At 67.4% G+C, this 56891-nt stretch carries 49 protein-coding genes and 1 riboswitch (1 of these 50 cut by a window edge); of the genes, 22 read left to right on the top strand and 27 right to left on the bottom strand.

Annotated features, from left to right (window positions below):
* Positions 1-60: the 5' end (the start) of a mannose-1-phosphate guanylyltransferase gene (locus ACZYX4_RS06640; protein WP_463874667.1), read on the bottom strand. It extends 1086 nt beyond the left edge of the window; the window shows 60 of its 1146 coding nt (coding positions 1-60); its start codon is at positions 58-60; the stop codon falls past the left edge of the window.
* A gap of 304 nt (positions 61-364) precedes the next feature.
* On the opposite strand from ACZYX4_RS06640, the gene sdhC reads away from it, so the two are divergent.
* From sdhC to ACZYX4_RS06615, 5 genes are all read left to right on the top strand, one after another.
* Positions 365-745 (top strand): succinate dehydrogenase, cytochrome b556 subunit, encoded by a 381-nt coding sequence (gene sdhC, locus ACZYX4_RS06635; protein ID WP_082492811.1) that lies wholly within the window; start codon positions 365-367, stop codon positions 743-745.
* A gap of 2 nt (positions 746-747) precedes the next feature.
* Entirely contained in the window at positions 748-1245 is a 498-nt protein-coding gene (locus ACZYX4_RS06630; RefSeq protein WP_463874665.1) for a succinate dehydrogenase hydrophobic membrane anchor subunit, read from the top strand.
* A gap of 127 nt (positions 1246-1372) precedes the next feature.
* Positions 1373-3181, top strand: coding sequence for a succinate dehydrogenase flavoprotein subunit (sdhA, locus tag ACZYX4_RS06625; RefSeq protein ID WP_463874664.1), 1809 nt, complete (start codon positions 1373-1375; stop codon positions 3179-3181).
* A gap of 1 nt (position 3182) precedes the next feature.
* Positions 3183-3965, top strand: coding sequence for a succinate dehydrogenase iron-sulfur subunit (locus tag ACZYX4_RS06620; RefSeq protein ID WP_463874662.1), 783 nt, complete (start codon positions 3183-3185; stop codon positions 3963-3965).
* Positions 3966-4060: 95 nt separating this feature from the next.
* Positions 4061-4831, top strand: a complete 771-nt coding sequence (locus tag ACZYX4_RS06615; protein WP_463874660.1) for an alpha/beta hydrolase family protein — start codon at positions 4061-4063, stop codon at positions 4829-4831.
* Here the strand turns inward: ACZYX4_RS06615 and ACZYX4_RS06610 are convergent.
* The 11 genes from ACZYX4_RS06610 to glyA form a co-directional block, all read right to left on the bottom strand.
* Entirely contained in the window at positions 4788-5804 is a 1017-nt protein-coding gene (locus ACZYX4_RS06610) for a YihY/virulence factor BrkB family protein (protein WP_463874821.1), read from the bottom strand. The two genes, ACZYX4_RS06615 and ACZYX4_RS06610, sit on opposite strands and share 44 nt — an antisense overlap.
* Positions 5805-5898: 94 nt before the next feature.
* On the bottom strand, positions 5899-6576 hold the full coding sequence (locus ACZYX4_RS06605; protein WP_463874659.1) for a 2'-5' RNA ligase family protein: 678 nt from the start codon (positions 6574-6576) through the stop codon (positions 5899-5901).
* A gap of 4 nt (positions 6577-6580) precedes the next feature.
* Positions 6581-7723 carry a tryptophan--tRNA ligase gene (trpS, locus tag ACZYX4_RS06600; protein WP_463874658.1) on the bottom strand — a complete coding sequence of 381 codons (1143 nt, stop codon included), beginning with the start codon at positions 7721-7723 and terminating at the stop codon, positions 6581-6583.
* A gap of 17 nt (positions 7724-7740) precedes the next feature.
* Entirely contained in the window at positions 7741-8574 is an 834-nt protein-coding gene (locus ACZYX4_RS06595; RefSeq protein ID WP_463874656.1) for an exodeoxyribonuclease III, read from the bottom strand.
* Positions 8575-8584: 10 nt separating this feature from the next.
* Positions 8585-9157 (bottom strand): hypothetical protein, encoded by a 573-nt coding sequence (locus ACZYX4_RS06590; protein WP_463874655.1) that lies wholly within the window; start codon positions 9155-9157, stop codon positions 8585-8587.
* An 88-nt stretch (positions 9158-9245) separates the two neighbouring features.
* The gene (locus ACZYX4_RS06585; protein ID WP_463874653.1) at positions 9246-9638 is read right to left on the bottom strand and encodes a VOC family protein; all 393 of its coding nucleotides are present in this window, start codon (positions 9636-9638) and stop codon (positions 9246-9248) included.
* Positions 9639-9658: 20 nt separating this feature from the next.
* Positions 9659-10492: an ABC transporter permease gene (locus tag ACZYX4_RS06580; RefSeq protein ID WP_463874652.1), complete on the bottom strand. Its 834-nt coding sequence runs from the start codon at positions 10490-10492 to the stop codon at positions 9659-9661.
* Entirely contained in the window at positions 10489-11352 is an 864-nt protein-coding gene (locus tag ACZYX4_RS06575) for an ABC transporter permease (protein ID WP_463874820.1), read from the bottom strand. The genes ACZYX4_RS06580 and ACZYX4_RS06575 overlap by 4 nt, the downstream gene beginning before the upstream one ends.
* 34 nt (positions 11353-11386) lie before the next feature.
* A complete protein-coding gene (locus ACZYX4_RS06570; protein WP_463874651.1) occupies positions 11387-12337 on the bottom strand; it encodes an ABC transporter ATP-binding protein in 951 nt (316 codons plus the stop codon).
* A 222-nt stretch (positions 12338-12559) separates the two neighbouring features.
* Positions 12560-13492: a bifunctional methylenetetrahydrofolate dehydrogenase/methenyltetrahydrofolate cyclohydrolase gene (locus ACZYX4_RS06565; protein WP_463874648.1), complete on the bottom strand. Its 933-nt coding sequence runs from the start codon at positions 13490-13492 to the stop codon at positions 12560-12562.
* Between the two features lie 3 nt (positions 13493-13495).
* Positions 13496-14797 carry a serine hydroxymethyltransferase gene (glyA, locus tag ACZYX4_RS06560; RefSeq protein WP_463874647.1) on the bottom strand — a complete coding sequence of 434 codons (1302 nt, stop codon included), beginning with the start codon at positions 14795-14797 and terminating at the stop codon, positions 13496-13498.
* Between the two features lie 170 nt (positions 14798-14967).
* A riboswitch (ZMP/ZTP riboswitch) is annotated at positions 14968-15053 on the bottom strand.
* A gap of 62 nt (positions 15054-15115) precedes the next feature.
* Between glyA and purU the strand changes: the two genes are divergently transcribed.
* Positions 15116-15976 (top strand): formyltetrahydrofolate deformylase, encoded by an 861-nt coding sequence (gene purU / locus ACZYX4_RS06555; protein ID WP_463874645.1) that lies wholly within the window; start codon positions 15116-15118, stop codon positions 15974-15976.
* Positions 15977-16017: 41 nt separating this feature from the next.
* Positions 16018-16446 (top strand): class I SAM-dependent methyltransferase, encoded by a 429-nt coding sequence (locus ACZYX4_RS06550; protein WP_463874643.1) that lies wholly within the window; start codon positions 16018-16020, stop codon positions 16444-16446.
* 82 nt (positions 16447-16528) lie between these two features.
* Here the strand turns inward: ACZYX4_RS06550 and ACZYX4_RS06545 are convergent, their stop codons facing one another.
* On the bottom strand, positions 16529-17047 hold the full coding sequence (locus ACZYX4_RS06545; protein ID WP_463874641.1) for a DUF2231 domain-containing protein: 519 nt from the start codon (positions 17045-17047) through the stop codon (positions 16529-16531).
* A gap of 160 nt (positions 17048-17207) precedes the next feature.
* Here ACZYX4_RS06545 and ACZYX4_RS06540 point away from each other — a divergent pair, with 160 nt between their 5' ends.
* Complete coding sequence (locus tag ACZYX4_RS06540; RefSeq protein ID WP_463874639.1) at positions 17208-17726, top strand: gamma carbonic anhydrase family protein; 519 nt, start codon at positions 17208-17210, stop codon at positions 17724-17726.
* A 14-nt stretch (positions 17727-17740) separates the two neighbouring features.
* Here the strand turns inward: ACZYX4_RS06540 and ACZYX4_RS06535 are convergent, their stop codons facing one another.
* Both ACZYX4_RS06535 and ACZYX4_RS06530 read right to left on the bottom strand, forming a co-directional pair.
* A complete protein-coding gene (locus ACZYX4_RS06535) occupies positions 17741-19444 on the bottom strand; it encodes a flavin monoamine oxidase family protein (RefSeq protein WP_463874637.1) in 1704 nt (567 codons plus the stop codon).
* Positions 19441-20982 carry an amino acid permease gene (locus ACZYX4_RS06530; RefSeq protein ID WP_463874635.1) on the bottom strand — a complete coding sequence of 514 codons (1542 nt, stop codon included), beginning with the start codon at positions 20980-20982 and terminating at the stop codon, positions 19441-19443. Before ACZYX4_RS06530 ends, ACZYX4_RS06535 begins: the two co-directional genes overlap by 4 nt.
* 112 nt (positions 20983-21094) lie before the next feature.
* Here ACZYX4_RS06530 and ACZYX4_RS06525 point away from each other — a divergent pair, with 112 nt between their 5' ends.
* Complete coding sequence (locus tag ACZYX4_RS06525) at positions 21095-22819, top strand: PucR family transcriptional regulator (RefSeq protein ID WP_463874633.1); 1725 nt, start codon at positions 21095-21097, stop codon at positions 22817-22819.
* On the opposite strand, the gene ACZYX4_RS06520 is transcribed toward ACZYX4_RS06525, so the two are convergent.
* Positions 22798-23601: a nitrilase-related carbon-nitrogen hydrolase gene (locus ACZYX4_RS06520; RefSeq protein ID WP_463874632.1), complete on the bottom strand. Its 804-nt coding sequence runs from the start codon at positions 23599-23601 to the stop codon at positions 22798-22800. The two genes, ACZYX4_RS06525 and ACZYX4_RS06520, sit on opposite strands and share 22 nt — an antisense overlap.
* A gap of 254 nt (positions 23602-23855) precedes the next feature.
* On the opposite strand from ACZYX4_RS06520, the gene ACZYX4_RS06515 reads away from it, so the two are divergent.
* The 5 genes from ACZYX4_RS06515 to ACZYX4_RS06495 all read left to right on the top strand — a co-directional run bounded on the left by ACZYX4_RS06515 (position 23856) and on the right by ACZYX4_RS06495 (position 30448).
* Positions 23856-25046 (top strand): ROK family transcriptional regulator, encoded by a 1191-nt coding sequence (locus ACZYX4_RS06515; RefSeq protein WP_463874630.1) that lies wholly within the window; start codon positions 23856-23858, stop codon positions 25044-25046.
* A gap of 130 nt (positions 25047-25176) precedes the next feature.
* On the top strand, positions 25177-26733 hold the full coding sequence (gene mmsA / locus ACZYX4_RS06510; RefSeq protein ID WP_463874629.1) for a multiple monosaccharide ABC transporter ATP-binding protein: 1557 nt from the start codon (positions 25177-25179) through the stop codon (positions 26731-26733).
* A 49-nt stretch (positions 26734-26782) separates the two neighbouring features.
* Entirely contained in the window at positions 26783-28051 is a 1269-nt protein-coding gene (gene mmsB / locus ACZYX4_RS06505; RefSeq protein ID WP_463874628.1) for a multiple monosaccharide ABC transporter permease, read from the top strand.
* A gap of 75 nt (positions 28052-28126) precedes the next feature.
* Complete coding sequence (locus ACZYX4_RS06500; protein ID WP_463874626.1) at positions 28127-29230, top strand: substrate-binding domain-containing protein; 1104 nt, start codon at positions 28127-28129, stop codon at positions 29228-29230.
* 147 nt (positions 29231-29377) lie between these two features.
* A complete protein-coding gene (locus tag ACZYX4_RS06495) occupies positions 29378-30448 on the top strand; it encodes a Gfo/Idh/MocA family protein (protein WP_463874625.1) in 1071 nt (356 codons plus the stop codon).
* 234 nt (positions 30449-30682) lie between these two features.
* On the opposite strand, the gene ACZYX4_RS06490 is transcribed toward ACZYX4_RS06495, so the two are convergent.
* The gene (locus tag ACZYX4_RS06490) at positions 30683-31375 is read right to left on the bottom strand and encodes a hypothetical protein (RefSeq protein ID WP_463874624.1); all 693 of its coding nucleotides are present in this window, start codon (positions 31373-31375) and stop codon (positions 30683-30685) included.
* A gap of 1113 nt (positions 31376-32488) precedes the next feature.
* On the opposite strand from ACZYX4_RS06490, the gene ACZYX4_RS06485 reads away from it, so the two are divergent.
* Together ACZYX4_RS06485 and ACZYX4_RS06480 are read left to right on the top strand one after the other, a co-directional pair.
* Positions 32489-33673 (top strand): serine/threonine-protein kinase, encoded by a 1185-nt coding sequence (locus ACZYX4_RS06485; RefSeq protein WP_463874819.1) that lies wholly within the window; start codon positions 32489-32491, stop codon positions 33671-33673.
* Positions 33670-34194 carry a mucin-associated surface protein gene (locus ACZYX4_RS06480; RefSeq protein ID WP_463874623.1) on the top strand — a complete coding sequence of 175 codons (525 nt, stop codon included), beginning with the start codon at positions 33670-33672 and terminating at the stop codon, positions 34192-34194. The genes ACZYX4_RS06485 and ACZYX4_RS06480 overlap by 4 nt, the downstream gene beginning before the upstream one ends.
* Positions 34195-35084: 890 nt before the next feature.
* Here the strand turns inward: ACZYX4_RS06480 and ACZYX4_RS06475 are convergent.
* Positions 35085-37298 carry a catalase gene (locus tag ACZYX4_RS06475; RefSeq protein WP_463874622.1) on the bottom strand — a complete coding sequence of 738 codons (2214 nt, stop codon included), beginning with the start codon at positions 37296-37298 and terminating at the stop codon, positions 35085-35087.
* A 261-nt stretch (positions 37299-37559) separates the two neighbouring features.
* On the bottom strand, positions 37560-39779 hold the full coding sequence (locus tag ACZYX4_RS06470; protein WP_463874621.1) for an NADP-dependent isocitrate dehydrogenase: 2220 nt from the start codon (positions 39777-39779) through the stop codon (positions 37560-37562).
* A 247-nt stretch (positions 39780-40026) separates the two neighbouring features.
* Here ACZYX4_RS06470 and ACZYX4_RS06465 point away from each other — a divergent pair, with 247 nt between their 5' ends.
* Positions 40027-41028: a trypsin-like serine peptidase gene (locus ACZYX4_RS06465; RefSeq protein WP_463874620.1), complete on the top strand. Its 1002-nt coding sequence runs from the start codon at positions 40027-40029 to the stop codon at positions 41026-41028.
* Positions 41029-41340: 312 nt separating this feature from the next.
* Here the strand turns inward: ACZYX4_RS06465 and ACZYX4_RS06460 are convergent, their stop codons facing one another.
* Both ACZYX4_RS06460 and purH read right to left on the bottom strand, forming a co-directional pair.
* The gene (locus ACZYX4_RS06460) at positions 41341-42234 is read right to left on the bottom strand and encodes an NmrA family NAD(P)-binding protein (RefSeq protein ID WP_463874619.1); all 894 of its coding nucleotides are present in this window, start codon (positions 42232-42234) and stop codon (positions 41341-41343) included.
* Between the two features lie 459 nt (positions 42235-42693).
* The gene (gene purH / locus ACZYX4_RS06455) at positions 42694-44379 is read right to left on the bottom strand and encodes a bifunctional phosphoribosylaminoimidazolecarboxamide formyltransferase/IMP cyclohydrolase (protein ID WP_463874618.1); all 1686 of its coding nucleotides are present in this window, start codon (positions 44377-44379) and stop codon (positions 42694-42696) included.
* 153 nt (positions 44380-44532) lie between these two features.
* On the opposite strand from purH, the gene ACZYX4_RS06450 reads away from it, so the two are divergent.
* Positions 44533-45885 (top strand): MFS transporter, encoded by a 1353-nt coding sequence (locus ACZYX4_RS06450; protein WP_463874617.1) that lies wholly within the window; start codon positions 44533-44535, stop codon positions 45883-45885.
* A 126-nt stretch (positions 45886-46011) separates the two neighbouring features.
* Here ACZYX4_RS06450 and purN read toward each other — a convergent pair whose 3' ends face one another.
* Positions 46012-46593 (bottom strand): phosphoribosylglycinamide formyltransferase, encoded by a 582-nt coding sequence (purN, locus tag ACZYX4_RS06445; RefSeq protein WP_463874615.1) that lies wholly within the window; start codon positions 46591-46593, stop codon positions 46012-46014.
* A 39-nt stretch (positions 46594-46632) separates the two neighbouring features.
* Here purN and ACZYX4_RS06440 point away from each other — a divergent pair, with 39 nt between their 5' ends.
* On the top strand, positions 46633-47073 hold the full coding sequence (locus ACZYX4_RS06440; protein ID WP_463874613.1) for a hypothetical protein: 441 nt from the start codon (positions 46633-46635) through the stop codon (positions 47071-47073).
* Positions 47074-47086: 13 nt separating this feature from the next.
* On the opposite strand, the gene ACZYX4_RS06435 is transcribed toward ACZYX4_RS06440, so the two are convergent.
* Entirely contained in the window at positions 47087-48403 is a 1317-nt protein-coding gene (locus ACZYX4_RS06435; protein ID WP_463874612.1) for a cell division protein PerM, read from the bottom strand.
* Positions 48404-48588: 185 nt separating this feature from the next.
* On the opposite strand from ACZYX4_RS06435, the gene ACZYX4_RS06430 reads away from it, so the two are divergent.
* The gene (locus ACZYX4_RS06430; RefSeq protein ID WP_463874610.1) at positions 48589-49059 is read left to right on the top strand and encodes a DUF4383 domain-containing protein; all 471 of its coding nucleotides are present in this window, start codon (positions 48589-48591) and stop codon (positions 49057-49059) included.
* Positions 49060-49517: 458 nt separating this feature from the next.
* On the opposite strand, the gene ACZYX4_RS06425 is transcribed toward ACZYX4_RS06430, so the two are convergent.
* The 4 genes from ACZYX4_RS06425 to ACZYX4_RS06410 all read right to left on the bottom strand — a co-directional run bounded on the left by ACZYX4_RS06425 (position 49518) and on the right by ACZYX4_RS06410 (position 54292).
* Complete coding sequence (locus tag ACZYX4_RS06425; RefSeq protein ID WP_463874608.1) at positions 49518-50834, bottom strand: MFS transporter; 1317 nt, start codon at positions 50832-50834, stop codon at positions 49518-49520.
* Between the two features lie 246 nt (positions 50835-51080).
* Positions 51081-52181: a phosphotransferase family protein gene (locus tag ACZYX4_RS06420; RefSeq protein ID WP_463874606.1), complete on the bottom strand. Its 1101-nt coding sequence runs from the start codon at positions 52179-52181 to the stop codon at positions 51081-51083.
* Positions 52178-53416 carry an acyl-CoA dehydrogenase family protein gene (locus ACZYX4_RS06415; protein WP_463874605.1) on the bottom strand — a complete coding sequence of 413 codons (1239 nt, stop codon included), beginning with the start codon at positions 53414-53416 and terminating at the stop codon, positions 52178-52180. The genes ACZYX4_RS06420 and ACZYX4_RS06415 overlap by 4 nt, the downstream gene beginning before the upstream one ends.
* 81 nt (positions 53417-53497) lie before the next feature.
* Positions 53498-54292 carry an SDR family oxidoreductase gene (locus ACZYX4_RS06410; protein ID WP_463874603.1) on the bottom strand — a complete coding sequence of 265 codons (795 nt, stop codon included), beginning with the start codon at positions 54290-54292 and terminating at the stop codon, positions 53498-53500.
* Between the two features lie 407 nt (positions 54293-54699).
* Between ACZYX4_RS06410 and ACZYX4_RS06405 the strand changes: the two genes are divergently transcribed.
* Both ACZYX4_RS06405 and ACZYX4_RS06400 read left to right on the top strand, forming a co-directional pair.
* A complete protein-coding gene (locus tag ACZYX4_RS06405; protein ID WP_463874818.1) occupies positions 54700-55245 on the top strand; it encodes a TetR/AcrR family transcriptional regulator in 546 nt (181 codons plus the stop codon).
* A gap of 34 nt (positions 55246-55279) precedes the next feature.
* A complete protein-coding gene (locus ACZYX4_RS06400; protein ID WP_463874601.1) occupies positions 55280-56158 on the top strand; it encodes an HNH endonuclease in 879 nt (292 codons plus the stop codon).
* The last annotated feature ends 733 nt before the right edge of the window (positions 56159-56891 follow it).

The following is a 56891-nucleotide window of genomic DNA, read 5'->3' as shown; positions in this document are numbered from 1 at the left end:
AAACCGGCGCAGCGCCGAATCGTTGAGTGAGTCCTGGCTTGTCGTTTTGTCTGTAGTCATCACGGCTACCTTAGCCGAACGTACCGCGCAAGTCCCCGATTCACGGGCGGACACGGCGTTGAAGCTTTCCCCGGGGGCGCAGCCCCGACGCGGCGGCGGCACTCGCCGGCCGGGCAGGGAATGTGGCGTTCGTCTCAAAAGTGCACGGAAACCCCTCCCGAAGACGTCACCAATCGGTGGCTGAATTGAATAAGCCGGTAGCGAAGCCTAGATTTATACTTGAGCTTACGAGTGCTCTCGCAGCAGGCGTTCCCCCCGCGTGGATCCCATGCCAGCGCCGCTGTGTTGCAGGGAGGTTTATTCAGTGCCGACAAAACCAGCTGGCACCTTGTACCGCGGCCGTGAAGGCATGTGGTCCTGGGTTGGACATCGCATTACCGGTGTAGTGATCTTTTTCTTCTTGTTGGTCCACGTCCTGGACACCTCATTGGTGCGTGTGTCCCCGGAGGCTTACACCGCCGTGATCGGCGCCTACAAGAATCCCCTGATGGCCCTGGGTGAAACGGGCCTTGTTGCTGCGATTGTGTTCCACGCCTTCAATGGCCTGCGGATCATCGCCGTCGACTTCTGGAAGAAGGGCGCGAAGTACCAGCGCCAGATGCTGTGGACGGTGCTCATTCTCTGGGCAGTCGTCATGGTGGGCTTCTCCATCCGCCACCTTTCCCTCGCCCTTGGAGGTCACTAGCCATGAGTGCAACTCAGATTGAGAGCCCGCGCAGCCCCAAGGTGCCCGCCGCAAAGGTGGGCAGCAACCGGATTGCGCCGCAGTACCGCCGCAACGGCAGTTCCAAAGGGAACTTCGAAATGCTCGCATGGCTCTTCATGCGGCTCTCGGGCGTAGTCCTGGTTGTCCTGATCTTCGGGCACCTGACCGTCAACCTGTTGGTGGGCGAAGGCATCTCCGCGATCGACTTCGGTTTTGTGGCCGGCAAGTGGGCCGATCCGTTCTGGCAGATCTGGGACCTCGCCATGCTGTGGCTCGCCATGCTGCATGGCACCAACGGTGTGCGGACCATCATCAACGACTACGCCGAAAAGGACGCGACGCGTCTGTGGCTGAAGATCGTGCTGTACGCGGCCACCACCGCCATCATCATCCTTGGCACCCTGGTCATCTTCACGTTTGACCCGTGCCCCGTGGTCAACGGTGTCCAGCTGCCCGGCGGGTTCTGCCCCGCGCCGTAGCGGCGCAGCCCCAGCGGCAACCGGTCCCTTGCCTGCCTGGTGCGGGCAAGGGATTTCCACGAGATGTCACCGTCCCGGCTCCGCCGGCCGGTGTTGTTAGCGAATTTTGAGAGAAAGAGCGTCTGGTATGCAGGTCCATAAGTACGACGTCGTCATCGTCGGTGCCGGTGGCGCCGGGATGCGCGCGGCGATCGAATCAGGTCAGCGCGCCCGAACAGCGGTACTGACCAAGCTGTACCCCACCCGCTCCCACACCGGTGCGGCGCAGGGCGGCATGTGCGCGGCCCTGGCCAACGTCGAGGAAGACAACTGGGAATGGCACACCTTCGACACCATCAAGGGCGGCGACTACCTGGTTGACCAGGACGCCGCCGAGGTCATGGCGAAGGAAGCGATCGACGCCGTCCTGGACCTCGAAAAGATGGGCCTGCCGTTCAACCGCACGCCCGAGGGCCGGATTGACCAGCGCCGTTTCGGCGGCCACACCCGCGACCACGGCAAGGCTCCGGTCCGCCGTGCCTGCTACGCCGCTGACCGCACCGGCCACATGATTCTGCAGACCCTGTACCAGAACTGCGTCAAGCACAACGTCGAGTTCTACAACGAGTACTACGTCCTTGACCTGCTGACCGTTGAGGAAGACGCTGTCCGCGAAGACGGCACGCCGTTCAAGCAGAAGCGCGTGGCCGGCGTCGTGTCCTACGACCTCGCCTCCGGCGAGCTGCACGTCTTCCAGGCCAAGTCCGTGGTGTTCGCCACCGGCGGCGCCGGCAAGGTCTTTAAGACCACGTCCAACGCCCACACCCTGACCGGTGACGGCATGGGCATCGCGTTCCGCCGCGGCATCCCGCTGGAGGACATGGAGTTCTACCAGTTCCACCCGACAGGCCTTGCCGGCCTGGGCATCCTCCTCTCCGAGGCCGCACGCGGCGAAGGCGCGATCCTTCGCAACTCCGAGGGTGAGCGCTTCATGGAGCGCTATGCCCCGACCATCAAGGACCTTGCCCCCCGAGACATCGTGGCCCGCTCGATGGCCAACGAAGTCCGCGAGGGGCGCGGCTGCGGCCCGAACAAGGACTATGTCCTCCTGGACCTGACGCACCTTGAGCCGGCGCACATCGACGCCAAGCTGCCGGACATCACCGAGTTCGCCCGCACCTACCTGGGTGTCGAGCCGTACACGGAGCCGGTTCCGGTCTTCCCGACGGCGCACTACGCCATGGGCGGCATCCCCACCAACATCACCGCCGAGGTCCTCCAGGACAACGACACTGTTGTCCCGGGCCTCTACGCCGCCGGTGAGGTTGCCTGCGTCTCCGTGCACGGCTCCAACCGGCTGGGCACCAACTCGCTGCTGGATATCAACGTCTTCGGCAAGCGCGCCGGCATTGCCGCCGCGGAGTACGCCAAGACCGCGGAGTTCGTGGAGCTCCCGGTTGACCCGGAGGCCTACACGCTGGACCTGCTGGACCACGTCCGCACCTCCGACGGCACCGAGAAGGTCGCTGCGATCCGCAAGGAACTGCAGGACACGATGGACGCCAACATGCAGGTGTTCCGCACCGCCGATACGCTGAACCAGGTCCTGACGGACATTGCGTCCTTCGAGGAGCGGTACGAGCGCATCAGCGTCCAGGACAAGGGCAAGCGCTTCAACCTGGACCTCCTGGAGGCCGTGGAACTGGGCTTCCTGCTGGAGCTCGCCAAGGTCATGACCGTGGCGGCCCTGCACCGCGAGGAATCCCGCGGCGGTCACTTCCGCGAGGACTTCCCCGAGCGCGACGACGACAAATTCATGAAGCACTCCATGGCGTACAAGGATGACCACGCCCCGGCGGGTGGGGGTGCGGAGACCGCAGAAACAACAGCGGGCATCCGCCTTGCCACCAAACCGGTGGTCTTTACGCGCTACGAGCCAATGGTGAGGAAGTACTAAGATGACCGCTGAACTCGCTGAGCCAGCCTCCAAGATTGAACTGCCCGCCCACATCGGTGGCGGCGGGGACATCCCGTCGTTCGACGTCCACCTGCGCGTGCGCCGCTACAACCCGGAGGTCTCCGACGAGTCCACCTGGGATGACTTCAACGTCACCATGTACGGCACCGACCGCGTCCTCGACGCCCTGCACAAGGTCAAGTGGGAAATCGACGGCAGCGTCTCCTTCCGCCGTTCCTGTGCGCACGGCGTCTGTGGTTCCGATGCCATGCGCATCAACGGCCGCAACCGCCTCGCCTGCAAGACCCTGCTGAAGGACCTGGACACGTCCAAGCCCATCACGGTCGAGCCGATCAAGGGCCTTCCCGTGGAGAAGGACCTGATCGTGGACATGGAGCCGTTCTTCCAGTCCTTCCGCGAGGTCATGCCGTTCCTGATCAACCGCGGCCACGAGCCCACGAAGGAACGCCTGCAGTCCGCCGAGGACCGTGAACGGTTCGACGACACCACCAAGTGCATTCTCTGCGCCGCGTGCACCTCGTCCTGCCCGGTGTTCTGGACCGACGGCCAGTACTTCGGCCCGGCGGCGATCGTCAACGCGCACCGCTTCATCTTCGATTCCCGTGATGATGCCGGCGACATGCGCCTGGAGATCCTCAACGACAAGGAAGGCGTGTGGCGCTGCCGCACCACCTTCAACTGCACCGAGGCATGCCCCCGCGGCATCCAGGTCACGCAGGCGATCGCAGAGGTCAAGCAGGCCATCCTGTCCCGCAAGATCTAGCAGCTGGCCCGCCAGAACCCAAGAAGCACAACGACGGCGCCTCTCACCTTTCAGGTGGGGGCGCCGCCGTCGTCCGCCCGAACGAAAGGTCCCGCATGTCCCGCTCCGAAAAAGTCTCCTTCGAAGGTTCCACCGGCGAGATCCTCTCCGGCATCATCGATGTCCCTGAGGTGCCGGTGAAAGGCTGGGGCGTGTTCTCGCACGGCTTCACGCTGGGCAAGGACAGCCCCTCGGCCTCGCGGATGTGCAAGGCGCTGGCGGACAACGGGGTGGGCATGCTCCGCTTCGACAACCTTGGCCTCGGCGAATCCGCCGGCCTGTGGTCGGAGGGCTCCTTCAGCCACAAGGTGGCGGACACCGTGAAGGCCGCCGAGTTCATGCGTGGAACCGGCCGGCCGGTCTCGCTGCTCGTGGGCCACTCCTTTGGCGGCGCCGCCGTCCTGGCGGCCGCACGGTCGATCCCGGAGCTCGACGCCGTCGCCACCGTGGGCGCGCCGTTCTCACCCGGTCATGTGGCCCACGTCTTTGACGCCGCCCTGGACCGTATCCTCAGCGAGGGCAGCGCCGAGGTGGACCTGGGCGGCAAACGGGTGGAGATCCGCCGGCACTTCGTGGAGGACCTGGAGAACGCCGATCTGACGGACTGCATCCGGCGGCTCGGAAAGCCGCTGCTGGTGCTCCACTCCCCCACCGACAACACGGTCGGCATCGAGAACGCCAGCACCATTTTCCAGACCGCACGGCATCCACGCAGCTTCGTGTCGCTGGAGGGCAGCGATCACCTGTTGACGGCCAAGGGCCAGGCGGCCCGCGCCGCGGGGATTATTTCAGCCTGGGCCGACCAGTACCTCGACGCCACCGCGTAGCCACGGCCGGGCGGGGGCTCTCCGCGGACTCCACGGGAGTCTTGCCCGGCTGGACCCGGCGGGCGCCCCACCCGGTCTTTTTGCCGGATGGCGCCAGCCTGAGGTCCTGCTCCCGGATCGCCACCCACGAGGCGCAGACCAGGTAGACCTGGCTGACCAGGTTGAACCAGATCAGCAGGCCGATGATGATGGCGAAGGGCGCCAGGATGGGGTTCCTGCCCGCGCTGGCCAGCAGCTGGGTGCTGAAGATCTGCAGCACGGTGGTGCCCGCCGCCGCAAAGAGGGTCCCTTCCAGCAGTGAGCGCCGGGCCGGCTTGAGCCCCGCGGCCACCCGGAACATGATCACGGCGGTACCCCAGCCGAGCAGCAGCGGAACGAGGACCGTCACGGAGGTCGTGAGGGGCCAGGCCAGCACCGGATCGAGGTCCAGCTGCCCGGCCACCCAGTCCGCCGCCGTGCCAAACACCAGCGAGGCTGCGGCGCTGATCACCAGGGCCACCCCGAGCAGGAGCAGGGTGCCGACGTCGCGCAGGGTCAGCAGGACCGGATTCACGACGCGCGGGCCGAGCTGCATCATGCCCCGCACGCCATCGCGGACGCCGCGGATCCAGCCCAGGGACGTAAACACTGTCACCGCGGCGGCGATTACAGCGGCCCAGCCCAGGCTGGAGGGGTTCAGCAGCGCGTACGGATCAACCAGCCCCTCGCTGCCGTCGACCTGCAGGAGGCCTGGTGCGGTGATGGCCGCGCTCCTGATGATCTGGTCCAGCAGCGCGGGCTGTCCGCTCAGGAAGAGGCCGGCCAGAGAGAGCCCGGTGGCCAGCAGGCCCGTGATGGAGAAAAACATCCTGAACCCGATGCCGGCACTCATCAGCGGGCCGTGCTGGCGCCCGTAGTGCTGGAACACCCGCAGCGGCCGGAGTGTGTTGAGCCGGGCCAGCAGCCACGGCACCATCGCCAGCAGCGAGCCCATGCCCCCGCCGCCGGAGCGTCGGGCCTTGCCCCAGTCGACCCTTTTCCGGATGACTTCCAGTTTCAGCCCGGCCAGATCGGTGGGAAGGGGCGGCTCAGCGGGCGCCTGCGGCACCGCCCTCGCCTCGGTCGTTGTCAGGTTCGGTCCCAAAATCAAGCTCTTCCCGTAGCTGCCAAATGCCGTTGTCATCGTGCTCGTAAAGTCCCATGCTAGCCACCGGGAACGTGGCCCTGTAATCCTTGAGCGCCGATTCGGCCTCGTCCAGGCTTTCGGGTGCGACGTCGTGGGCGACGGTGACGTGCGGATGGTACGCAAACGGCAGTTCCCGCTCCAGCGGGCCGGCCTGCAGCTGCTGGTGCAGGCTGACGCAGTCCCCGAAGCCGCCCTCGACGTTGAGGAAGACCACGGGAGACACCGGCCGGAAGGATCCGGTCCCGGAGATCGTCACGTTGAACGGCTCCTGCCTGCTCGCAACGTTCCGCACATGGTTGTACGTCGCCTCCCAGTCCTGGGTCACGGTGGTGGTCACCAGCGTGATGTGGGCGGGGATAACACCCGCCATGGGGTCACCGAAGGACGCCCGCCAGCGCTGGAGCTCCTCGGCGATCTCCGTCGGGAACCCCAGGATCACTCCGATACTGATACCTTCGCTGCGCTGTCCGTTGCCCTCGGCGTCGTGGATCTCGTGAGCCGTGCTGCTGCCGGCACACGCCGTGGTGCGGGCCGTGGTGCGTGCCGGCTCGTTAGCGGTGACTTTGCTGACGGAGGACATTGCGCTAGCGGACTCCCTGGGTTCCGGCGTAGGGCAGGAACCCCACCTTGGAGTAAACGTCGCGCAGGGTGACCGAGGCGATCTCGCGGGCCTTGTCGGCGCCAAGCGCCAGCAGCCGGTCAAGCTCCGCGGGGTCATCCAGCAGGGCGTTGGCCCGCTCCCGGATGGGGGTCAGGCGCTCCGCCACGACCTCGGCGAGGTCGACCTTGAGGTGGCCATACATTTTGCCCTGATAGGCGGCGACGAGGGACTCCACACTCTGCCCGGTGATCGCGGAGTAGATGGTCAGGAGGTTGGAGACCCCGGGCTTGGCCTCGCGGTCGAAGCGGATCTCCGTCTCCGCGTCCGTCACCGCGGATTTGATCCGCTTGGCGATGACCTTGGGATCGTCCAGGAGGTTGATCAGCCCCGCCGGCGATTCCGCCGACTTGGACATCTTGGCGGTGGGATTCTGCAGATCATAGATTTTCGCCGATTCCTTCTGGATAAAAGGCGCCGGAACATTGAAGGTCTCACCGAAGCGGGAGTTGAACCGCTGGGCCAGGTCACGGCTGAGCTCCACGTGCTGGCGCTGGTCCTCCCCCACCGGCACACCGTGCGGCTGGTAGAGGAGAATGTCCGCGGCCTGCAGGACCGGGTAGGTGAACAGGCCAACGCTGGCCCGGTCCGAGCCGTGCCGTGAGGCCTTGTCCTTGAACTGGGTCATCCGTGAGGCCTCGCCGAAGCCGGTGATGCAGTTCAGGACCCAGGCCAGCTGGGCGTGCTCGGGCACCTGGGACTGGACAAAGAGGGTGCACTTGTCCACGTCCACGCCGCCGGCAATATATTGCGCGGCGGTGACCCGGGTGCGGTGGGCCAGTTCGGCCGGATCCTGCGGAACAGTGATCGCGTGCAGGTCCGGGATGAAGAAGATGGCGTCAAACTCATCCTGCATCCGGACCCAGTTCACCAGGGCGCCGAGGTAGTTGCCCAGATGCAGGGAGTCCGCCGAGGGCTGCATGCCCGAGAGGATGCGCTGCCGGACCCCCAGGGGGACAGCAGAGGTGGAGACGGCGGGAATGGCAGAGACAGAGACAGCGGCGGCAGTAGCAGTGGCGGTTTCGGCGGCAGCGTCGTTGACCGGGGTCACTGTGGAAGGAGAAGTCATGCGTGTGAGCCTTAAGACTAGAGCCGGTAGTCCACTACCAGCGGGGCGTGGTCGGAGAAGCGTGTGTCCCAGGACGGTGCCCGGTCAACAACGGCTGACACTGCGGCAGCAGCGAGAGCGGGCGTGGCCATGTGGTAATCAATGCGCCAGCCGGTGTCGTTGTCGAAGGCCTGTCCCCGTTGCGACCACCAGGTGTAGGGGCCGTCGACGTTACCCGCCAGGCCCCTGTGAACATCCTTCCAGCCGATATCCCCGCCAAAGAACCGGTCGAAGTACGCCCGCTCCGCCGGGAGGAAGCCGGCGCGTTTGACGTTGCCCTTCCAGTTCCTGATGTCCAGTTCCGTGTGCCCGACGTTGAGGTCGCCCACCACGAGGGCGTGGTCGCTGTGTTTGCCGAGCTCGGGAAGCCGGCGGAGCATCACGTCGAGGAAACGGAACTTGTCGTCCTGTTTCGGGGTGCCGGCCTCGCCGGAGTGCACGTAGGCGCTGACGACGGTCAGCTGCGAGGCTTCCCCCTCCGCGTTGCGGACCATGTAGTCGGCTTCGACCCAGCGGCCTGCGGTGGCGAAGTAGTCGTCCCCGATCCCCACCCGGGTCTGCAGGGGTTCGGTCCGGGAGGCGATGGCGACGCCGGCGCGGCCCTTGGCTTCGGCCTCCGCGTGCAGGATGTACCAGCCCGCCCCGAGCAGCTCGTGGACGATCGCGTCAGGCGCGCGGACTTCCTGCAGGCAGAGGATGTCCACTTCGCGGGGCTCAAGCCATTCCGCCATGCCCTTCTTGTACGCGGCACGAAGGCCATTGACGTTGACCGATGCGATGCGAAGGTTGTCCTTCTTCAATGCCGAACTCACCCGATCCACTCTAGTCGACAATGGTTCCGGCGACAGGTTCGTCAGTGCCGGAGGACTTGATCATGTCCCGGGCGTTGGTGGCCGTGATCTCGATGGTCTCAAGCGCCCGGTGGATCGTGTCCTGGTCCGAGGCTGCACCCTTCGCCCGCTCCTGCTCGACGACGCGGACCTGCACCTGGACAATCTTGAACGAGTGGTCGAGTTTCAGGTCCCGGACCTCGTTGGCTCCGCGGCGGACCGGCACGGGGCGCGTGCCGCCGTGGTCAACGCTGCCCGACGACGGCGCCCGGCCGGCGGCTGCGTTAAAGGCGTTCTGCGCTTCGGTGAGCCTGGCCCCGGCCTTCCTGGCTGCCTTCTGGATGCTGAAGACCACGAAGGATGCCAGAGCGAGCCAGAAGCCGGCGATGATCGCCACGATCCAGCCGACGACGTCGTTCTGGTTCGCAGCAAAGATGACCGCGACGACGAAGGCGATGATGAACACCATCATCCCGGGTCCGCTGATGCGGAACATGGAGAACTTGCCAGTGGCGGTGTTGTACGCGGACGGCTTGGAAGACTCGGAGTTGCCCAGAGATTGCATGAGCCCATTATCGCAAACCCTGGCATCGCCCCGGGTCACCTTCCACCCGGGGCGAACGGGAACCCGGGGACTCCCCGTGCGGTGGCCGCTATGGGAGCACGGAGCTTGAGGACAGTACGGAGCCTGAGGACAGTACGAGGCAGAACGGGTGGCCGCTGGGGTCGGTGTAGACGCGGAAGGTCTCCGTGCCGGCCTTCAGGCTGGTGGCGCCGAGCCGGCGCACCTCCGCCTCGGCGGCGTCGAGGTCTTCGACCAGCACGTCCACGTGCATCTGCTGCGGGTGGTCAGCGTCCGGCCACCGCGGCCGGACCAGCCGCTCCACGCGCTGGAAGGCCACGCCCGGGCGGTCGGCGGCGTCGCCGATCGAGATGAAGTCGTCGTCGTCCTGGACGCGGACCATGCCGAGGAGTTCCTCATAGAAGCCCGCCAGGGTATCCGTATCCTCGCAGTCGATGACGAGGGCCTGCCATTTGCCGACCATGGTTCTCCCTTTCCGAATCGTTACTTGAGGAACAGCCGGCGCAGCCGGCCGGTGGTGAGCAGCACGCCGCAGGCGATCATTCCGAGGTAGTAGCCGATGTGCACCGCCGTCGCCGGGGTGAAGATGCCCACGCTGATCTGCCGGAGCAATTCCACGCCGTGCCACAGCGGCATGGCCTGGATGAGCCACTGGATGGACTGCGGGTAGACGCTGAGCGGGTAGAAGGTGGCGCTGAACAGGAACATCGGCAGCATCACGAAGTTGATCCAGTCCATCTGCTGGAACGTCTTCATGAAACTGGTGATGCCCATGCCGAAACTCGCGAAGCCGAAGGCGATGAGCACCGCGGCCGGGATCATCAGGATGGCCCACGGCGTTGTGATCAGCCCCATCACCCCCATGACCGCGGTGAACCCCGTCGCGTACATCAGGCCCCGCAGCAGGGCCAGGAAAATCTCCCCCATGGCGACGTCGAGCGGGCCCAGGGACGTGTAGAGCATGCCCTGGTACAGCTTGGCGAAGTTCATCTTGAAGAACACGTTCCAGGTCGAGTCGTAGACCGCGCCGTTCATCGCGGACACGGCCAGCAGCGCCGGGGCGATGTAGGCGGCGTAGGAGATCTCCCCGCCGCCGGGCCCCTGGACCGGGCCGACAATGGCGCCCAGGCCGACACCCATCGCGATCAGGTACAGCACGGGCTCGAAGAAGCCGGAGAGCATCACCATCCAGTTGCTGCTCTTGGTGGCCATCAGCCCCCGGGCGACGACGGCGCGGACGTTGCGGGAGTACAGCGGCCCGAACTTCCGGTTGCGGGCGGCCTCGGTGGCGCTGTGGCTGGTGGTGACGGCGCTCATCCGGCCATCCTTTTGATGAACTGGCGTTTGGTCAGGACCCAGCCCACCACCGTGAGGACCAGCAGGAAGACGAAGTGTGCGATAGTCAGCAGCGGGGGCTCCTGGTAGCCGTAACTGAAGACCCGGCCCAGCTCGGTGCCGTGCCAGATCGGTGAGATCCAGCCGATCCAGCGCACGGTCAGCGGCAGGGTGTCCAGCGGGAAGAAGGTGCCGGAAAACAGGAACAATGGCATCACGATGAAGCGCATCACCATGGCGAACTGGCCCTTGTCCTCCCTGATCGAGGCGGCGTAGGCCATCAGCGGCAGCCCGAAGGACAGCCCGGCGAGGGTGGCGACCAGGATCGACACCCAGCCCCAGGGGCTTGGGGACGCCCCGAACAGTGCCACCACGCCGAAGTAGATGGCCGACTGCAGGCCGAAGCGCACCGTGACGGCGATGATCTGCCCGAGCGCGATCTGCTGGGGCGTCAGCGGCGAGGCGTGCGGGCCGTAGTAGACCCGGCGCCACTTGAAACCGTCCATCACCGGGAAGGTGAATTCGTTCGCGGCCGTCATAACGGCGGCCGAAATCAGCAGGGCCGGAGCGATGAACACGAGGTAGCTGACCCCGCCGAATGCCGCCGTGCTGTTGGTGTCCACGAGTGTGGCGAGGCCCACGCCCATCGCGAAGAGATAGGCGACCGGCTGCCCGACGCCGTACATCACGATGGTCCAGCCGTAGCCCTTCATCACGCGGAGAACCTGCTCGGCGTAGTAGAAGGCACCCCATTTTCGGGCCCGGGCCGCAGAGACAGCCGGCGAGTGGGCGCGCAGTGCTGCTGTCCGGGCGATTCCTGCCCCGGCCGCAGGGCCGGGCACGGCCGCGGCCGCCTTGCCGGGCAGTCCGGCTTTCCTAGTCAACGAGGCTCCTGCCGGTCAGGCGCAGGAAGACGTCCTCGAGCGAGGACCGGCGCACCAGCGAGGTCACCGGGCGCAGTCCGCGGGCGGACACCTCTTCGAGGGCGGCCTCGCCGTCGTGGGCGTAGATCAGGACGCGGTCCGGCAGGGTTTCCAGCCGTTCGCCGATGCCTTCGAGTTCGGCCCCGACGGTGGCGTTGCGTTCCGAGCCGAAGCGCAGCTCGAGGACCTCCCGGGTGGAGTACTCGCGGATCAGGCTGGCGGGTGAGCCCTCGGCCATAATTCTGCCCTTGTCCACCACGATCAGGCGGTCACAGAGCTGCTCGGCCTCGTCCATGTAGTGGGTGGTGAGGATCAGGGTGACGCCCTGCTCCTTGAGCCGGAACAGCCGGTCCCAGAGGATATGCCGGGCCTGCGGGTCCAGCCCGGTGGTGGGTTCGTCCAGGAGCAGGATCCGCGGTTCGTTGATGAGGGAGCGCGCGATCGTGAGGCGGCGCTTCATGCCGCCGGAGAGCGCGTCAACCTTGGATTTGGCCTTGTCCGTGAGCTGCGCGAACTCCAGCAGTTCGTCGGCCTTGGGCCTGAGGTAGCTCATGGGCAGCCCGAAGTAGCGCCCGTAGACCAGGAGGTTGTCGCGGACCTTGAGTTCCTCGTCGAGGTTGTCCTGCTGCGGGACGACGCCCAGGTGCGCGCGGACCTCCGGCCCGTTCTGGTCCGGGTCCAGGCCCATGATGCTCAGGCTCCCGGAGGTCCGCTGCGACACCCCGCCGATCATTTTCATGGTGGTGGACTTGCCGGCGCCGTTGGGGCCCAGCAGGCCAAAGGCCTCACCGGCGGGCACGGAGAAGGAGATACCGTCGACGGCGGTGACATCGCCGTAGCGCTTCGTCAGGTTCTCTGCAGTGATCACATACTGCGGCGGGCCGGTTTCGGCGGGGCTGCTCAATTGTGCGTCCTTTTGGGAGGCTTCCTTGGCTGTGGATTCTCTTGAGACTAGTTCAGGCACCCGAATCACGGTAGTGGATCCCGCCGAACTATGAAAGAGTCTTTTCGTAAAAAATCCGGGCGCCGGCCGTTCCGGAGTGTCCGGGGCTTAAACGGCCCGGGGCGCCACCTCCGGAGGGAGGGGCACCCCGGGCGCCGGGAGAGACTCAGGCGCGGGAGTGACTCAGGCGGTGCCGGAAGAGCCGGTCTCTGCCAGGTGGCGTTCGGCGGTTTCCACCACATTGGCCAGCAGCATGGCGCGGGTCATCGGGCCCACTCCGCCGGGGTTCGGGGAGAGCCAGGCGGCGACGCCGGCCGCTGCGGGGTCCACGTCACCGGTGACCACCGCTTTGCCCGAGCCGTCATCGACGCGGCTGACGCCGACGTCGAGCACGATGGCGCCCGGCTTGAGGTCCCCGGCCTTGATCATGTGCGGCTGGCCGGCCGCGGCGATCACGACGTCGGCCTGCCGGAGTTCGGCGGGCAGGTCCACCGTGCCGGTGTGGGCGAGGATGACCGTGGCGTTGACGTCCTTGCGGGTCAGCAGCAGCCCTACCGGGCGGCCGATCGTGACCCCGCGGCCCACCACCAGGACGCGCTTGCCGTTGAGGTTGATGCCGTGCCGGGTGAGCAGCTCCACGCAGCCCTTGGGGGTGCACGGCAGCGGGGATTTCATGGGCCCGCTGACGTTGGCCACGAGCCGGCCCAGGTTCATCGGGTGCAGGCCGTCAGCGTCCTTGTCGGGGTCCATGGCCTCCAGGATGACGTCCTGGTCGATGTGCGCCGGCAGCGGGAGCTGGACGATGTAGCCGGTGCATTCCGGGTTCTCGTTGAGCTCCCGGACCACAGCCAGCAACTCCTCCTGGGTGGTCTCCTCCGGCAGGTCGCGGCGGATGGACGTGATGCCCACCTCGGCGCAGTCCTTGTGCTTGCCGCCGACGTACCAGGTGCTGCCCGGGTCGGAGCCGACCAGGACGGTGCCCAGGCCCGGGATGATCCCGCGGGTCTTGAGCGCGGCCACGCGTCCGGTCAGTTCGGCCTTGATTGTCGCGGCGGTGGCCCTGCCGTCGAGGATCTTCGCGGTTTCAGCCGTTGGTGCAGTCTCTGCAGAAGTCATGGCCTACCACTGCTCGTGCTGCGGGTACAGCGGGAAGTCGGCGGCGAGCTTGTCCACGCGGGACTGGAGCGCCTCAAGGTCGGTGGCGGCACCGGCCTTCAGCGCGGTCGCGATGATCTCGGCGACCTCCGTGAATTCCTCGGCGCCGAAACCGCGGGTGGCCAGGGCCGGGGTGCCGATGCGCAGGCCGGAGGTGACCATCGGCGGGCGCGGGTCGAACGGCACGGCGTTGCGGTTGACCGTGATACCGACCGAGTGCAGGAGGTCTTCGGCCTGCTGGCCGTCGAGCTGGGAGTTGCGCAGGTCCACCAGGACCAGGTGCACATCGGTGCCGCCGGTCAGGACGGAGACGCCGGCGTCGGACACGTCGGACTGGTTGAGGCGGTCAGCGATGATCCGGGCCCCCTCGAGGACGCGCTCCTGGCGCTCCTTGAATTCTTCCGTGCCGGCGATCTTGAACGCGACGGCCTTGGCGGCGATCACGTGCATCAGCGGTCCGCCCTGCTGGCCCGGGAAGACGTTGGAGTTGATCTTCTTGGCCCACTCCTGCTTGGCCAGGATCACGCCGGAGCGGGGCCCTGCGAGGGTCTTGTGCACGGTGGAGGTGACGACGTCGGAGTGCGGGACCGGGCTCGGGTGCAGTCCGGCGGCCACGAGGCCGGCGAAGTGCGCCATGTCGGTCCAGAGCAGGGCGCCAACCTCGTCGGCGATCGAGCGGAAGGCAGCGAAGTCGAGGTGGCGCGGGTAGGCGGACCAGCCGGCGATGATCACCTTGGGTTTCTCGGCGATGGCCTGCGCACGGAGCTTGTCCATGTCGATGCGGAAGTTGTCTTCCTCGACCTGGTACGCGGCGACCTCATAGAGCTTGCCGGAGAAATTGAGCTTCATGCCGTGGGTCAGGTGGCCGCCGTGGGCCAGGGACAGGCCCAGGATCTTGTCCCCCGGGGTGATCATCGCGGACAGCGCCGCGGCGTTGGCCTGGGCGCCGGAGTGCGGCTGGACGTTGGCGTATTCGGCGCCGAAAAGCTCCTTGACCCGGTCGATCGCGAGCTGCTCGGCGATGTCGACGTACTCGCAGCCGCCGTAGTAGCGGCGGCCGGGGTAACCCTCGGCGTACTTGTTGGTCAGGACCGAGCCCTGGGCTTCCATCACAGCGCGGGGGGCGAAGTTCTCGGAGGCGATCATTTCCAGGGTGCCGCGCTGGCGGCCAAGCTCCTGGGCCAGGACTGCGGCGATTTCGGGGTCAAGGTCGGCCAGCGGCTGGTTGCTCACGGCGGCTGAAGAAAGGCTAAGGGAGGTGGTCACGGGGAACTCCTGGCTAGGCACGGGCACTGCTAAAGGTCAGGTTACCGGCTGGCCCGCGGCGGCGCCTCCAGATTACGGCCCCGGTGAACGGGGACGCAGCAAGGGGCCGGCACCCACAGTAGGGTGCCGATGCGGGCCGGCAGCGGGGTGCTGCCTACCGGAAAAACATGACCCTCGGCCCAGGCGTACGATCCGTGGTCTTCGTGAGTGCCGCTCCCTGGTGGTTAGCCACCCAACGCCAGTTGCGACCCTTCCAGACTACCCCAGACCGGCGGCCCGGACCCAGCCCCCCGTTGACCGCGGGTAGGCTTGTCTTTCGTGACTGACGACCAGCTGACTGCTTCCTATATCCTGACCCTCTCCTGCCCGGACCGCCCCGGCATCGTGCACGCCGTCGCGGGCGCCCTGCTCGTCGCGGGCTGCAATATTACGGACTCGCAGCAGTACGGCAGCCAGAGCACCGGCACTTTTTTTATGCGCGTCGAGGCCACGACGGCGGCCTCCCAGCCGGAGCTTCAGGCCACCCTGGAGCCCGTGGCCCAGGCCTTCGGCATGCAGTGGAGCCTCAACCACGCCGGCCGGAAGGTCCGCACCCTGTTGATGGCCAGCACGTCAGCGCACTGCCTCAATGACCTGCTGTTCCTGCAGCGCTCCGGCACCCTGCCCATCGAGATCCCGGCCATCGTGTCCAACCACACGGACCTCGCGGGCCTGGCCGAGTTCTACGGCATCCCCTTCCACCACATCCCGGTCACCCCGGACACCAAGGTCCAGGCCGAGGATCAGCTGCGGGCGCTGATGGCCGAGCATGACATCGAGCTCACGGTCCTTGCCCGCTACATGCAGATCATCTCCGATGACCTGTGCCGGCAGCTGACGGGCAAGGCCATCAACATCCACCATTCCTTCCTGCCGTCCTTCAAGGGCGCCAAGCCATACCACCAGGCGCACGCCCGGGGCGTGAAGCTCATTGGCGCCACCGCGCACTACGTGACGGCGGCCCTGGACGAGGGGCCGATCATCGAACAGGAAGTCATCCGGGTGGACCACCGCCGCACGGCCGAGCAGTTCGTCCAGCTGGGCCGCGACGTGGAGGGCCGCACGCTGGCCAGGGCCGTGCAGTGGCATGCCGAGCACCGGGTCCTGCTCGACGGGAACCGGACGGTTGTTTTCAACTGAGCCCGGTTGTTTTCAGCTGACCGCAGACATTGAATAGGGGTATGGCACTTTCCCCGGAAGACCCGCTGACCGATTTCGTGGCCCTGCTCAAGGCGGAGGGCCGCAGGGGTGTCCTGGGCCTGGACTGTGGCCAGGGCACGGACGGGCTGCGTTTTGTCCAGGCCGGCATCCACTTCACCGGCGTCGACCCGTCCGAGGAGAACATCCACGCGGCGCGGGCCCGGGGCCTGGAAGCCTCGGTCGCGGCGGCCGGCTCCCTGCCCTTTGCCGACTCGGTGTTCCCGTCGGTGTGGGCGGTGGAGGCCCTCTCGGGGCTGCCCCCGGAGGCATGGGACGACGTCGTCCGGGAACTGGGGCGGGTGGCCGCGCCCGGCGCGCCGATCGCCGTCGTCCTCCCCGAACAGGCCCCTCCCACACCCGACCTCTCCATACAGGGAGCGGGCTTCACGGTGCTCCGCTCCCCCGCCTGAAAACACCCGTTGCGCTATCACTTCCCGCCGTTCCCAGCGCTCAGAGTGACTCCAACTGACAGCTCAACGGCGGTGCGCGGGCTCAGTGGCGGGGCACGCTGCGCAGATAGCCGCCCAGGAACCCTCCGACGATCAGCACAACGCCGCCCAGCCGGGCCAGCCGCACGCCCAGTCCGTGGCGTCCGCGCGACCGTGCCGCCCACGAGGCCAGGAAGATCAGCGTCGCTGTGCCGTTCACCGCAGCGTGGACGACGCCGACGCGCCGGGTGGCGCGGCCCGCCCGGGCCCATTCGGCCCAGCCGCTGATTCCGGTGGGACCGGCCGCGACGACGCCGAGGCCCACCAGCCGGGCGGCTGCCCGCCGGGTTCCCTCGTCCGGAAAAAGGTCCAGGAAAATCGCCATGAACCAGGCCCCGAAAGGCACGTCGGTGGCGATCACGTGCGGCGGGATGCCGGTGGCGTCGCCCCGGAAAAAGCGGCGCAGCCGGGGGTTGGCCACCAACTTGCCCGCGAGCGGCTCCGCCACCCGGACGGCCGGGTCGAGGCGGTCCGACTCCTCGAGCCGCCGCATCATTCGTCGGAACATCCCGCTTTCAGTCACCACGGACCACCTCCCGGAAAGAGCCGTTGATGGCCCCGATCATACTCAGCCCCCGCCCCCATTCAACCCCCGTTGACCTATCACTTGTGGTTGCTCTCAGCCCTGAGAACCACCACAAGTGATAGCGCAACGGGCTGGGGGTGTGTCCTAGGCTGGAGGCATGGCTCCCATTTACGCTTTCGCCGGGGACACCCCGGCCGTCCACGAATCCGCCTTCATCGCACCGAGCGCCTCGGTGATCGGCAAGGCAACGCTCGCCGAGAACTCCAGCGCCTTCTACGGCGTCTCCGTCCGGGCTGACACCGCCGCGATCACCGTGGGCGCCGGCAGCAACCTGCAGGACAACGTGGTGCTGCACGCCGACCCGGACTTCCCCTGCACGGTCGGCGCCCGGGTCAGCGTCGGCCACAGTGCCGTTGTGCACGGCTGCACGGTCGAGGACGACTGTCTGATCGGCATGAGCGCCACCATCCTCAACGGCGCCGTGATCGGCGCCGGCTCGCTTGTGGCCGCGGGCGCCGTCGTGCTCGAAGGCACCGTGGTCCCGCCCCGCTCGCTGGTCGCCGGGGTGCCGGCCAAGGTCCGCCGCGCACTCACCGACGAGGAGTTCGCGGGCGTGCAGCAGAACGCGGCGCACTACCAGGAACTGGCCCGGGCGCACCGCGAACTGCACGGCTGAGCACGCTGGGAAACTCAGTCCAGCGAGATCGGGCCCAGTTCGTCCAGCAGATCGCCCGGGCCCGGGTTCCCGGCGGCCGATGACCCGCCCAGGTGGTTCACGACGCCCCAGACCGCGTTCAGTCCGGTGGTCACCGCACCCTCGGCCCACCCTGCGGTGAACGACACGTCGTCGCCGGCCAGGAAGATCCCGCGCTGCCCCGCCGGGAGCGTGTCCTGCTTGAAGTGGCTGAAGAGGCGCTGCTGGTAGCGATAGTGCCCCGGCAGGTTGGCTTTGAAGGCCCCCATGAAGTTGGGGTCCGCTTCCCACGAGACGGTGATGGGCTGGCCCACGATGTGGCTGGCGATGTCCACGCCCGGATAGATCTGCTCGAGCGAGTGCAGCATGAGCTCGACCCGCTGGTCTGCATCCAGGGCCAACCATTTCAGTGCGTCATCGTTCCAGGTGTAGGAGAGCAGGATCACCGCGGGCTTCTCGGGCCCGTTGTCCAGCAGGTAGGTGGCACGGTTCAGCCGGTCTGTCAGCGTCATGGACATGACCTCGTGCCCCGTCGCCGGATCGATGTCCTTCCAGAAGGGCCGGTCGACCATCACAAAGGTCTTGGAGGACTGCATGTAGTGCGAGCGTTCGATCGCAGTCCACAGTCCTGCCGGAAACAAGGTTTCCTCGGTGTGGATCCGCGTCGACAACAGCCAGGACTGGCAGGTGGTGATGACGGCCGGATAGGCGGCCTCGCGGCCCCACCGTTCCCGGATGCGGAAGTCGCCGCCGGCGTCCCGAGCGATCCTGTCCACGGCGCCCCGCGGGGCACCGGCGTGCAGCGATGCCAGCGATGTTCCCTCCGGCCAGTGGACCATGCCCGACGGCGCGTGCTGCCAGAGCGCCTCCGGGAGCCGTTGCGCACCGCCGGCAATGAGCCGGTGCGCGTCGTCTGCGTCGGTGTAGACAACGCGCAGGATCTCGAGGATGGAGTTGGGGAAGTCCGTGTCCCAGCCACCCGTGCCGAAGCCCACCTGGCCGAACGCCTCGCGGTGGGCGAACCCGGCCTGCTTGAACGAGTCGCTGCCGGCGATGAAACCGTAGAAGGTCTGTTCATCCAACAGGGGCAGCAGCGCGTTCCACAGCTCCTTGATCCGGGCGGTGTCCCGGGCGCGGATGGCGTCCTGCATCTCGGCGAACTTGGCGCCGTCGTTGACGGCGGCCTTCCAGGCCTCCGCGACTTCCCGGAAGAACGGCGGAAGGTCCGCCGGGGTGCGGGCGTAGTGCTTCTGCCCGGCGAGCTCGATCACAGTGCTGGACGTCGCCGCCGCCAGCGGGTTGGGGAACTCCTGGGTTTCCAGTCCGAGCAGCTCGACGTAGTGGTAGAAGGCCTTGCCCGACACCGGGAAGCGCATCCCGCCGAGGTCGGCGACGACGCCGGCGGCGGAGGGGAAGCTCGCGGTCCGCAGCCGGCCGCCGATCTGGTCCGCCTCGTAGAGGACCGGGCGCAGGCCCAGTTTCATCAGCTCGTAGGCCGCCACCAGCCCGGAAAGCCCGGCTCCGACGACGGCGACTTCGGTTCCGTGAAGCCCGGCCGGGATGGCGCCCAGGCCGTCCGGATGGGCCAGGTAGTGGTCGTAGCTGAACGGGAAGTCGGGATTCAGCATGGTGATGGGGGCCTGGCCGCCCGCGCCGGGCGTTGTTGGCCGGGGGGCCGGGAGTTCTGTGGCGGTCGTCATGAGTGGTGTGCTTTCATCGGTTCGGGCGTGGTCATGGTGGCGGAGGGGGCTGCGCCGGATAGTTCACGGTATTCCTCGTGGCTGAGCGCCGCTACCCGGGAGTGCCGCCGGCCGTAGCCGAAGTAGACGGCCACGCCCACCAGCATCCACAGTCCAAAGACCACCCAGGTGTCGGCGCCCAGGTTGAGCATGAGGTAGCCGCACATGGCGGCGCCGAGGATGGGGGTCAGCGGAAACAGCGGGACGCGGAAGCTGCGCGGAAGTTCGGGCCGGTGGCGCCGCAGGTAGATGACGGCGACGTTGACCAGCGCGAAGGCGAAGAGGGTGCCGATGCTGGTGGCGTCCGCCAGTGCTCCGAGCGGGATGAGGCCCGCGGTGAGGGCCACGGCAGAGCCCACCATCAGGGTCCCGGCAACGGGGGTGCCGGTACGGGGCGAGACACGGCCGAAAATTTTGGGGACCATGCCGTCCCGTGCCATCGAGAGCAGGATGCGGGTCTGGCCGTAGAGGACCGTCAGCACGATGCTGGCGATGGCCAGCACGGCCCCGACGGCGAACAGCAGCGCAATCCAGGGCTGCCCGGTCGTCTCTTCCAGGATCTTCACGAGGGCCGCCTCGGTGCCGTCGAACCAGCCCCAGGGCCGCGCGCCGATCGCTGCGACCGCGACCAGCACGTAGATGGTGGTGACGATCACCATGGAGAGCAGGATGGCCCGGGGCAGGTCGCGCTTCGGGTTGCGGGCCTCCTCGCCGGCCGTGGAGGCTGCGTCGAACCCGATGTAGGAGAAGAACACCCGGGAGGCCGCGGCGGAGACGCCGGCGGCGCCCATCGGCATCAGCGGTTCGAAGTGTGCTGCGGTGAAAGCGGTGAAGGCCACGGCGCAGAAGAACAGCAGGATGCCCACCTTGACCACCACAATGGCGGTGTTGATCCAGGCGCTTTCCTTGGCGCCGCGGACCAGCAGGGCCGTGGCCAGGACCACAATCACGATCGCCGGCGCGTTGAGTATTCCGCCGGCTCCGGGCGGCTGCGAGATGGCGTCCGGCAGCGCCAGGCCGAAAACGGCGAGGGCTTCGTTGACGTATTGGCCGGCCCCGACCGCGACGGCGGCAACGGAGACGGCGTATTCCAGCACCAGGCACCAGCCGCAGATCCAGGCCATGCCTTCGCCCATGGTCGCGTACGTGTAGGAGTAGCTCGATCCTGCCGCCGGCACCATCCCGGCCATTTCGGCGTACGAGATCGCAGAGAGCAGCGCGGCGATTCCGGCGATCGCGAAGGCGATCCAGATTGCCGGACCCGCCAGCGGCACGGATTCGCCCAGGATCACCAGGATGCCGGTGCCGAGGGTGGCGCCGACGCTGATCATCGTCAGCTGCAGCACACCGAAGCTGCGGACCAGCCGAGTACCGCCGTGGCCGGTGTTGGCTTCGCTGACGAGCTGTCCGATCGGCTTGCGGCGAAGCAGCTGCGCGGTCAGTCCTGGACGGCCCGTGGTGGCCGGTGGCCGTTCTCCAATAAGAGTTGGCGCAGTCATCGTTGACGTCCCTATCTTCAGTAGTGGTCTTTTCCCCGGCGTCCAGCCTAGGCTTGTGAGCCAGCTCTCACGGTTGTGCAAAATGACCTATAGTCTTCAACCATGAGACTTAATGCACCGCAGCCCCCGGCCCCGGCCCCCTGTTGCAGCCGTGGCTGCTGACGACGCCGAGCGGCTGGGTTTCGTCACCCTGGCGCAGTTCCTGCGCCAGCTGCCGCCGGAGCTGTTGGTGCTTCACAACGGCGGCAACGGGGCGGAGCGGGTGCGCTGGGTGGAGCCGAGCGAGCTGGAGGATCCCACCCCGTACCTGCTCGACGGCGAGTTCCTGCTCACCGCCGGCCTCCCGTTCCTGGGCGGGGGCGGCGGGGAGGATCTCGTGGACGCCTATGTCCAGCGGCTGGTCGGAGCGCGCGTCTCTGCCCTGGGCGTCGGCCTGGAACCGTACTTCGACGCGGTGCCTGACGCTGTGGTGCGGGCCTGCCGACGGCACAACCTGACCCTCGTGGCCGTCCCGAAGACCGTTCCCTTCGCGGCCATCGGCCTGGAATTCTCGCAACTGCTGGAATCGGAGAACGCCACGACGTTCCGGCAGCTCGCGGACACGAACCGGCAGCTCATGCGGGCAGTGCTGTCGGCACGGCCGGAACACGAACTCCTGGCCGCCCTCGTGCAGCGGGTTCCGGTCTGGGCGGTCTTCGTGGGCGCCGACGGGCGGGTGCGTGCCCGCGGAACCGCGGGCGCAGCGGGAGCCGCGGCCATGCCGGGCGTGGACGCGGCAACGCTGCAGCCGCTCCTGGCGAGGCTGCTCTCCGGAAGCGGCCCGCGCGTGGAGCTGGACTCGTTCGGCACGGCAGGTTCGGCGCTGGTCTTCGGGTATCCCCTGCGCAGCACCCGGGACGCCAACCTGGGCGCCCTGGTCGTGGGCGCCGACGCCCCGCTGACCCCGGCCCAGAACAGCGTTGTCTCCACCGCCGTCGGGTTGCTGGAACTGCTGGTGCGCCAGCGCACCAGCGGATCGCTGGCCCCCAGCCAGCTGGCGACCGCGCTGCTGCTGCATCCGGACAGCCTGGTCTCGGGAGGCACCCGCCACCTCAACGGACTCAAGGACCTGCTGGCGCAGAGCGTCGCCTCCACCCGGTCCGGGCAGCTGCGCGTGGTCCTGGGCATTCGCCCGGAGGAGGCCGGGACGCCCGCCGCCCCGGACCGTGCCGGCCACTCCCGCGACAGTCCCGTGCGGGAGCTTCTGGAGTGGCGCCGGATGTTTGACACCAAGCTGGTGGAGACCACCGACTACGGCTTTGCCGCGATCACCCGGCTGAAGGTCGACGACGCCCTGCTGGCTGGTGTGGAACGGCTGGGCTGGCGGCTGGTGATCGGGAGCGCCAGCGAGCTCTCCGGACTGGCGGCGGCCTACCGGCGGGCCTGGTCCCTTCGCGGCCGCGTCAGGACCACGGGACGCAGTGTCCGGGTTGATGAGGTGACGTGGTCCGTGGCCGGGCTGCTCGGCAAGGAGGCGGGCGCCATGCTGGCTGCCCGCCTCCTGGCTCCCGTGCTGGCGCTGGCCCCGGAGCGGCGGGACGCCCTGCTCGGCATCCTCAGCGCCTGGCTCGGCGAGAACGGCAGCTGGGATGCCACGGCCAAAACCACCGGCCTGCACCGCAACAGCGTCCGCCGGCAGATCGGAATGCTCGCGGAGCTGCTGGAGCTGGATCTCAACCGGGCGCAGTCCCGGGCGGAGCTCTGGATTGCCCTGCAGTACACGGACCAGCTGCCCGGGATGCCGGCGGCCACGGCCGCGGCGGATTCCAGTACCGGTCAGCTGCCCCAGGAGCGGTAGATCTCCGGCCGGCGATCATCCAGGTACGCTACTTCGTGCCCAGCCTCGTCCGGCACCGGCACCGGCTCGGGCAGCTCGGCGAACAGCAGTTCGGCCCCGGTTCCGGCCGCGGCCAGGAGCCGTCCGTCCGGGGCCGCAATGACGCTGCCGCCCAGGAAGTCGCAGCCGTCCTCGGTCCCGGAGTGGTTGGCGTAGGCCACGGTCAGGTGGTTCTCCAGTGCCCGCGCCCTGATCAGCACCTGCGGTACGGCGTCGAATCCCGCCGCGAGGGCCGTCGGTACCAGCAGCAGTTCAGCGCCGCGCACCGCCGCGGCGCGGACGGCCTCCGGAAACTCCACGTCGTAGCAGATCACCAGTGAGGTCCTGACCCCGTGGAAGTCCACGACGCCGGGGCTGGCCGCGGCGGGGACAAATGCCTGGCGCTCCTCCGGCCCGAAGAGGTGGACCTTGGCGTAGCTGAGGAGCTCGTGGCCGTTCTTGTCGACGAGGGTGGCCGTGATCTGCCACTCCCCCGCTGCGGTGACGGCGGGGAGGCTGTAGACCAGCGCAATGCCGTTCCTGCGGGCCACGTCTGCCAGGGCTCGCCGGAGGGAGGGCAGCACCGCCGGGTCAAGCTCCGCCCGCACCCGCAGCGGCGCATACCCCACCGGGAAAAGCTCCGGGGTGAGGAGCAGCCGGGCGCCGGCCGCGGCAGCCTTGCCGGCGGCGGCATCCACCGCAGCGCAATTGGCGTCAACGTCCAGCACGGTGGCGTTCTCCTGCATCAGGGCCAGTAGCACCATTACCACCTCAGCATCCTTAGGGTCCGCCCTGGCGGCGGACTCTCGCTCCTCCAGCCTAGCGACGCGGCAGCATCGCCGTCCCGGTGCATTTCCACCCGGCGTCGGCGGAAGCAGGGCGCTATGCCCCGCCGGCCCCGGCGGATGCCCCGAAAGATATGGCCCCCGGGCCGCGCACCCGCCATGCCGGCCGACTTCCAGACCGATCATGCGTTAACTTCTTGACTACAACGCGCGGATGGGGCACCCTTCATTGCATGCCCTCATCAACGCGCTCAACGAGGAGCCGAACCAAAAACCCGGGATCACAATCCGCACTCCGGCATCTGAACCAACAGCGGATCATTGAATGCCTTCTCGCCGGACCGTCCACGCAGGCGGAACTGGCACGGCAGACCGGCCTCTCCACCGCCACAGTCTCGAACATCGTCAAGATCATGCAGGACTCCGGGCTGGCCTCCACCGAACCAATCACCAGCTCCGGCCGGCGGGCCCTGAACGTCCGGCTCAACAGCAACGGGGCCGTCGCCGTCGGCATCGACTTCGGCCGCCGGCACCTGCGTGTCGTCCTCGCCTCCCTGAGCTACCACGTCATCGCCGAGGATTCGATCCTGCTCCCCCTGGGCCACCACGCCGAGGAGGGCATCAGTGCCGCCGTCGGACTGCTGGACCGGCTCCTGGCCAGCAGCGGCGTGGAACGCAGCGCGGTCGTGGGCGCCGGCGTTGGCATCCCGGGGCCCATCGACCGCCGCACGGGAACGGTGGCGCAAGGCGCCATCCTGCCCGAATGGGTGGGCATCAACATCCTGCAACGCCTCGAGGAGGCACTGGATCTCCCGGTTTTCCTCGACAACGACGCCAACCTCGGCGCCCTGTCGGAGGTGACCTGGGGGCCCCACACCGGCATCAACAACCTGATGTTCCTGAAGATCGGCTCCGGCATCGGCGCGGGGCTGATCCTGAACGGGATGCCCTACTACGGCAACGTGGGTATCACCGGCGAAATCGGCCACGCGACCATCCATGAGCACGGGCTGGTCTGCCGCTGCGGCAACCGCGGCTGCCTGGAAACCATCGCCTCGACCACCACCATGATCGAGCTCCTGGGCCGCGGCGAGGACAAGCCGCTCACCCCGGAGGACATCGTCCGCAAGGCCCTCGCCCGGGACCCTGCGACCCTGCGCGTCGTGGACGATGCCGGACTCGCCGTCGGCCGCGCCCTGGGCAATGTGGCCAACCTGATCAACCCCGAAGTGATTGTGGTGGGCGGCCCCCTGGCAGGACTCGGCGGGCTGCTGCTGGACCCGATCCGGCGGGGCCTGGTCCGGCACGCCGTCCCGGTCATCGGCGAGACGACGACGCTCACGATGTCCTCCCTGGGGGACCGTGCCGAAGCCCTGGGCGCGACCGCTTTGGTCTTCCAGCACGCCGGAATCCAACGCGGCTGAGCTTTCGTTACCGGGCCGTTGCGTTAAAGACTTGACGACAAGGCCTGTGATCCAGTTTACTTTTTCATCAGACGACCCTGCGGTTTGCGGGGGCGGACAACGAAGTCATGCATTGGAGGCGTAAGGGCAGATGGCGTCCCTCAACACGCACAGCGATCCGGTAATTCTCGAGATGCGCTCCATCACCAAAGAGTTCCCCGGGGTTAAAGCCTTGTCCGAGGTGAACCTGCGGGTAAAGGCCGGCGAAATCCACGCGATCTGCGGCGAGAACGGCGCCGGAAAGTCCACTCTCATGAAGGTGCTCTCCGGGGTTTACCCCTTTGGCAGCTACGACGGCGACATCGTCTACCAGAGCGAAGTCCAGCAGTTCAAGGACATCCGGGCCAGCGAGCACGCCGGCATCGTGATCATCCACCAGGAGCTGGCACTGATCCCCGAGCTGTCCATCATGGAGAACATCTTCCTGGGCAACGAACCCACCAAGCACGGGGTGATCGACTGGGCCGAGGCCCGGGTCCGCTCCACCGAGCTGCTGGCACGGGTCGGGCTCCGCGAGGAACCGGAGACCCCGATCAAGGAAATCGGCGTCGGCAAGCAGCAGCTCGTCGAAATCGCCAAGGCCCTGAACAAGTCGGTGAAACTGCTTATCCTCGACGAGCCCACGGCCGCCCTCAACGAATCCGACTCCCAGCACCTGCTGGACCTTATGCTCGGCCTTAAGGGCCGCGGCATCACGTCCATCATCATTTCCCACAAGCTGAACGAGATCGAGCAGATCGCGGACTCCATCACCATCATCCGCGACGGCAAATCGATCGAGACGCTGAACGTCAAGGCCGACGGCGTCGACGAGGACCGCATCATCAAGGGCATGGTGGGCCGGACCCTGGAATCCCGCTTCCCGGACCACGAGCCGAAGATCGGCGAGGTTTTCTTCGAGGTCAAGAACTGGAACGTGGGCCACCCGCAGGTCCAGGACCGCATGGTCTGCAAGAACTCCAACTTCTTCGTCCGCCAGGGCGAAATCGTCGGCTTCGCCGGGCTGATGGGCGCCGGGCGCACCGAGCTCGCCCGCTCCGTCTTCGGCCGGTCCTACGGCCGGTTCCTCTCCGGACAGATCTACCTGCACGGCAAGGAGATCGAACTTAAGAGCGTCAAGCAGGCCATCGACGCCGGGCTGGGCTACGTCACCGAGGACCGCAAGTCCCTGGGGCTGAACCTGCTGGATGACATCAAAGCCACCACCGTCTCGGCGAACCTGCGCAAGGTCAGCAAACACAACGTGATTGACGCCAACAAGGTCTTCACCGTCGCCGAGCAGTACCGTAAGTCCCTGCGCACCAAGGCCCCGTCGGTGGAGGAGGGCGTGGCCAAACTCTCCGGCGGCAACCAACAAAAGGTGGTGCTCGCGAAGTGGATGTTCACCGACCCTGAGCTGCTGATCCTGGACGAGCCCACCCGCGGGATCGACGTCGGTGCCAAGTATGAGATCTACGGCATCATCCAGCAGCTGGCCAACCAGGGGAAGGGCGTCATCGTGATTTCCTCGGAGCTGCCCGAACTGCTGGGCCTCTCGGACCGCATCTACACCATCTTTGAAGGCGCCATTACCGGCGTGCTCAACAAGGACGAAGCCAGCCAGGAAACCCTCATGAAACTCATGACTTCGGCCCGCAAGACTGCCTGACCGCTGTGGCCAACTGCTCCGAACACTGATGGAAACAAGGACTGAAACAATGAACGCGCTCAAGAAGCTCTTTGGCGGCAACACCCGCCAATTCGGCATGATCTTCGCCTTGGTGGCCCTGATCATCTTCTTCCAGGTTGCAACCAATGGCCGGACCCTCACCCCGGGCAACGTCATCAACCTTTTCAACGGCAACTCCTACATCCTGATCCTTGCCATTGGCATGGTCCTGGTGATCATTGCCGGCCACATCGACCTCTCCGTGGGCTCGGTTGCGGCGTTCGTGGGCGTCTGCGTGGCCCTCTTCATCCGGGACTGGGGCATCCCCTGGTACCTCGGAATCCTGATGGGGCTGCTGCTGGGCGTGCTGATCGGCGCCTGGCAGGGGTTCTGGGTCGCCTATGTCGGCATCCCGGCGTTCATCGTCACGCTGGCCGGCATGCTGATCTTCCGCGGCGCGAACCAGTACGTCGGCAAGTCCAACACCATCCCCGTGCCCGCCGACTTCCAGAAGATCGGCTCCGGCTACCTGCCCGAGATCGGGCCGGACACCGGCTACAACAACCTCACCCTGCTGCTGGGCCTGCTCGCCGTCGCCTTCGTGGTCTTCAGCGAGATCCGCTCCCGCCGCAACGCCAAAGCCCTCGGCGCCGAGGTGCCGGAAGCCTGGGTCAGCATCGTCAAGCTGGTCCTGATCTGCGGCGCCATCCTCTACGCGACGTACCTGTTCGCCACCGGCCGGCCGGGGACGTCCTTCCCGATCCCGGGCCTGATCCTGGCAGCGCTCGTGATCATCTACGGATTCATCTCCTCCAAGACCGTCATCGGCCGCCACGTCTACGCGGTCGGCGGCAACCGGCACGCCGCCGAGCTCTCCGGCGTGCAGTCCAAGAAGGTCAACTTCCTGGTAATGATGAACATGTCCGTCCTGGCCGGCCTCGCCGGCATGATCTTCGTCGGCCGTTCCACCGCGTCGGGCCCGTTCGACGGCGTTGGCTGGGAACTGGACGCCATCGCGGCCGTGTTCATCGGCGGCGCCGCGGTGACCGGCGGCGTCGGCACCGTGATCGGCTCGATCGTCGGTGGCCTGGTGATGGCCGTGCTGAACAACGGCCTGCAGCTGCTCGGCGTCGGCGCCGACCTGACCCAGATCATCAAGGGCCTCGTGCTCCTGATTGCCGTCGCCTTCGATGTCTACAACAAGTCCCAGGGCAAGAAATCCATCATCGGCCTGATGTTCAAGAACTTCGGCCGCAGCAGCGAGCTGAAACCCGACGAGACCACCTCCACCAAAGAAGTCATCTCCAGGGGCGCCTGATTCGGTCCCTGATCCGTTCCCCCGCGCTCATTTCACCGAGATTCCACACACCATCTAAAGAAAGTGAACCCAGCAATGCGACTGATTGGTAAAGCAGGAAAGGCAGCAGCAATAGCTGCTATCGCGGCACTGGCGCTGACAGCCTGCGGCCGCACCGACACCGGGACCTCCGGCGGTTCCACCACCGGCGGGGAAGCGTTCCCGAAAGACTCCCTGATCGGCGTCGCGCTCCCCCAGAAGACGTCCGAAAACTGGGTCCAGGCGGAGACGCTTTTCAATGACGGCCTCAGGGCTGCCGGATTCCAGCCGGACGTGCAGTTCGCCAATGGCGGCGTTTCGGAACAGCAGAACCAGATCAGCGCCATGATCACCAAGGGCGCCAAGGTCATCATCGTCGGTGCCATCGACGGTGCGCAGCTGGGTACCCAACTCCAGCAGGCCAAGGAATCCGGCGCCACGGTCATCGCGTATGACCGTCTGCTCCTGAACACCGCCAACGTGGACTACTACGTGGCCTACGACAACTTCAAGGTCGGTGAACTCCAGGGCCAGGCGCTGCTGGAGGGAATGAAGGCCAAGAAGCCGGACGGCCCGTACAACATCGAGCTCTTCGCCGGTTCCCCGGATGACGCCAACGCGAGGGTCTTCTTCGACGGCGCCATGAGCGTCCTGAAGCCGAAGATGGACGACGGCACCCTCAAGGTGCTGTCCGGCCAGACGACCTTTGAGCAGGCCGTCACCCAGGGCTGGAAGGCAGAGAACGCCCAGCGCCGCATGGACACCCTGCTCGCCGGGACCTACGGCACTGCCACACTCGACGGTGTGCTGTCCCCGAATGACACGCTGGCCCGCGCGATCATCACCTCGGTCAAGGCTGCCGGCAAGCCGATTCCGGTCGTCACCGGCCAGGACTCCGAAGTTCAGTCCGTGAAGTCCATCATGGCCGGGGAGCAGTACTCCACGATCAACAAGGACACCAGCAAGCTCGTGGAGCACGCAATCACCATGGTCAAGGATCTCCAGGCCGGCAAGACGCCTGAGATCAACGATGACGAGTCCTACAACAACACGGTGAAGGTAGTTCCGTCGTACCTGCTGGTGCCGGTCATCGTGACGCAGGAGAACGTCTACACGGCCTACGTCAACGATCCGGTGCTCGGACCGATCACCAAGCAGTAATTCATTTCACCGCATCTCAAGAGCCCCGGCTCCGCCTCCCGGCGGGCCGGGGCTTTTTTGCCGCCCCGCGTCGCGCGCAGCCCTTCACAGCGGATCCATAGCCCCGGACGGCGATCCGCACAGCGGCCCGGGTGAGAGGATGACTCCATGACCGCCCACATCGCCACACCCTGGCTGTTCAGCCAGGCGGACCCCGATCCCCGCACAGCCACCGGCGCCCGGCTCCGCTGGGGCGTCATCGCCACGGGAGGCATCGCGGCGTCCGTGACCCGCGACCTGGAACTCCTCGCCGACGCCGAGCTCTACGCGGTCAGTTCGCGCACCCAGGCGGCAGCGGATGCCTTCGCCGCGGATTTCGGCTTCGCCCGGGCGTACGGGGACCTCAGCGGGCAAACCGGCTATGAACGGCTGCTCGCCAATGACGACGTCGACATCGTGTACGTCGCCACGCCGCACGCCCACCACCACGAAATCGCGCTGGCGGCCCTGAACGCCGGTAAGCACGTGCTGTGCGAGAAGGCGTTCACCGTCAACGCGCGGGAGGCCTCTGAGCTGGTCTCGCTGGCACGGGCCAAGGGCCTGTTCCTGATGGAGGCCATGTGGAGCCGCTTCCTGCCGAGCATGCAGCGGGCCTTCGAGATCGCCGCATCCGGCGAGATCGGCGAGGTCAAGTGGGTAGGAGCGGATTTGGGCTTCCCGGCGCCGTATTCTCCGGCCTCACGCCTTTGGGCCCCGAAGGATGGCGGCGGCGCCCTGCTGGACCTCACGGTGTACCCGTTGCTCTGGGCTTTGGGCACCCTGGGCTTCCCGCAGACCGTCAGCGCCACCGGCTGGCTGAACGAGGACGGTGTGGACGCACAGAACGCGCTGACCCTCGGCTACCACCATGGCGCCCAGGCGCAGCTGACCTCATCCCTGCTGGCGCACGGCCCCCGGACGGCCACCGTGGCCGGCACCCAGGGATTCCTGCAGGCCATCGGATCGATCAACAACCCCAAGGAGCTCCTGGTACGGGGTGGCTTCGACGAGACCCGCAGCGAGTCATTCGACGTCGTGGGCCGAGGCTACAGCTATGAACTGCGCGAGGTGACCCGCTGCATCCAGCACGGACTCAGCGAGAGCCCGGTGATGCCGCTTGAGGACTCACTGAACACCATGCGCCTGTTCGACGGGGTGCGCGCCCAGCTGGGTGTGAGTTACCCGAATGACGCGCGGTGACGGGCGCTTCCGCCGCCTGAATCCGCATCAGTTTGCCGCGCGCTCTGGACTCTCCCCCGCGCTTGGACTTACCCTGTAGGGAACCGTCGACCTATCCGGGAAATGGGGTGTGCGAGTGGACCCAGCAACAGTCCCACTACGCCCGCGCCGTCCACTCCGGACGGTGATCCTGGGCGGCGCCGCCGGACTCGCTTGGCTGGTGCTCTCTGCCGGGGCTGCCAGCGCGGACCATACTCACACCCCCGCTCCCACGACCACCGCTGCTGGGGCCGGATCCGTCGCCCTCACCTCGGCTGCCGTCCCCACACCGACTCTAGCTGCGCCGGCAGCTTCAGCTACTGTCCAGACCGAAGTGGCCGGCCCCACCCCCGGGGGAACGCCGTGGGCGACCGTTCCGGTCCCGGCCTCCACCGTGGAGCCGACGCCGGACCCCACCGTCCCAGCGATGCCGGTCCTCCCGACCGGGCCTGCGGTGCCCGCGCCCGAAGCCACCGCCCCGCCGGCGCCCCAAACCGAACCGGCGGCTCCGCCGACGACCCCGCCGGCTCCCACACCCGTGAGGGAGCCGGTCACCAGCCCGGCACCGACCCCCACTCCGACTAATCCGAGCCCGACGCCGTCGCCCGTTCCGGACCCGGCTGTGACGTACCCGGCTCCGGCATCCGTTCCAACCGTGCCCGTCGCCAATCCCGAGCCATTACTGCCCGTGACTGAGCCGGCCACGACTCCCACGAATCCGTCGCCCACGGCAACGGCACCAGCCGGCCCGGTAACAACGGACCCGCTGCCGGAAGAGCCCGCGGTCAAGAACGAGGTTCCGCCGTCCGAACCGGTGGTTCCGGTCGTGTTGGCCCCGGCGCCGGCTGCCGTTCCCCCGGACCCGGTCCCCACCGCAAAACCCGAGGTCCCCGCAGACTGCAACGTCACCCCGGATCGCCTGGCTGCGCTGCAGGAACCTGCGCCCGCACCCGCCATTGAGATCTTCGGGACCCCGCTGTACCTTCCGTCCCTGGACACCAATATCCGGCCGGGAGGGGACGGCCATCAAACGGAAAGCGCTCCCCCGGCAGGCGCCATCCCGAACGGCACCGTGCCGTCAGCACCTGCCCGCGACGACAGTCCCACACCCTGGCACAACGGGACAGGTCTGCCCGCTCCCGATTCCCTGCCCGCGGCTCCCGGCTCTGGATCCGGAAATACCTTCTCCTCCGGTGGTGGAGCCGCCGGTGGCGCCGCCTGGCTTCCAAACCCATACTTGGTCATTCCCACTGCCGGCGCTGATCCAATCCGTGGTCCGCTGCAGCACGTGCACTCAGCCGTCGCCGCTGACCCCGGATCCTCTCCTGACTAGTTAGCCGTCTCTGCACTCCACAGAGCACGGCCAATCGGGCTGCCCTGAGCGCCCGCCAACAGTCATTCAGGAGATTCCTCATGGACGGCACCGTCCGCTGCCGGTATTCCGGCGCCCCGTCTTGCCCTCTCGCTTCCCCCGCCCAAGAACGGACGCCTTCAGCGCCCGCGGCGCTGCACGCTGCCCCGGCGCGCCGCAAACCGGCCCCGCACCACGAGGAACGCCCGCCGTAGGGTCCCTCCCGTCTCCGCCAGGGTCTCGTGGGGCCGGAGCGAAGTCGTTGGGTCCGCTGGGGGACCCAACGGCCACCGCAGGCTCCGGAAAAGCAGTCCGTCGTTGGGTCCGCTGGGGGACCCAACGGCCACCGCAGGCTCCGGAAAAGCAGTCCGTCGTTGGGTCCGCTGGGGGACCCAACGGCCACGCAGGCTCCGGAAAAGCAGTCCGTCGTTGGGTCCGCTGGGGGACCCAACGGCCACCGCAGGACTCGCCAGCATCCAACCCCCTGCGGCCGCCGGTCCGCGGCCGCAGGGCAGGGAGCCGAAGCCCGTCCCGGTATCATTCTTGAGGGGCGCCGCCATGGCGCACGGGGAAGGAACGGGGACAGCGTGGAGATTAGTTCGCCCGATCGGGTAACGGCAGAGCTCTTGGGCGGCCGCTACCGGCTGGGGGAAGTGATCGGCCGGGGCGGAATGGCGTCGGTCTACAGCGCCAAGGACCTGAACCTCGGCCGCGACGTGGCCCTCAAACTCTTTGCCCCGCAATCCGCCGATCCTGACGAACTCCGGCGTCAGGAAGCCGAGATTGAACTCCTGGCTACCCTGAATCATCCGAGCCTGGTGACCCTGTTCGACGCCGGCACGGACACCCGCATCCCGGAGGAACCCCGGCCATTCCTGACCATGGAACTGGTGGACGGGCAGGACCTCCGGGCCCGGATCCGGCACAGCCCGTTGCCGCTGGCCGATATCGCGGTCATCGGAGCGGGAGTGTCGGACGCCCTGGCCTACGTGCATTCACTCGGTATCCTCCACCGGGACATCAAGCCGGCAAACATCCTGCTCGTTCCCGTCCGTCCCGGTGAGCCCCTGCGTCCGAAGCTCACCGACTTCGGGATTGCACGCATGGTGGACGGGACGCGGCTGACCACCACCGGCACCATGGTGGGGACCGCCGCGTACTTGAGTCCGGAACAATCCCGCGGCGCCAATCTGGGTCCGGCAACCGACATCTACTCCTTGGGGCTGGTCCTGCTTGAGTGCATCAAGGGTGAGCTTGAGTACCCCGGCAGTGCCGTGGAATCCGCCGTCGCGAGACTGCACCGGTCCCCGGCCGTCCCCGGTACCGTGCCCGTCGAATGGGCCAAGCTGATCCGGGCCATGACAGCCCAGGATCCCCTGGACCGTCCGTCCGCCGCGGACCTCGCACTGGCGCTGCGCCATGCCCTGGTCTCGCCCGAGTCACTCCCCGGGCTCCTCGCCGAAGAACGCACCCGCGTGCTGCCGGCCCCGCCGGCCCGTCCCCCGCTGCAATCCCCAGCCGGTGCGGGCGCCATCCGCGGCGCGATTGCCTCCCCGGATACCAGGGGCGGCGTGATCAACGCTACGCGGTCCCTGCATGCGCTGGACCCGGACGCGGTCACCACTCCACGGGTAAACCGTGGCCCGCTCCTGCCCCCGGCGGCCTCGCGCTTCCGGCAGGCCAGCCGCCGCGCCCAGGTCCTGCTGTCCCTCGCGCTGCTGGCGGTCATAACGGGTGCCGTCGCGGCCGCTGTCGCTCTCGCGGCACCTGAACCACCCGCCGTCGTCCCCTATCCGGCCGTGACCGGGGACCTGGGGCAGCACCTCCAAGAGCTGCAGAAGAGTGTGGACCCATGAACCTGACAAGCCCGCCGCCCCGGGGCGCCCGGCCCGGCGGCCGCCCGCACCGCTTCCGTCCGCTCCCCGCAGGTTGGCTCCTCGGCGCGGTCCTTCTCACCGGCACCCTGGCCAGCTGCTCCGCGGCGCCGGAGCTGGACCCTGATGCCGCCCGGCTGCTTCAAACCCAGGTCCTTGCCGTGACCGAAGCCGCCGCGGCGGATGATCCGGCCGCGTCGCTGAAGCGCCTCGACGAGCTCGTGCTGTCACTGGACGACGCGGCCGCCCGAGGCGGGGTGTCCTTCCAACGGCACCAGAGCATCCGGACGTCCGTCGATACAGTCCGCGCGGACCTCAACACCCGTCAGGCAGAAGCCGAAGCCGCCCGGGTTGCCGCGGAAGAGGAAGCGGCAGCGCAGGCCGCTGCAGCCGCCCAGGCCGAGGCCGCCGCGGCGGCGCCCCCGCCCGCCGTTGCGCCCGCGCCGCCGGCCGACAAGGCCCAAGACAAGGGCAAAGGCAAAGGTAAGGACGCGGACGATTAGTGACCTGGCGTGCCGGAACATCTCCGACAGCAGCAGCACGCCGCGCGGGTTTATTCTCCCGGAACCCAGAAAGACCGACCGGCCTCGGATGGGTGATGGTCAGGCTGAGCTGCCAGAACCGGCGGTCTTCCCTCGCGCCGTTCGCATCAGGCGCAGCGTGAATACGCCCAGCGCCAGCGACGCGATGTGCCCCGCGGCCCCGGGACGGGAGAAACATGGCGGGGGAAAACATGGGGAAAAGCAACGAGTGATCGCATAGGTTTTCCCTCGCCGTGATCACCGGGTCTCACTGCCAGCCCCGCAACCATGCATTTTCGTTTCTCCAGTGTGCCCGGGACCGCGGCTGATGCCGCCAGTTCAATCGGGCCCGGCCTGCAGGGTGACAGCCGCTCGGCCTCTCCGGACACCCGGTCGAGCCGGCACCACCGTGGTTCCTGACTCCTGGGGCCGGCTGAATGCGGTCAAGGATGTACACTCGGCCGTCGGGACGATCCCGGCAGTCGTGGTTCTCGTTGTGGTCCTCGGGGTAACGTTCTCGCCCTCCTGATCCTGTGGTTGCCGCGGCACCCGGTACGGCGATCACGGTGACTCAATGCGGGGGCGACGCCACAGGCGAAGGCCGTGAGCGAAGCGTTCCCAGGAGCTCACGCTGGCTCCCGTGCCGTGCACCCTCACCAAAGAATTCGCGTTGGGCATCACCCCGTGCAGACTGAAACCCCACTCAAGCCCGGGCTCCTGGTGCTGCGGCCGAAGCGCTGGCGGTGGTGGGCCCGGTCCCCTACCAGTTCATCGTCATACTCCTCCTGATGAGTCTCGGGCTGGCCTTTCCGGTGGCGGCGGGCCTCTTCGCATGGGCGGGGGCCTCGGATGAGCCGTCCGGTCCTTCTTTTCTAGACCCCGGTCGCCGGGAAGCGTTCCCACGCCCGGTGTGCGGCGAGCAACCCGGTGAGCTGCGCCACGACGTCGTCCGGCCCCTCCCCCAGGGCGATGCCCGCAGCGTCCCGGGTAATGCCCGCCCCGTCCAGGCACGCAGCTGCCGGCCCCCAGCCGCCAATTGCCTTGGCGTGCCGGAACATCTCCGCGAGCAGCAGCTCGACGCGCGGATCAAGCGACGCCCCCGGCTGGCCGGCCTTGGCATCCCGTCCCTGCGCTGCGTCCGGGGCCGGCCCGCCCGAAGCGGCAACCAGGACGGCGTCGAACTCGGTCGAGCGGGCGGTGAGGTAGGTCCGCTGGACCGGGATGCCGCCGTCGGCTCCGCCGAGGAAGCCTCCCGCCGGTGCGATCACGAGCGGTACGATCCCGGCCGCGTCAAGGGCGGCCCGGGCGGCCCGGACGGAGTCCAGGTCGCTGTCCGCATCGGCGATGATACCGACCACCCGGCCGGCCACCGGCCAGGAACCACCCATTTGGGAGAGCGCCGGGCTCGGGTCGGCGTCTTCCACGGACTCGCTGGCCCGCGGGGCGGGCATGCCGAGCCCGGAGGCCACCGCCGCGCACAGGGCGGGGTCGATGTTGGCCAGCGCCAGCAGCTGGCGCTGGCGGACGGTCTCCTCGCGGCACTTCCCGAGTTCGAAGGTGTACGCCTGGATCACGTGGTCCTGTTCCACGGGGGTCAGGCTGCGGAAGAACAGCCGCGCCTGGCTGTAGTGGTCATCGAAGGATGCGGGCGACTTCCGCTCCTTGACCGCGGCGGCGAGTTCCTCCGGCACGTCGATGAAGGCCCCGAGGTCGGCGCCGGCCAGGAACGGGCAGCCGCCGTCGAGCGAGTTCGGGTGGTACGGCGCCGCTCCCCCGTGCACCGCAGTCTGGTGCATGCCGTCGCGCAGCATGTCGTTGACGGGCGCGTGCGGCCGGTTGATCGGAAGCTGGCCGAAGTTGGGTCCGCCCAGCCGGCTGATCTGGGTATCGATATAAGAGAACAGCCTGACCTGCAGCAGCGGATCGTTGGTCACGTCGATGCCCGGAACGAGGTGGCCGGGGTGGAAGGCGACCTGCTCGGTTTCGGCGAAATAGTTCACCGGGTTGGCGTTCAGGGTCATGATCCCGATCGGCTGCACGGCGGCAAGTTCCTCCGGGACGAACTTCGTGGGGTCGAGCAGATCGATCCCCTCGAAGAACTCCTCCTCGGTGTCAGGGAAGACCTGCACGCCGAGTTCCCACTGCGGGTAGGCGCCTGCTTCAATCGCGTCCGCAAGATCGCGCCGGTGGAAGTCCGGATCCATGCCGTTGATGAGCTGGGCTTCCTCCCAGAGCAGCGAATGGACGCCCTGCTTCGGCTTCCAGTGGAACTTCACCAGGCTGGTCGCGCCCTCGCCGTTGACGAGGCGGAAGGTGTGGACGCCGAAGCCCTCCATGGTGCGGTAGGAGCGCGGGAGTGCACGGTCGGACATGTTCCACATGGTGTGGGCCTGGGCTTCGGTGTGCAGCGAGACGAAGTCCCAGAAGGTGTCGTGGGCGCTCTGGGCCTGCGGAATCTCGCGGTCCGGGTGCGGTTTTCCGGCGTGGATGATGTCCGGGAACTTGATGCCGTCCTGGATGAAAAAGACCGGGATGTTGTTGCCGACGAGATCGAAGGTGCCCTCGTCGGTGTAGAACTTGGTGGCGAAACCGCGGGTGTCCCGGACCGTGTCGGCCGAACCGCGGGAACCCAGGACGGTGGAGAAGCGGACGAAAACGGGCGTCTCGGCGTCCTTGGCCAGGAACCCGGCCCGGGTGATGTTCGACGCCGAACCGTAGGACCGGAAGACGCCGTGCGCTCCGGCACCGCGGGCGTGGACCACACGTTCGGGAATGCGCTCGTGGTCGAAGTGGGTGATCTTTTCACGCAGGTGGTGGTCCTGGAGCAGCACCGGGCCGCGACGGCCGGCCTTGAGCGAGTGGTCCGTGTCGGAGAGCCGGAGACCCTGGGCGGTGGTGAGGTAGGCGCCGGACTGTGCCCGTGAGTGCACCGGTGCGCCGGTGGGGCTGCCGGTCGGTGACACGGCCTCGGGCCCCTGCTGGTCAGGCTTGGGCGGAAGCGGCTCCCGGGGTGTGGTGGGCTCCTCCAGCGCGGGCGGTTCCACGGACACCGCACCGGGGATCTGGATGTTGCTCTCTGCTGGCATGTGATGACTCCTCAGGGTAGGCAACCTCGGCCCCGGACCGGCGGCCCTGCGGCGCCATTCGAAGCTAAGCTTGCTTAGTACCTTAGGTGACGGCGTCCTCCCAGGCAACAGCCACCCGGTGGCCGGACCCGAAAATGCCGAACGGCGCACCGCAAATCTGCGGTGCGCCGTTCGGGGTAGAACACAGTGCGGGGTAGAACACAGCGCGGGGTAACGCCATTCGTGGTAAGCCGCGGCCGGCAGGACGCCGGCATGGTGGGACTAACCCAGCATGGACAGTACGTCGCTGAACTTAGCCGAGGGCCGCATCGCCGCGGTGACCTTGGCTTCATCCGGGTGGTAGTAACCGCCGAGGTCCACCGGGGAGCCCTGGACTGCCAGGAGCTCGCCAAGGATGGCCTCCTCCGCGGAGTCCAGCGCGCCGGAGACGGCAGCGAACGCCGCGGCCAGCTCGGCGTCGTCGGCCTGCCGGGACAGTTCCTGGGCCCAGAACTTGGCCAGGAAGTAGTGGCTGCCGCGGTTGTCGAGCTCGCCGGCCTTGCGCTTCGGGGACTTGTCCTCCAGCAGGAAGGTGCCGGTGGCGCGGTCCAGGGTGTCGGCCAGGATCTGTGCACGGGCGTTGCCCGTGGACGTGGCAAGGTGCTCGAAGCTGACGGCAAGGGCCAGGAATTCACCCAGGCTGTCCCAGCGCAGATGGTTTTCCTTGAGCAGCTGCTGGACGTGCTTCGGGGCGGAGCCGCCGGCGCCGGTTTCGAAGAGGCCTCCGCCATTGATCAGCGGAACCACCGAGAGCATCTTGGCGCTCGTGCCCAGCTCCAGGATCGGGAAGAGGTCGGTGAGGTAGTCCCGCAGCACGTTGCCGGTCACCGAGATGGTGTCCTCGCCCTTGCGGATTCGCTCCAGGGTGAAGGCCGTGGCCTCCTCCGGGGACATGATGTCGATGTGCAGGCCCTCGGTGTCGTGCTCCTTGAGGTACTCTTCGACCTTCGCGATCATCTGGGCGTCGTGGGCGCGGCCCTTGTCCAGCCAGAAGATGGCCGGCATGGCGGAGGCGCGTGCGCGGGTGACGGCCAGTTTGACCCAGTCGCGGATCGGGACATCCTTGGTCTGGCAGGCGCGCCAGATGTCGCCCGGGGCGACCTGGTGCTCGATCAGCACGGTGCCGGCGTCGTCAACCAGCTGGACGGTGCCGGCGGACTGGATCTCAAAGGTCTTGTCGTGGCTGCCGTATTCCTCGGCGGCCTGCGCCATCAGGCCGACGTTCGGGACGGTGCCCATGGTGGTCGGGTCGAAGGCGCCGTGGGCGCGGCAGTCGTCGATGACGACCTGGTAGATGCTGGCGTAGCTGCTGTCCGGGAGGACGGCGAGCGTGTCGGCTTCCTCGCCGTCGGGGCCCCACATGTGGCCGGAGCTGCGGATCATGGCCGGCATGGAGGCGTCCACAATCACGTCGGAGGGGACGTGCAGGTTGGTGATGCCCTTGTCGGAATCGACCATGGCCAGCTCGGGGCCGTCGTCCAGGCCCTTCTTGATGGCCGCCTCGACGTCGCCGCGGATCTCCTCGGGGAGATCCTCAAGGCCGTTGATGATGGAGGCCAGTCCGTTGTTCGGGCTCAGGCCGGCGGCGGCGATCTGGGCGCCGTAGGTGTCGAAGAGCTCGGCGAAGTACGCCTTGACGACGTGTCCGAAGATGATCGGGTCCGAGACCTTCATCATGGTCGCCTTGAGGTGGGCAGAGAACAGCACGCCCTCTTCCTTGGCGCGGGCAACCTGGGCTGCGAGAAAAGCGTCCAGGGCGGCGGCGCGCATCACGGTGCCGTCGATGACCTCGCCCGCGAGCACGGGGAGGAACCGCTTGAGGACCTTGACCGTACCGTTTTCCTTAACCAGCTGGATCCTGACGTTTCCGTCAGCCTTGATGACCACGGATTCCTCGTTGGAACGGAAGTCATCAGCGTCCATGGTGGCGACGTTGGTCTTGGACTCGGCGGTCCAGGCGCCCATACTGTGCGGGTTCTGCCGGGCGTAGGCCTTGACCGAGAGCGGGGCGCGGCGGTCGGAGTTGCCTTCACGCAGCACCGGGTTGACGGCGGAGCCCTTGATCTTGTCGTAGCGGGAGCGGATGTCCGTCTCTTCGTCAGAGGAGGGGCTGTCCGGGTAGTCCGGGAGTGCGTAGCCCTGGCCCTGGAGTTCCGCGATGGCGGCCTTCAACTGCGGCGTCGAGGCGCTGACGTTCGGCAGCTTGATGATGTTGGCTTCGGGCTGCTTGACGAGGCTGGCAAGTTCGGCCAAGGCGTCAGTGACGCGCTGTTCTGCGGTGAGGTAGTCGCCGAACGCGGCGATGATGCGGCCGGCCAGCGAAATGTCGCGGGTCTCCACTTCCACACCGGCCGTCGAAGCGTAGGCTTCAACTATCGGCAAAAACGAATGGGTGGCCAGCATCGGCGCTTCGTCGGTGTGGGTATAGATAATTTTTGCCATTGCTCGGGCGTCTCCCTGAAGGTCTGGGTATTTCCGGAATTTTCTGCCAATTCAACACCCCCAACTTACCCGAGGGAGGAGGGTTGCCGCCTACAGGCGTCGTACGCCCCGGACTCCGTGACGTCGGCAACGTACTGTGACAAGAATTGACAACATCCTTTACAGGACAGTCAAAGTCCCGTAGTTTCATTCCCATCACAGCGGCCACCACCGGCGGCCGTCCCGCTTTTCACCGGTTAGGACAACCATGAGAACTCCGAAGACTCTGGCCACCAGCCTCCTCAGCCTCTCAGCGGCGGCACTGCTGGCTCTGGGCGCCGCGGGCGCCGCGGGCGCGGCCCCGGCATCCGGCGATGCGCCGGCGGAAACGTCGGGGGTCAGCAGCCACACCGTCGTCGAGACCGGCGGAGCGCAGTACTGGACGGAAGAACGGATGCGCAGCGCCATCCCCGGCGATGTGCTCGCAGGCAGGGCCATGCTGAAGAGCGCCAATTCCAAGGCCGCTGTGCACCGTCCGGCTGAAGCGGGAGCACCGACCACCGTCGAGTACCAGGCACCGAGCCTGCAGGCGACGGAAGTCCAGATCAAGGCGAACGCGAGTGAAACCCCGGTCAAGCACGTCGGCAAGGTCTTCTTTACCCTGGGCGGCTCCAACTACGTCTGCTCCGGCAACTCGGTCTCCTCCACGAACAAGAGCACTGTTTCCACGGCCGGGCACTGCCTCAACGAGGGCCCCGGGGCTTTCGCCACCAAGTTCACCTTCGTCCCGGCCTACCTCGACGGCGCCGCGCCCTACGGCAAGTGGACGGCCCAGTCCCTCCACGCCCCGACCCAGTGGAGCTCCGGCGGCGACATGACCTACGACACCGGCTTCGCAGTCATGAACCCGCTCAACGGCCAGACGCTTGCAGACGTTGTGGGTGCCTCGGGCCTGGAGTTCAACGCCCCCCGCGGCCTCAGCTACAAGGCGTTCGGCTACCCCGCGGCACGGCCCTTCGACGGTGAGTCCCTGAAGAGCTGCACCGGCACCGCCACGAACGATCCCTACAACCCGGATTTCAACACCCAGGGCGTCCCCTGCAACATGACCGGCGGATCCTCTGGCGGTCCGTGGTTCATCGGTTCCAGCTCCACCGGGTACCAGAACTCGGTCAACAGCTACGGCTACGGCAGCAGGTCCACCACGATGTACGGCCCGTACTGGGGCTCCGTCATCCAGCAGGCCTACAGCACCGCGGCCGCTTCCTAGGCGGACACTTCCCGCACCCGGCAACACGCAAAACCAGCGCAGGGTCCCTTGAGGCCCATCTCCAGCAGCGGGGATGGGCCCGCGTGGCCCTGCGTTGGCGTGTGGTCAGCGGCCGGGGCCGGGCGGCACGCGCCGGCACTACGGGACATGTCCCCCCGCCGACCCGGGACATGCCCACCCCACAGACCTGGCACTGGGCATAATCCCACTATGCCCAGTCCCTGGCTCAAAGAATGAGCATGTCCCCGGGGTGAGTGTTAGTGGGAGAGGGCAAGGGCCCCGTGCGGCCGGTGGCTCCGAGCAATGCACTCCTCAGGGTGTCTCCTTGCTGGCCGGGGCGGGCTGCCAGATTTCGCGTTCCCGGTGGGCGAAAGCGGCGAAACTGATTGGGTCACGGCCCAGGACCTGACGAACAGTGCCGGACAGGCCGCCAGCCAGTCCGAGCCGGGCTGTGGTGTAGATGGCCGCGGTGACAAAGGCCATTCCCCAAGGCATTCCGAGGGCTCGGCGGGCGTGCCCAAGGTAGCGGAAGATCCCGGGCCGGGCATACCGGATGGGACGGCCGAGCTCGTCAGCCAGGATCCGGGCGACTTGTTCGTAGGTCAGCGCTTCGTTCCCGGTCACAGTCCACGCGGTGTTGCGGTGCGCGGCGGGATCCAGCAGCGCTGCGGCGCCGACGGCGCCGACGTCCTCGCAGTCAACGAACGCGGTCGCGCCACGGCCGGCGGGAACCACGATCTCGTCGCGGTCGCGGATATCGGTCAGGTGCGTAGTGGAGAGATTTTGGTGGAAGAAGGAAGCTCGCACGAACGTCCAGGCGGCACCGGAGGCGCGGAGCCACGCTTCGATGGCAGCGTGCGGGACGGCCTTGTTCTTCTCCGCACCCTGGAGGGACAGGAACACCATCTGTTCGACCCCGCGGGCGCGCGCGTACTCAAGGGCAGGAATGATCTGCGTCTTCGGCTTGCCCAGATGCGGCGGACGCAGGAGAAACATCTGGCGGACCCCGTCGAACACGCCAGGCCAGGTCAACTCGTCGGTGAAATCGAGGGCAACGGCTTCAACCCGCTGCCCGAACATCCGCCTCACCGACTCCGTGCTGCGGCCGGCGGCACGGACTCTTCGCCCTGCAGTCAGCAGCTGCTCCACCACGACCCGGCCGACATTGCCCGTGGCCCCGGTCACCAGGATCACCTCATCCGCCATCACGCGCCTTCCTTTCTGCTGACCTTGAGGCTAACAAACCCGCACCGTCGTGTCGGCTGGGCCAGCCGCCCCAAGCTCCCTGCCGCCAACGCTGGTCGGCAGGTGGACCCCCGCCGCCTCGTTCCAGGGGCTGGACGTTTCAGTAGTGGCGTCCCGATCGTTAAGGCCATACCGCCACAGGACATGTCCCCCGCAACACCCAGAGCCTGGACATAATCCGAATATGCCCAGTCCCTGGCTCAAAGAATGAGCATGTCCCCGGCCCGTGACCCCGCGCCCGACACTGGTCCTCCCCGCACCAGGGGACATGTCCCCCGCCAGGCTCAGAGCCTGGACATGATCCCACTATGACCACCCGCATGCACGAAAAATGGACATGCCCTCCGGTAAAGGGAGGGCATGTCCATTCGTGGCGAAGCCCGGCGCGCGGAGCCCCGCGCGGGGACTGAGTGCGGCCCCTTAGTGGAAGAAGTGCCGGGCGCCGGTGAAGTACATCGTGATGCCCGCGGCGTTGGCCGCGGCGATGACTTCCTCATCCCGGACGGATCCGCCGGGCTGGACGACGGCGCGGACGCCGGCGTCGATCAGGATCTGCAGTCCGTCGGCGAACGGGAAGAACGCGTCCGACGCCGCCACGGCGCCGCGGGCACGCTCCGGGGCTCCGCTGGCGTCGGCGTTGGAGGCACCACCGGCGCCCTCCACCTCTGAGCTCACCGACACGCCCAGCGAGTTGGCCCGCTCGACGGCGAGCTTGCAGGAATCGAGCCGGTTGACCTGGCCCATGCCGATGCCCACGGCGGCACCGTGGTTGGCCAGCAGGATGGCGTTGGACTTGGCGGCTCGGCAGGCGGTCCAGGCGAAGGCGAGATCGGCCAGGGTGTCGGCGTCGGCGGCCTCACCGGCGGCGAGGGTCCAGTTGGCGGGGTTGTCGCCCTCGGCGTCGACCCGGTCCGACATCTGCACCAGCACACCGCCGGACACCTGCCGGATTTCGGAGGGGTAGCGGCCGTAGCCCTCGGGCAGGGCGAGGAGGCGGATGTTCTTCTTCTTGGACAGGATCTCCACGGCCTCGTCCTCGAAGCCCGGGGCAATAACGACCTCCGTGAAGATGCCCGCAACGGTCCGGGCCATGCCGGCGGTGACCGTGCGGTTGGCCGCAATCACCCCGCCGAACGCGGAGACCGGGTCGCAGGCGTGCGCCTTGGCGTGCGCATCCGCGACCGGGTCCGCTGCGGAAGCCGAACCCACGGCCACGCCGCAGGGATTGGCGTGCTTGATGATCGCGACGGCGGGCCCGGCGAAGTCGAACGCGGCGCGCAGGGCCGCGTCGGCGTCGACGAAGTTGTTGTAGCTCATGGCCTTGCCGTGCAGCTGGTCGGCCTGCGCGATGCCGGCCGGGGCGGCCTTGTCCACGTAGAGGGCGGCCTGCTGGTGCGGGTTTTCGCCGTAGCGGAGCACCTCGGAGCGCTCGAGCGCCAGGCCGGCGTAGGCGGGCCAGTCAATGACGCCGTCGCCGTCCTCGTCGAGGAACTGGCCCGCGGTCCAGCTGGCCACGGCGGTGTCGTAGGTGGCGGTGTGCGCGAAGGCTTTCGCGGCGAGCCGGCGTCGGGCCTTCAGGTCGAAGCCGCCGGAAGCGGCGGCAGCAACGACGTCGTGGTACGAGGACGGGTCCACCACAATGGCGACGGCGGCGTGGTTCTTCGCGGCCGAGCGCACCATCGCGGGCCCGCCGATGTCGATCTGCTCAACGACGTCGTCCTGCGCAGCGCCCGACTTCACGGTCTCCACGAACGGGTAAAGGTTCACCACCACGAGGTCGAACGGTTCGATGTCCATCGACGCGAGCATGTCCATGTGCGCCGGGACGCGGCGGTCGGCGAGGATACCGCCGTGGACGCGCGGGTGCAGGGTCTTCACGCGGCCGTCCAGCATTTCCGGGGAGCCGGTGACTTCCTCGACTTCCTGCACCGGGATGCCGGCGGCGGCGATCTTCTTGGCGGTGGAGCCGGTGGAGACGAGCTTGACGCCGGCGTCGTGCAGGCCCCTCGCCAGCTCCTCCAGACCGGTCTTGTCGTAGACCGAAATCAGCGCCCGGCGGATGGGGACACGGTCGATGGATACACGGTCAGGCTGCGTGAAGCTCACAAAAAGTCTCCGTCATATGTCGCGGCAGGGCCGCGGGTGGTGGGATGCGGCCAGTTTATCGCGTCAGCGCGCCGGGCCTTCCCGCGCGCCGGAGTATGAAGAGGACCGCACCGGAGGGCGCGGCCACGTAGAGTTTTCCCTGGAGGCTGAGAAATGAACACGTACACCACTGTGCCCAGCGGCGAACAGGTGGTCCAGGAACTGCCGTGGCGTTGGAAGGTGCAGGGCCGGATCTTCCTGATCGGCGGCCTGGGCTTTATGTTCGATGCCTGGGACGTCACACTCAACGGCATCCTGATTCCGCTGCTGTCCAGGCACTGGTCCCTCACCCCGGGCGAGGCCGCCTGGATCGGGGCCTCGAACCTGATTGGCATGGCTCTGGGCGCCTTCATCTGGGGCACCATCGCAGACACCATCGGGCGCAAGAAGGCCTTCACGGCCACGCTGCTGATCTTCTCGATCTTCACCGTGCTGGGCGCTTTCTCCCCCGATTTTCTCTGGTTCGTTGCGTTCCGTTTTATGGCCGGCTTCGGCCTGGGCGGGTGCATCCCGGTGGACTACGCACTGGTGGGCGAGTTCACGCCCCGCAAACAGCGCGGCAGGGTCCTCACCGCAATGGACGGCTGGTGGCCGATCGGGGCCGCGCTGTGCGGTTTCGTGTCAGCCGGGCTCGTGGCCCTGTACGGGGACTGGCGGCTGACCATGCTGGTGATGGTGCTGCCGGCGCTGCTGGTGTTCTGGGTCCGCCGCAGCGTTCCTGAATCCCCGCTGTTCCTGATCCGCAAGGGCAGGCGGGACGAGGCCGCCAAGGTGATCGATGACCTCGTCGCGGCGACCGGGGCCGAGCCCCGCGTCTACAGCCTGCCCGAGGCGCAGGACGCGCCGCGGCTCTCCGCCGGCAGCGCCTGGACCCAACTGCGCCTGCTCTGGCAGTACGACTGGAAGATCACGACGGCGGCCTGGTCCCTGTTCTTCAGCATCCTGCTGGTCTATTACCTGTCGCTGACCTGGATGCCGCGGATCCTGATCGGCGCCGGCTTCGAGGAGTACAAGGCCTTCCTCACCACAGCCTCCATGGCAGCCGTCGGGCTCCTGGGCGTGGTGGTTGCCGCGCTGTTGGTGGAGCGGGTGGGCCGGAAGTGGATCCTGGCCATTACCGGCCCGCTGTCCGCACTGACCCTCGTGATCGTGGCGATCGTGGTGGACATCCCGACGGCGGCCGTGTTCTGGCTGCTCGTGTTCGGCTTTGTGGTGCAGGTGGCCATCCCGGTGCTTTACGCCTATGTTTCCGAGCTGTATCCGACAGAGCTGCGCGGCTCGGGCTTCGGCTGGGCCTCGACGTTCTCCCGGCTCGGCGCCGGCTTCGGTCCGCTGGTCTTCGCGGCGTTCCTCTGGCCGGAACTGGGCCTCGCGACCTCGTTCGCCATCGCCGGGGTGCTGGTGCTGGTGAGTGTGCTGTGGATGGTGTTCTTCGCCCCCGAGACCAAGCAGCGCCACCTCTCATAGGAGTCTGCCTGCCCCGCCCTCCCCTGCGGTTGCGCTATCACTTTTGGTGCTTCTGAGGGGCTCAGAGGCACCAAAAGTGATAGCGCAACGGGGTGTTCAGGCGCGGGTGGACTCGGCGCGGGTGTTCTAGCCAGCGGCGGGCGTCTGCGCGGCGGCGAGGGACGCCAGCGTCGAGACCAGGAGCCGGCGCTCGACCACCTTGATCCGTTCGTGCAGGGACTCCTCGGTCTCGCCGTCCGCGATCGCCACGGCTTCCTGCGCGATGATCGGGCCCGTGTCCACCCCGGCGTCGGCCCAGTGCACCGTGCAGCCGGTGACCTTGACGCCGTACGCCAGCGCGTCGCGGACCCCGTGCGCGCCCGGGAACGAGGGCAGCAGCGCCGGGTGGGTGTTGAGGTATTTGCCGCCGAACGCGTCGATGAAGTCCGCGCTGACGATCCGCATGAACCCTGAGGACACGACGACATCGGGTGCGTACGCGGCCACCGCGTCGGTGAGCGCGGCGTTCCAGGCTGCCCGGTCCGGGTAGGCCTTGAAATCCACCACGAACGTCGGGATTCCTCCGGCGGCCGCGCGCTCCACCCCGTAGGTTCCGGGCCGGTCCGCGCCCACGGCCGCGATCTCGACGTCGAGCCTGCCTTCTTTTACGGCGTCGATGACGGCCTGGAGGTTGGAGCCGGTGCCGGAGACGAGGACTACGATGCGCATTGTCCTACCTTAGGTGGCCGCTCGCGTAGGCTGGAAACCATGAATCCCCCGAACGACTCCGCCGGCAGTAAAGGCGGCCAGCCGCAAGGCCAGCACCCGCTCAGCGACGCGGCCAAAGCCTCGCAGGCCAAGACCCATATTCTGTTCCGCAGCTTCATTGTGGCGGTTCTGGGGTCGTTCTTCGTCTACCAGCTGGACATCAGTTACCTCTGGCTGAGTGCACTCCTGACGGCGGCCGGCATTGTGCTGGGCATCATGGTGCTGGTCCGGTACGCCAAGTTCAAGGAATCCAAGTTCGTGCTGTTCGGGACGATCTCCGGGTTGGTGGTCCTGGCCGTGCAGGTGCTGCTGCTCCTGACCTCGGCGCTGTTCTTCAACCAGGTCCGGGACTACCAGCAGTGCAGCCGCCAGGCCCTCACCCAGCAGGCCGCCTCCAAGTGCCAGACCCAGCTGGAACAGTCCCTGCCGCAGTTCCGCTAAAAGCAGGGCCGCGTCACAGGGACGCCGTCTCCAGGTCCGCTTCGCGCAGGTTCTGCCGGCGTTCCAGCCATGGTCCTGCGGCGTAACCGATCACGACGCCGATCGCCACCTCCGCGGCCACGAACAGTGCCGTCCGGAGCGGGTCGGGTCCGATCTCCGTGAGCCGTCCGATCCCTGCGGAGCCGTTCGCCAGCCAGGCCAGGCCCGCTGCCATCAGCCCGGCGACGCTGCCGACCATCACACCGAGCGCCAGGGTGGAGACCGTGGCAGTGAACCAGCGCGCGCGGAACTTGATGGAGAGCCACTCGTCGAGGTGGTTTTCGCCTTCGCGCAGGAACCACCAGCCCGCGAGGGTTCCGGCGAGGACCGGCACCACGAGCGCGGCCACAGCGAAGTCCAGCTGGCCGGCCGGCAGGGCCGCGAACACCGGGATCGACGGGAGCGGCCCGACGGCGGTGCCGAGCGCCCCGGTCTGGGAGCCGACGCCCAGGCCCACGCCCGCACCGGAGATCCAGGCGAGCGCGAACACCGCCAGGTTGGGCAGGAAGCCGAGCTGCGCAATGGTGAGCATGGCACCTCCTGTCGCTCCGGCGTCGACCGCTTCATAGACCGCAACCACAAGGTTCCAGTGGATGAAGAACGTGGCGGCGAGCAGCACGCAGGACATCGCCAGGCTGGCCATCAGCGCCACGAAGCCGGCTTTCACCGCGGACCCCAGGTAGGAGCCGGCCCAGCGCGAATGCTGGCTGGTGCGGGAAAGCCAGGCGACGGCGTCGACGCCGATCAGGCGGCTCCAGGAGCCTGCCTCGCGGCGAACGCCGATCACCATGCCGAGCCCGACCGGGACCAGCGGGATGAGGGCGGCGGACCACAGTCCCACGCCGACGTCGTCCGTGCGGCAGACGAAGCCGGTGGTCAGACCGAATGCGGCGTACATCAGCCAGGAGCCGAGCAGCGCCTGCCAGAGCTGGTCCGTGTACGAGGCCCGGGCCAGCCGCCGGCCGGCGCGCCAGGCCAGCAGGAACGGGATCAGGGTGAGCCCCAGCGGGGTGAGCGACAGGACGCCGGCCTGGGAAGGGGCCGCGGCGCCCACGCCCACGACGTCCAGCAGCAGCGGGACGCCGTGGATCAGCAGCCAGGCCTGGCCGGCGAGGCGGGCCAGTGCGTCGGGTGAGCCGTTCAGGAAGCCGGCCGTGGCCCACACGGCGAGAATCGGCGCGGCCACCACCAGTGCGGAGATCATGGCTGCCACTGCGGACTCAAAGGCTCCCTGGAGCCACAAGGGCATCGGAAGTCCACGTTCCCCGGTCTGATCAGCGCGCAGTTTCATCGTGTTCCATGGTGCCACGTGCCGGGGTTCCTGCCCGCTCCGACAGGCTCAACCAGCCGATTTGGCATGGATTGTGCGCGTGTCGCGAGTTGCGGGGAAGAATTCAATTGCCGACCTTGCCGGTGCTTTTTTCGCTCCTCCGCCGTAAAATTGGATTGTCGCACTCAGTGGTTGGAGGCAGAACAATGACCACCGCATCTCCACATGCACACGGCGTTCACTTCGGGCGGACTGATGTCCAGAACGTCGGCATGGGTGCAGGTATCGTCCTGATAGTCGTGGGCATCCTGGGGTTCATCCCGGGCATCACCACGCAGTACAGCGAATTGGCGTTCCTGGGACCGGCTTCCTCGGCCATGTTCCTGGGCGTGTTCCAGGTATCGATGCTGCTGAACATCGTTCAGCTCGCGATCGGCGCCACCGGCCTGGCCATGTCCCGGGACAACCCCATGGGCGCCCGGAACTTCCTGATGGGCTTTGGCCTGCTGTACATCGTTCTTAGCGTCTACGGACTCATCGTTGGTCTGGACTCGGCGGCTAATTTCCTGTCGCTGAACACCATGGATGTCTGGGCTTTCATGATCATAGGCGTAGCAATGGTAGGCGCCGGTTGGCTGATGTCGAGGCATCTGGCTGACGACGCAAAGACCCGGTAAGTTAACAACCGGGAAAAAGGGAGCCGCGAATGAGTAACGTTTCATAGCATTCTGAAAATTCGTACTACCTGCTGGTGCAGTCGCCCCGCGGAAACGCAGCGGCTGCACCAGCCCTCTCTGTGCGGGGGCTCGGCGGGGGCTTGTGCGGGTGCTTGTGCGGGTCTGGGGCTACGGAGCGGCCAAAATGCCGCCCATTCACCACAAATGGCCGCTACGTTCGACCCGCCCCCGCCCATTCACCACAAATGGCCGCTACGTTCGACCCGCCCCCGCCCATTCACCACAAATGGCCGCTACGTTCGACCCGCCCCCGCCCCTTCACCACGAATGGCCGCTACGAACCCCCGGATAGCGGCCACTTGCGTCAGATCCCCGCCCGCATGTTCAGTCACGTAAGCCGCAGCGCGCACGGCCATGGCCGTGGCCGGCTGGCCTGGGCGAAGGCACGACGGAGGAACTTAGGCGTCATTGAGGTCGAGGCCCTTGGTCTCCGGGAGCTTGAACACCGCGAACGTCGTGACGAGGCACAGCACGATGATGTAGACGCTGGAGAGCCAACCCAGGCTCAAACTGTTGAAGAGGGCGTTCAGATACGGTGCCGTCCCGCCGAAGATCGCTACCGACAAGGAGTAGGCAAAGCCGATGCCTTGGGTTCGGATCTTCGTGGGGAAATTCTCTGACAGCACGGCAGCGAGCATTGCCCCCGGGACGGCGACGATGCACAGGGCCAGGGTGGCGGCGACGGCGAGCGTCCAGCCGTCGTTCGTGATCATGCCCATCAGCGGAAACTGCATGGCGACCATGGCCAAGGCGGATCCGATCAGCAGGGGCCGGCGCCCGATCCGGTCCGAGAGCCGCCCCCAGAACGGCAGGGTGATGAGGGCAATCGATTGTGCGATCACGGAGGCCCAATACGCGGTCTGGGGATCCATCCCGCGCTGCGTGATGGCGAAAGTCGAGGCATAGGACGTCCACGTGTAGTGGGCAGCGGTGATGCCGGAGGTCATGGCGATCATGAGCAGGACGGCACGAATAACGGCCTTGCGCGGGATCGGTGCAGTCTCGGTGGCCGCTGCTTTGGCTTCGAAGACGTCGCTTTCCTCCATACCCCGGCGCAGGTACAGCGCAGCCAGTGCCAGCACGGCTCCGAACAGGAAGGGGATGCGCCATCCCCATTGGGCCACGCCCGCGGTGCCCAAGACACTGGTCACGCCGCCGCCCACAACGTAGGCCAGCACCGAGCCGCCAAATATGGCGACGAAAACAATGCTTCCCCACTGCCCGCGTTTGGCCGGAGGTGCGATCTCGGCGATGTAGGTGTTGGCCGTGGCGGACTCGCCGCCGTGGGCAAAGCCCTGGGCGACCCGGGCCAGAAGCAGGAGAACGGAGGCCCAGATTCCCACTTGGCCGTAGGTCGGCATCAGCCCGATGAGGAGCGAGCCGCCAGCCATGATCAGCATGGTGGTGATCAACACGAATTTGCGCCCGCGCTTGTCCGCGATCCGGCCGAACACGATGCCGCCCAGTGGGCGCATCAGGAAGCCCACCGCGAAAACGGCCAAGGTGGAGAGCAGTGCGGAGACAGGGTCCTTGGAGTCGAACATCGCCGCCGCAATGAAGGGCGCAAAGACGGCGTAGGCGCTCCACTCGTACCACTCCAGGACGTTGCCAACGGTGCTGGCGAACATTGAACGCCGTTTGGAGCGTTCATCGGGACGAAGCTGTTGCTGCGGCCCGGAGGGCGGGGCAGCCTCAAGTCGGATGGTGCTATCCATGGTCGTTCCTTCCCTACTGCGCTGTATGAGGAATTCGGGTTCTGAGGCAATGCCTGAAGAGACCGTGGCGCCGGTGGCGGCCACAGCTCAGGAGCGAACGGCCCTCGGGGGGCGATCCGCCGAGGCAGACTTGGGGCGATCCGCCGGGGCAGACTTGGGGCGATCCGCCGGGGCAGACTTGGGGCGATCCGCCGGGGCAGACTTGGGGCGGTCCCGGGGCAGGCTTGGGGCGGTCCCGGGACGGGCTTACTTCAGCCGGGTCGCGAGCTGTTCGGCGACGTCGAGCAGTTGCGGCACACCCTGTTCCATGGATGCGCCGAACCCGGTGTCGCCCGGACGTTCCCCGCGCAGCCAGCGGGTATAGATCGCCTCGCTGAAGATCGCTGCTTTCCACAGGGCCAGGGCCTGGTACCAGGGCAGGGGCGTGAGGTCGAGGGACATCCGCTCCTGGTACCGGTCGATCAGTTCCTGCCGTCGAAGGTACCCGGGAAGCCGCGTGACCGGCGTCAGTTCCATCGTGGTGAACGCCCCGTCCGCGTCGGTATAGGTCGCGGTCAAGTAGCCGAGATCGGCCAGCGGGTCCCCCAGCGTGGCCATTTCCCAATCGAGCAACGCGGCCACGCGCGGCGGCCCGTCCGGGGCGAACATCAGGTTCCCGGTGCGGTAGTCGCCGTGGATTAACGAATCGCGCTGGCTTTCCGGACGGTTCTCCTCAAGCCATGACGCCAGGCGTCCGACGGCGGGCAGGTCCCGTGTGGTGTTACCGTCCCACAGCGAGGCGAACCGGGCGACCTGGCGTTCGAGGTAGCCCTGGGGCCGGCCGAGCCGGGCGATCTCGCCGCTGGACACGTCCAGGGAGTGCAGGTCCGCGAGGGTGTCCACCACCGCCTCACTCGTTGCCCGGCGTGATTCCAAGGCGTCGAGGTGCGGGGGGACCGTGTCGGTGAGGACCGTGCCGTTGAGGTATTCCATCACGTAGAACGGAACGCCGAGGACGGAGTCGTCCTCGCACACCGCCAGGATCCGCGGAACGGGCATGCCCAGCGGTGCCAGCGCCAGCTGGATCCGGGCTTCGCGCACCATGTCGTGGGTGGACCTGGGCAGCGGCGGCCGGGGTCCGCGGCGGAGTACGACGTCGGTCCCGTCCCGGCGGATCCGGAAGGTCACGTTGGACTGGCCGTCCCCGATCCGTTCCCACTCCAGGTCACCGGACCCCAGCCCGGCTCCGTCCAGGAAGTCGCGGACGTTGTCCAGGATGAGCAGCGGCGGCCTGGTGAGCGAGGCAGCCTGGGCCTCGCTGTCGACGACCTCGGGCTCGACGGTTCCCGTGACCTCCGCGGGCATCATGATGCGGCTCCGTCGGGGAACCGGGCGGTGCCCAGGAACTGTTCGCCCGCGGCGACCGCGCGGCGCCGCTGCGACGAGGCGCGCCGGGAGATGGCCCACTTGTGGGTCTCGTTGGCGCCGTCGTAAATCCGGAACGGACGGACTTCGGCGGCGTACTGTGCCAGCGGCAGCCCGTCGGAGACACCGTCGCCTCCGCACAACTGGATGGCACGGTCGATGACGCGGAAGACGGCCTCGGAGCAGTGCACCTTGGCGATTGAGGACATCGCGGAGCCGGCCTTGGGATCGGAGACCAGAAGGGCCGCGGTCTTGGTGATGATTGCGTCCGAGGTTTCGATGTCGATCACGGACTGGGCGATCATTTCCTGGGCGATGCCGAGCTGGGCAATACGTGACCCGAATATTTCCCGGGTGTCGGTGCGGTCCAGGGCGATGTCCAGCGAGCGCCGGGCCAGGCCGAGCCAGCGCATGCAGTGCGTGAGCCGGGCCGGTCCCAGCCGGACCTGGGCGTACTTGAAGCCGAGGCCGACTTCGCCGAGCACCGCCTCCGGTCCAACCACAACGTCGTCGAAGTGCAGGTTCGGGTGGCCGCCGGCGATGGTCCGGTCACCCGTGTGGATCGGGTTGCCCAGCCGGACGCCCCGGGCGTCCATGTCCACCAGGAACATCGTCGCGCTGTCCGTGTCCGTCGCGGAATCCGGTGTCCGTGCCATGACGATCGCGAATCCGGCGTGCTCAGCCCCGCTGGTGAAGCGCTTGTTTCCGGAGATGGTCCAGGAATCACCGTCGCGGGTCGCCGTCGTCAGCAGCCCCGCGGGGTCCGATCCCGCGCCCGGGTGGGGCTCGGTCATGCCGAAGCAGGAGAACGTCTCACCAGCCGCGAGCGGTGCAAGATAGCGCTTCTTCTGCTCCTCGGTGCCGATGATGTTCAGCATGTGCATGTTTCCCTCATCGGGCGCCATGCAGTTGAGGACGGCCGGCCCGATCGGGGAGTAGCCGGCTTCCTGGAAGATCGGGGACCACTGGTCCACCGGCAGGCCCTGGCCGCCAAAGGAGACAGGGACGTGCGGGGCGAAGACGCCGGCGGCTTTGGCGGCTTCGCCGAGTTCGCGGCGAAGAGCTTCGGTCATGCATTCACCCGGCCGCGGCTCGGCAGGGATCACGACGCTGCGGATGAAATCACGGGTGCGCAGCCGGAGGTCTTCGGCAGCGGGAGGCAGGGCGGTTTGGTTCATGGGAGGTCCTTTCGGGCCGGAAGGGCTGGACGGCTGCAACGCCGAAGTGGGGCGCTGCACCGCTGGAGCGGACAGCGGGTGTTAGGCGGTGCCGCCGGCGGTCGTCAGACCGCCGTCGACCGTGAGGATCTGGCCGGTGATCCAGTCAGCGTCCGGGGAGGCGAGGAACGCGACAGCGGAGGCGACGTCCTCGGGGACACCGAGCCGTTTGAGCGGGTATTGCCCGGCGACTTCCGCTTCCTTTCCCTCGTAGAGCGCCTTCGCGAACTGGGTCTTGACCACGGCGGGGGCGACGGCGTTGACGCGGATTTCGGGACCGAGTTCGACGGCGAGGGTGCGGGTCAGGTGGGATACCGCCGATTTGCTGATGCCGTAGAGCCCGATTCCCTCGGCAGGAGTGTCACCGGTGACTGAGGAAATGTTCACAACGCAGCCGCCGCGGTCCCGGAATCCCAGCCCCGGATGGGACAGTGCGCCCTGCACCCAGGAGAGGGTTCCGAGGACGTTGACGTTGAAGACCTTGCGTGCGGCGTCGAGGTCGAGCCCGGCCAGCGGTCCGTAGACCGGGTTGATGCCGGCGTTGTTGACCAGGATGTCCAGGCCACCGGTCTCGCGCGCAATCAGCTCCAGGACGGCCTGCTGATGTCCGGCGTCGTCCGCTTTTCCTGCGACACCAAACGCGGTGCCGGCGGGGAAGGAGTCGACGGCCTCGTCGAGGGTTTCCTGCGTCCTGGCCGTCAGGATGACCCGTGCGCCTTCCGCCGCGAGCCGGCGGGCGATGGCCAGGCCGATGCCCCGGCTGGATCCGGTCACCAGGGCAGTCTTGCCGTCGAGCCGGTGAGGGATGGTGGGTTGGGTTTCGTTCTGTCCGGTCACGTTCAGTCCTTCAGGTTCAGGCCGCGGAGTTCCCGCCGCTGGATCTTGCCGGTGTGCGTTTTGGGTAGATCATTCAGAATGTGGAGCCGGTGCGGATACTGGCAGGCCGCCAGGCCAACCCCCGCTGTTGACGTTCGACGCCGAGAACGTCAGTTTCTTCGTTGGACAAAGGACGGTGAAGCTTTTTGTGACCTAGCCTACTTTACCGAGCGCTCGCTCGGTTCCGTTTAATATAATGTAGATACACAACGACGGCAAGGGGTCACGGGGATATGGGCGGACATCGTGTCACGGATTCATCGGCGCCGGCTGCGGCAACGGGAACGCCGCACCCGGAGGCTGCGAGCGCCGATGGAGGGTGGCAGGATTTCTCGCCGTCCACACTCCGCCCGGTTCTGGCAGCAGCCTTGGCCTGCTTCATGGAAAACGGCTACCACGGGACGACGATCCGCCAGGTTGCGACCCGGGCAGGGCTGTCCGTTCCGGGCCTCTACCACCACTTCCCGTCCAAGCAGGCGCTCCTCGTGGCCCTCGACGCCGAGTCCATGAGTGAGCTGTGGAGCCGAAGCACTGCAGCCCTGGCCGACGGCCCGCAGTCGATCCTGGACCGGTTTGACCGGCTGGTCCGCTGCCTTACCCTGGTCCACGCGCACCGGGGGGAACTCGCCTTCATCGCCCTGAGCGAGATCCGCAGCCTGGAGGGATCCGCGCGCACTGAACACATTGCGGCCCGCGACCGCCAACAGGCCCTCCTCAGCGGGATCATCGACGAAGGCGTGGCCGCCGGCATCTTTGACGCGCCCCACCCCCGCGAGACCAGCCGCGCCATCACCACCATGTGCACCGGCGTCGCCCAGTGGTACCGGATAGATGGCGAACTGACGCCCGAGGAACTTGCGGACCGCTACGGCCGGCTCTGCCGGCTGACCGCAGGGGCAGCCGCCGGCCGCTGAGGGAGCCCGCCCGGACTCCTGCGAGAATGGCCAGATGACCGCCATCATCCTGGGCTGGAACCCGGACCGCTGGAATGACTGGAACTATGCCGCCGCCGTGAATCGCGTGGCCGTGACCGGGCTGCACCTTCAGCGCTGGAGCGTGGGCGGCCCCGGGGGCATCGCGGCGGGCACCGACGCCTGGCTGCTCCTGCAGGGTGACCACGGTCGGGGACTTATTGGCCACGGAGTCGTGGTCTCGGAGCAGCCCGAAGCCGTCCCGCACTCGCTCATGCCAGCTGACGCAGCCCCGGCTGAGGCCCCGATGTATGTGCAGGTGGCCTTCGACGCCCTCCTGCCGCCCGGGGAGCAGATCGCCGTCGGGGTTCTTACCGAGGCGATGCCGGGGGTCCCGTGGGACGTTGATGGTGCCGCCCTGCTGAGCGTTGATCCAGCCGGGGAAGCAGCGATCCGGGCCCTGTGGCGCGACGTCGGGCCTCCGCCAGACCCGGATCCCACCCGCCCCGGCCCCGGAACCTACCCGCAGGACGCGGTCACCCGGGTCGTGGTGAACCGCTACGAACAGGACCCCGACGCGCGGCGGGCCTGCCTTGCGCACCACGGCAGCGGCTGCGCGGCCTGCGGGTTCTCGTTCGAGGAGAGCTACGGCGAGATTGGCATGGACTTCATCCCGGTACACCACCTCGTCCCGGTCTCCCAGCTCGGCAGCAGCTACCAACTAGATCCCCTCACCGACCTCGTCCCGCTGTGCGCCAACTGCCACGCCATGGCGCACCGGGACGTGGGCACTCCGCGGACCGTGGCCGAGCTGCGCCGGATCATCGCCGACGCCGGGTTCCTCCGCGGTGCGATCGTCACCGCCGACCAGCTCGAGGCCCAGCGGCTGGCCCGGGAGCTCCTGGGACCGCAGTAGGTCCGCGAGCTCCCGGGACCGCCGCGCCAGGTCCGCGAGTTCCTGGAACCGCCGTAGGCCCCCAGGGCGCCGGGACCGCCGCGCCAGGTCCGCCCGTTTGCCGCATATGGCCGCCAACCGGGGTGGACATGCTCATTTTTCGCTGCACCGAGCGGGCATATGGGGATTATGTCCAGTCCCTGGCCCGGACGGAGGGCATGTCCAGTGGGCGGGGTGGCCCCGCAGCAGGTCCGCGACCTCCTGGGACCGCGCCAGGTCCGCCCGTTTGCCGCATATGGCCGCCAACCGGGGTGGACATGCTCATTTTTCGCTGCACCGAGCGGGCATATGGGGATTATGTCCAATCCCTGGCCCGGACGGAGGGCATGTCCAGTGGGCGGGGTGGCCCCGCAGCAGGTCCGCGACCTCCTGGGACCGCGCCAGGTCCGCCCGTTTGCCGCATATGGCCGCCAACCGGGGTGGACATGCTCATTTTTCGCTGCACCGAGCGGGCATATGGGGATTATGTCCAGTCCCTGGCCCGGACGGAGGGCATGTCCAGTGGGCGGGGTGGCCCCGCAGCAGGTCCGCGACCTCCTGGGACCGCGCCAGGTCCGCCAGTTTGCCACATATGGCCGCCAACCGGGGTGGACATGCTCATTTTTCGCTGCACCGAGCGGGCATATGGGGATTATGTCCAATCCCTGGCCCGGACGGAGGGCATGTCCAGTGGGCGGGGTGGCCCCGCAGCAGG

The sequence above is a fragment of the Pseudarthrobacter leeuwenhoeki genome (assembly GCF_055412885.1).
Note: the sequence above shows the minus strand (reverse complement) of the source record. Positions and strands in the feature narration are given on the sequence as shown.

What these genes read in the sequence shown, in the direction of transcription:
- ACZYX4_RS06470 (WP_463874621.1), bottom strand. Translation starts at nt 39,779, where the DNA reads ATGGCAAAAATTATCTATACCCACACCGACGAAGCGCCGATGCTGGCC.
- ACZYX4_RS06585 (WP_463874653.1), bottom strand. Translation starts at nt 9,638, where the DNA reads ATGGTCGGCAAATGGCAGGCCCTCGTCATCGACTGCGAGGATACGGAT.
- ACZYX4_RS06415 (WP_463874605.1), bottom strand. Translation starts at nt 53,416, where the DNA reads ATGAACCAAACCGCCCTGCCTCCCGCTGCCGAAGACCTCCGGCTGCGC.
- ACZYX4_RS06540 (WP_463874639.1), top strand. Translation starts at nt 17,208, where the DNA reads ATGGCTCCCATTTACGCTTTCGCCGGGGACACCCCGGCCGTCCACGAA.
- purN (WP_463874615.1), bottom strand. Translation starts at nt 46,593, where the DNA reads ATGCGCATCGTAGTCCTCGTCTCCGGCACCGGCTCCAACCTCCAGGCC.
- ACZYX4_RS06620 (WP_463874662.1), top strand. Translation starts at nt 3,183, where the DNA reads ATGACCGCTGAACTCGCTGAGCCAGCCTCCAAGATTGAACTGCCCGCC.
- ACZYX4_RS06460 (WP_463874619.1), bottom strand. Translation starts at nt 42,234, where the DNA reads ATGGCGGATGAGGTGATCCTGGTGACCGGGGCCACGGGCAATGTCGGC.
- ACZYX4_RS06400 (WP_463874601.1), top strand. Translation starts at nt 55,280, where the DNA reads ATGACCGCCATCATCCTGGGCTGGAACCCGGACCGCTGGAATGACTGG.
- ACZYX4_RS06450 (WP_463874617.1), top strand. Translation starts at nt 44,533, where the DNA reads ATGAACACGTACACCACTGTGCCCAGCGGCGAACAGGTGGTCCAGGAA.
- mmsB (WP_463874628.1), top strand. Translation starts at nt 26,783, where the DNA reads ATGAACGCGCTCAAGAAGCTCTTTGGCGGCAACACCCGCCAATTCGGC.
- ACZYX4_RS06550 (WP_463874643.1), top strand. Translation starts at nt 16,018, where the DNA reads ATGGCACTTTCCCCGGAAGACCCGCTGACCGATTTCGTGGCCCTGCTC.
- mmsA (WP_463874629.1), top strand. Translation starts at nt 25,177, where the DNA reads ATGGCGTCCCTCAACACGCACAGCGATCCGGTAATTCTCGAGATGCGC.
- ACZYX4_RS06630 (WP_463874665.1), top strand. Translation starts at nt 748, where the DNA reads ATGAGTGCAACTCAGATTGAGAGCCCGCGCAGCCCCAAGGTGCCCGCC.
- ACZYX4_RS06515 (WP_463874630.1), top strand. Translation starts at nt 23,856, where the DNA reads ATGCCCTCATCAACGCGCTCAACGAGGAGCCGAACCAAAAACCCGGGA.
- ACZYX4_RS06425 (WP_463874608.1), bottom strand. Translation starts at nt 50,834, where the DNA reads ATGGATAGCACCATCCGACTTGAGGCTGCCCCGCCCTCCGGGCCGCAG.
- ACZYX4_RS06475 (WP_463874622.1), bottom strand. Translation starts at nt 37,298, where the DNA reads ATGCCAGCAGAGAGCAACATCCAGATCCCCGGTGCGGTGTCCGTGGAA.
- ACZYX4_RS06520 (WP_463874632.1), bottom strand. Translation starts at nt 23,601, where the DNA reads ATGGTGCTACTGGCCCTGATGCAGGAGAACGCCACCGTGCTGGACGTT.
- ACZYX4_RS06535 (WP_463874637.1), bottom strand. Translation starts at nt 19,444, where the DNA reads ATGACGACCGCCACAGAACTCCCGGCCCCCCGGCCAACAACGCCCGGC.
- ACZYX4_RS06420 (WP_463874606.1), bottom strand. Translation starts at nt 52,181, where the DNA reads ATGATGCCCGCGGAGGTCACGGGAACCGTCGAGCCCGAGGTCGTCGAC.
- ACZYX4_RS06530 (WP_463874635.1), bottom strand. Translation starts at nt 20,982, where the DNA reads ATGACTGCGCCAACTCTTATTGGAGAACGGCCACCGGCCACCACGGGC.
- sdhA (WP_463874664.1), top strand. Translation starts at nt 1,373, where the DNA reads ATGCAGGTCCATAAGTACGACGTCGTCATCGTCGGTGCCGGTGGCGCC.
- ACZYX4_RS06480 (WP_463874623.1), top strand. Translation starts at nt 33,670, where the DNA reads ATGAACCTGACAAGCCCGCCGCCCCGGGGCGCCCGGCCCGGCGGCCGC.
- ACZYX4_RS06580 (WP_463874652.1), bottom strand. Translation starts at nt 10,492, where the DNA reads ATGAGCGCCGTCACCACCAGCCACAGCGCCACCGAGGCCGCCCGCAAC.
- ACZYX4_RS06465 (WP_463874620.1), top strand. Translation starts at nt 40,027, where the DNA reads ATGAGAACTCCGAAGACTCTGGCCACCAGCCTCCTCAGCCTCTCAGCG.
- ACZYX4_RS06615 (WP_463874660.1), top strand. Translation starts at nt 4,061, where the DNA reads ATGTCCCGCTCCGAAAAAGTCTCCTTCGAAGGTTCCACCGGCGAGATC.
- trpS (WP_463874658.1), bottom strand. Translation starts at nt 7,723, where the DNA reads ATGACTTCTCCTTCCACAGTGACCCCGGTCAACGACGCTGCCGCCGAA.
- ACZYX4_RS06590 (WP_463874655.1), bottom strand. Translation starts at nt 9,157, where the DNA reads ATGCAATCTCTGGGCAACTCCGAGTCTTCCAAGCCGTCCGCGTACAAC.
- ACZYX4_RS06430 (WP_463874610.1), top strand. Translation starts at nt 48,589, where the DNA reads ATGACCACCGCATCTCCACATGCACACGGCGTTCACTTCGGGCGGACT.
- ACZYX4_RS06525 (WP_463874633.1), top strand. Translation starts at nt 21,095, where the DNA reads ATGCACCGCAGCCCCCGGCCCCGGCCCCCTGTTGCAGCCGTGGCTGCT.
- ACZYX4_RS06565 (WP_463874648.1), bottom strand. Translation starts at nt 13,492, where the DNA reads ATGACTTCTGCAGAGACTGCACCAACGGCTGAAACCGCGAAGATCCTC.
- ACZYX4_RS06485 (WP_463874819.1), top strand. Translation starts at nt 32,489, where the DNA reads ATGGCGTCGGTCTACAGCGCCAAGGACCTGAACCTCGGCCGCGACGTG.
- ACZYX4_RS06500 (WP_463874626.1), top strand. Translation starts at nt 28,127, where the DNA reads ATGCGACTGATTGGTAAAGCAGGAAAGGCAGCAGCAATAGCTGCTATC.
- ACZYX4_RS06495 (WP_463874625.1), top strand. Translation starts at nt 29,378, where the DNA reads ATGACCGCCCACATCGCCACACCCTGGCTGTTCAGCCAGGCGGACCCC.
- ACZYX4_RS06435 (WP_463874612.1), bottom strand. Translation starts at nt 48,403, where the DNA reads ATGAAACTGCGCGCTGATCAGACCGGGGAACGTGGACTTCCGATGCCC.
- ACZYX4_RS06610 (WP_463874821.1), bottom strand. Translation starts at nt 5,804, where the DNA reads ATGGGCTCGCTGCTGGCGATGGTGCCGTGGCTGCTGGCCCGGCTCAAC.
- ACZYX4_RS06605 (WP_463874659.1), bottom strand. Translation starts at nt 6,576, where the DNA reads ATGTCCTCCGTCAGCAAAGTCACCGCTAACGAGCCGGCACGCACCACG.
- ACZYX4_RS06440 (WP_463874613.1), top strand. Translation starts at nt 46,633, where the DNA reads ATGAATCCCCCGAACGACTCCGCCGGCAGTAAAGGCGGCCAGCCGCAA.